At 68.8% G+C, this 56585-nt stretch carries 52 protein-coding genes and 4 pseudogenes (2 of these 56 cut by a window edge); 22 read left to right on the top strand and 34 right to left on the bottom strand.

Annotation, left to right across the window (positions count from 1 at the left end; genetic code table 11):
- The 3 genes and pseudogenes from M2271_RS42520 to M2271_RS18810 form a co-directional block, all read left to right on the top strand.
- Positions 1-51, top strand: the 3' portion of a protein-coding gene (locus tag M2271_RS42520; protein ID WP_348539174.1) for an ISAs1 family transposase. It extends 537 nt beyond the left edge of the window; the window shows 51 of its 588 coding nt (coding positions 538-588); the start codon falls outside the window, past its left edge; its stop codon occupies positions 49-51.
- Between the two features lie 28 nt (positions 52-79).
- Positions 80-842: pseudogene (locus M2271_RS18815) on the top strand (oxidoreductase).
- A gap of 32 nt (positions 843-874) precedes the next feature.
- Positions 875-1237 (top strand): annotated as a pseudogene (locus M2271_RS18810) (VOC family protein); the annotation flags it as partial.
- A gap of 197 nt (positions 1238-1434) precedes the next feature.
- Here M2271_RS18810 and M2271_RS18805 read toward each other — a convergent pair.
- From M2271_RS18805 to M2271_RS18765, 9 genes are all read right to left on the bottom strand, one after another.
- A complete protein-coding gene (locus M2271_RS18805) occupies positions 1435-2049 on the bottom strand; it encodes an isochorismatase family cysteine hydrolase (RefSeq protein WP_280888407.1) in 615 nt (204 codons plus the stop codon).
- 190 nt (positions 2050-2239) lie between these two features.
- Entirely contained in the window at positions 2240-2920 is a 681-nt protein-coding gene (locus M2271_RS18800) for a nitroreductase family protein (RefSeq protein ID WP_280888406.1), read from the bottom strand.
- 45 nt (positions 2921-2965) lie between these two features.
- On the bottom strand, positions 2966-3550 hold the full coding sequence (locus M2271_RS18795; protein WP_280888405.1) for a TetR/AcrR family transcriptional regulator: 585 nt from the start codon (positions 3548-3550) through the stop codon (positions 2966-2968).
- A complete protein-coding gene (locus M2271_RS18790; RefSeq protein WP_280888404.1) occupies positions 3540-4790 on the bottom strand; it encodes an MFS transporter in 1251 nt (416 codons plus the stop codon). Before M2271_RS18790 ends, M2271_RS18795 begins: the two co-directional genes overlap by 11 nt.
- 417 nt (positions 4791-5207) lie before the next feature.
- The gene (locus M2271_RS18785; protein WP_280888479.1) at positions 5208-5657 is read right to left on the bottom strand and encodes an SDR family NAD(P)-dependent oxidoreductase; all 450 of its coding nucleotides are present in this window, start codon (positions 5655-5657) and stop codon (positions 5208-5210) included.
- Positions 5658-5686: 29 nt separating this feature from the next.
- Positions 5687-6601 carry an IS3 family transposase gene (locus tag M2271_RS18780; RefSeq protein ID WP_280888403.1) on the bottom strand — a complete coding sequence of 305 codons (915 nt, stop codon included), beginning with the start codon at positions 6599-6601 and terminating at the stop codon, positions 5687-5689.
- Positions 6602-6751: 150 nt separating this feature from the next.
- On the bottom strand, positions 6752-8188 hold the full coding sequence (gene ltrA / locus M2271_RS18775; RefSeq protein WP_280888402.1) for a group II intron reverse transcriptase/maturase: 1437 nt from the start codon (positions 8186-8188) through the stop codon (positions 6752-6754).
- 562 nt (positions 8189-8750) lie between these two features.
- A complete protein-coding gene (locus M2271_RS18770) occupies positions 8751-9122 on the bottom strand; it encodes a transposase (RefSeq protein ID WP_280888401.1) in 372 nt (123 codons plus the stop codon).
- Positions 9123-9155: 33 nt separating this feature from the next.
- On the bottom strand, positions 9156-10142 hold the full coding sequence (locus M2271_RS18765) for an ISAs1 family transposase (RefSeq protein WP_280888400.1): 987 nt from the start codon (positions 10140-10142) through the stop codon (positions 9156-9158).
- Between the two features lie 324 nt (positions 10143-10466).
- On the opposite strand from M2271_RS18765, the gene M2271_RS18760 reads away from it, so the two are divergent.
- The 5 genes from M2271_RS18760 (at position 10467) to M2271_RS18740 (ending at position 16979) form a co-directional block, all read left to right on the top strand.
- Complete coding sequence (locus M2271_RS18760; protein ID WP_280888399.1) at positions 10467-10982, top strand: hypothetical protein; 516 nt, start codon at positions 10467-10469, stop codon at positions 10980-10982.
- 810 nt (positions 10983-11792) lie between these two features.
- Positions 11793-12455 (top strand): 2Fe-2S iron-sulfur cluster-binding protein, encoded by a 663-nt coding sequence (locus M2271_RS18755; protein WP_280888398.1) that lies wholly within the window; start codon positions 11793-11795, stop codon positions 12453-12455.
- Between the two features lie 12 nt (positions 12456-12467).
- Positions 12468-13448: a xanthine dehydrogenase family protein subunit M gene (locus M2271_RS18750; RefSeq protein ID WP_280888397.1), complete on the top strand. Its 981-nt coding sequence runs from the start codon at positions 12468-12470 to the stop codon at positions 13446-13448.
- Entirely contained in the window at positions 13445-15643 is a 2199-nt protein-coding gene (locus M2271_RS18745) for a xanthine dehydrogenase family protein molybdopterin-binding subunit (protein ID WP_280888396.1), read from the top strand. The genes M2271_RS18750 and M2271_RS18745 overlap by 4 nt, the downstream gene beginning before the upstream one ends.
- Positions 15644-15830: 187 nt before the next feature.
- Positions 15831-16979, top strand: coding sequence for an XdhC family protein (locus tag M2271_RS18740; RefSeq protein WP_280888395.1), 1149 nt, complete (start codon positions 15831-15833; stop codon positions 16977-16979).
- Between the two features lie 56 nt (positions 16980-17035).
- Here the strand turns inward: M2271_RS18740 and M2271_RS18735 are convergent, their stop codons facing one another.
- The gene (locus M2271_RS18735; RefSeq protein ID WP_280888394.1) at positions 17036-17902 is read right to left on the bottom strand and encodes a helix-turn-helix transcriptional regulator; all 867 of its coding nucleotides are present in this window, start codon (positions 17900-17902) and stop codon (positions 17036-17038) included.
- A gap of 128 nt (positions 17903-18030) precedes the next feature.
- Positions 18031-18501: pseudogene (locus M2271_RS18730) on the bottom strand (aldo/keto reductase); the annotation flags it as partial.
- Positions 18502-19226: 725 nt separating this feature from the next.
- Here M2271_RS18730 and M2271_RS18725 point away from each other — a divergent pair.
- A complete protein-coding gene (locus M2271_RS18725; RefSeq protein WP_280888393.1) occupies positions 19227-20207 on the top strand; it encodes an aldo/keto reductase in 981 nt (326 codons plus the stop codon).
- Between the two features lie 188 nt (positions 20208-20395).
- Positions 20396-20809: a cupin domain-containing protein gene (locus M2271_RS18720; RefSeq protein ID WP_280888392.1), complete on the top strand. Its 414-nt coding sequence runs from the start codon at positions 20396-20398 to the stop codon at positions 20807-20809.
- Positions 20810-21023: 214 nt separating this feature from the next.
- Here M2271_RS18720 and M2271_RS18715 read toward each other — a convergent pair whose 3' ends face one another.
- Positions 21024-21896, bottom strand: a complete 873-nt coding sequence (locus M2271_RS18715) for a helix-turn-helix transcriptional regulator (RefSeq protein ID WP_280888391.1) — start codon at positions 21894-21896, stop codon at positions 21024-21026.
- Positions 21897-22166: 270 nt separating this feature from the next.
- Here M2271_RS18715 and M2271_RS18710 point away from each other — a divergent pair, with 270 nt between their 5' ends.
- Positions 22167-23012, top strand: a complete 846-nt coding sequence (locus M2271_RS18710; protein ID WP_280888390.1) for an SDR family NAD(P)-dependent oxidoreductase — start codon at positions 22167-22169, stop codon at positions 23010-23012.
- Between the two features lie 74 nt (positions 23013-23086).
- A complete protein-coding gene (locus M2271_RS18705; RefSeq protein ID WP_280888389.1) occupies positions 23087-23533 on the top strand; it encodes a nitroreductase family deazaflavin-dependent oxidoreductase in 447 nt (148 codons plus the stop codon).
- 242 nt (positions 23534-23775) lie between these two features.
- Here M2271_RS18705 and M2271_RS18700 read toward each other — a convergent pair whose 3' ends face one another.
- Entirely contained in the window at positions 23776-24087 is a 312-nt protein-coding gene (locus tag M2271_RS18700; RefSeq protein WP_280888388.1) for a MaoC/PaaZ C-terminal domain-containing protein, read from the bottom strand.
- Between the two features lie 113 nt (positions 24088-24200).
- On the bottom strand, positions 24201-25220 hold the full coding sequence (locus tag M2271_RS18695) for a hydroxymethylglutaryl-CoA lyase (RefSeq protein ID WP_280888478.1): 1020 nt from the start codon (positions 25218-25220) through the stop codon (positions 24201-24203).
- A 274-nt stretch (positions 25221-25494) separates the two neighbouring features.
- On the opposite strand from M2271_RS18695, the gene M2271_RS18690 reads away from it, so the two are divergent.
- Positions 25495-26277, top strand: a complete 783-nt coding sequence (locus M2271_RS18690; protein ID WP_280888387.1) for an enoyl-CoA hydratase family protein — start codon at positions 25495-25497, stop codon at positions 26275-26277.
- A 126-nt stretch (positions 26278-26403) separates the two neighbouring features.
- On the opposite strand, the gene M2271_RS18685 is transcribed toward M2271_RS18690, so the two are convergent.
- The 3 genes and pseudogenes from M2271_RS18685 to M2271_RS18675 form a co-directional block, all read right to left on the bottom strand.
- Positions 26404-27069 (bottom strand): CoA transferase subunit B, encoded by a 666-nt coding sequence (locus tag M2271_RS18685; RefSeq protein ID WP_280888386.1) that lies wholly within the window; start codon positions 27067-27069, stop codon positions 26404-26406.
- Positions 27069-27881 (bottom strand): CoA transferase subunit A, encoded by an 813-nt coding sequence (locus M2271_RS18680; RefSeq protein WP_280888385.1) that lies wholly within the window; start codon positions 27879-27881, stop codon positions 27069-27071. The genes M2271_RS18685 and M2271_RS18680 overlap by 1 nt, the downstream gene beginning before the upstream one ends.
- A pseudogene (locus M2271_RS18675) lies at positions 27881-28054 on the bottom strand (acyl-CoA dehydrogenase family protein); the annotation flags it as partial. The pseudogene M2271_RS18675 and the gene M2271_RS18680, both read right to left, overlap by 1 nt.
- Positions 28055-28511: 457 nt before the next feature.
- Here M2271_RS18675 and M2271_RS18670 point away from each other — a divergent pair.
- From M2271_RS18670 to M2271_RS18655, 4 genes are all read left to right on the top strand, one after another.
- Positions 28512-29648, top strand: a complete 1137-nt coding sequence (locus M2271_RS18670; RefSeq protein WP_280888384.1) for a GAF domain-containing protein — start codon at positions 28512-28514, stop codon at positions 29646-29648.
- A complete protein-coding gene (locus M2271_RS18665; RefSeq protein WP_280888383.1) occupies positions 29645-30277 on the top strand; it encodes a response regulator transcription factor in 633 nt (210 codons plus the stop codon). The genes M2271_RS18670 and M2271_RS18665 overlap by 4 nt, the downstream gene beginning before the upstream one ends.
- Before the next feature lie 150 nt (positions 30278-30427).
- On the top strand, positions 30428-32080 hold the full coding sequence (locus M2271_RS18660) for an AMP-binding protein (RefSeq protein WP_280888382.1): 1653 nt from the start codon (positions 30428-30430) through the stop codon (positions 32078-32080).
- 402 nt (positions 32081-32482) lie between these two features.
- Complete coding sequence (locus tag M2271_RS18655; protein ID WP_280888381.1) at positions 32483-32608, top strand: hypothetical protein; 126 nt, start codon at positions 32483-32485, stop codon at positions 32606-32608.
- A gap of 479 nt (positions 32609-33087) precedes the next feature.
- On the opposite strand, the gene M2271_RS18650 is transcribed toward M2271_RS18655, so the two are convergent.
- Complete coding sequence (locus tag M2271_RS18650; RefSeq protein WP_280888380.1) at positions 33088-33666, bottom strand: TetR/AcrR family transcriptional regulator; 579 nt, start codon at positions 33664-33666, stop codon at positions 33088-33090.
- A gap of 90 nt (positions 33667-33756) precedes the next feature.
- Here M2271_RS18650 and M2271_RS18645 point away from each other — a divergent pair, with 90 nt between their 5' ends.
- The 3 genes from M2271_RS18645 to M2271_RS18635 all read left to right on the top strand — a co-directional run bounded on the left by M2271_RS18645 (position 33757) and on the right by M2271_RS18635 (position 34900).
- Positions 33757-34203, top strand: coding sequence for a DUF1772 domain-containing protein (locus tag M2271_RS18645; RefSeq protein ID WP_280888379.1), 447 nt, complete (start codon positions 33757-33759; stop codon positions 34201-34203).
- 290 nt (positions 34204-34493) lie between these two features.
- The gene (locus tag M2271_RS18640) at positions 34494-34694 is read left to right on the top strand and encodes a hypothetical protein (protein WP_280888378.1); all 201 of its coding nucleotides are present in this window, start codon (positions 34494-34496) and stop codon (positions 34692-34694) included.
- A gap of 29 nt (positions 34695-34723) precedes the next feature.
- A complete protein-coding gene (locus M2271_RS18635) occupies positions 34724-34900 on the top strand; it encodes a hypothetical protein (protein WP_280888377.1) in 177 nt (58 codons plus the stop codon).
- A gap of 251 nt (positions 34901-35151) precedes the next feature.
- Here the strand turns inward: M2271_RS18635 and M2271_RS18630 are convergent, their stop codons facing one another.
- From M2271_RS18630 to M2271_RS18610, 5 genes are all read right to left on the bottom strand, one after another.
- Entirely contained in the window at positions 35152-35694 is a 543-nt protein-coding gene (locus tag M2271_RS18630; RefSeq protein WP_280888376.1) for an NAD(P)H-dependent oxidoreductase, read from the bottom strand.
- 162 nt (positions 35695-35856) lie between these two features.
- Positions 35857-36837, bottom strand: coding sequence for an aldo/keto reductase (locus M2271_RS18625; protein ID WP_280888375.1), 981 nt, complete (start codon positions 36835-36837; stop codon positions 35857-35859).
- A gap of 337 nt (positions 36838-37174) precedes the next feature.
- Positions 37175-38020, bottom strand: a complete 846-nt coding sequence (locus tag M2271_RS18620; RefSeq protein ID WP_280888374.1) for an SDR family NAD(P)-dependent oxidoreductase — start codon at positions 38018-38020, stop codon at positions 37175-37177.
- 111 nt (positions 38021-38131) lie between these two features.
- Positions 38132-38896 carry an SDR family NAD(P)-dependent oxidoreductase gene (locus M2271_RS18615; protein WP_280888373.1) on the bottom strand — a complete coding sequence of 255 codons (765 nt, stop codon included), beginning with the start codon at positions 38894-38896 and terminating at the stop codon, positions 38132-38134.
- A gap of 124 nt (positions 38897-39020) precedes the next feature.
- Positions 39021-39593: an ester cyclase gene (locus M2271_RS18610; RefSeq protein WP_280888372.1), complete on the bottom strand. Its 573-nt coding sequence runs from the start codon at positions 39591-39593 to the stop codon at positions 39021-39023.
- A gap of 212 nt (positions 39594-39805) precedes the next feature.
- On the opposite strand from M2271_RS18610, the gene M2271_RS18605 reads away from it, so the two are divergent.
- A complete protein-coding gene (locus tag M2271_RS18605) occupies positions 39806-40765 on the top strand; it encodes a helix-turn-helix transcriptional regulator (protein ID WP_280888371.1) in 960 nt (319 codons plus the stop codon).
- 355 nt (positions 40766-41120) lie between these two features.
- Here M2271_RS18605 and M2271_RS18600 read toward each other — a convergent pair whose 3' ends face one another.
- Positions 41121-42548 carry a transcription antitermination factor NusB gene (locus M2271_RS18600; protein WP_280888370.1) on the bottom strand — a complete coding sequence of 476 codons (1428 nt, stop codon included), beginning with the start codon at positions 42546-42548 and terminating at the stop codon, positions 41121-41123.
- A gap of 198 nt (positions 42549-42746) precedes the next feature.
- The gene (fmt, locus tag M2271_RS18595) at positions 42747-43679 is read right to left on the bottom strand and encodes a methionyl-tRNA formyltransferase (RefSeq protein WP_280888369.1); all 933 of its coding nucleotides are present in this window, start codon (positions 43677-43679) and stop codon (positions 42747-42749) included.
- A gap of 553 nt (positions 43680-44232) precedes the next feature.
- Between fmt and M2271_RS18590 the strand changes: the two genes are divergently transcribed.
- Positions 44233-44778 carry a hypothetical protein gene (locus M2271_RS18590; RefSeq protein WP_280888368.1) on the top strand — a complete coding sequence of 182 codons (546 nt, stop codon included), beginning with the start codon at positions 44233-44235 and terminating at the stop codon, positions 44776-44778.
- 202 nt (positions 44779-44980) lie between these two features.
- Here the strand turns inward: M2271_RS18590 and M2271_RS18585 are convergent, their stop codons facing one another.
- The 9 genes from M2271_RS18585 to carB form a co-directional block, all read right to left on the bottom strand.
- A complete protein-coding gene (locus M2271_RS18585; protein ID WP_280888367.1) occupies positions 44981-47134 on the bottom strand; it encodes a primosomal protein N' in 2154 nt (717 codons plus the stop codon).
- A gap of 313 nt (positions 47135-47447) precedes the next feature.
- Positions 47448-48656, bottom strand: coding sequence for a methionine adenosyltransferase (gene metK, locus M2271_RS18580; protein WP_280888366.1), 1209 nt, complete (start codon positions 48654-48656; stop codon positions 47448-47450).
- A gap of 239 nt (positions 48657-48895) precedes the next feature.
- Entirely contained in the window at positions 48896-50098 is a 1203-nt protein-coding gene (gene coaBC / locus M2271_RS18575; RefSeq protein WP_280888365.1) for a bifunctional phosphopantothenoylcysteine decarboxylase/phosphopantothenate--cysteine ligase CoaBC, read from the bottom strand.
- 121 nt (positions 50099-50219) lie between these two features.
- Complete coding sequence (gene rpoZ / locus M2271_RS18570; protein WP_003977348.1) at positions 50220-50492, bottom strand: DNA-directed RNA polymerase subunit omega; 273 nt, start codon at positions 50490-50492, stop codon at positions 50220-50222.
- Between the two features lie 53 nt (positions 50493-50545).
- The gene (gene gmk, locus M2271_RS18565) at positions 50546-51103 is read right to left on the bottom strand and encodes a guanylate kinase (protein WP_280888364.1); all 558 of its coding nucleotides are present in this window, start codon (positions 51101-51103) and stop codon (positions 50546-50548) included.
- A 59-nt stretch (positions 51104-51162) separates the two neighbouring features.
- On the bottom strand, positions 51163-51486 hold the full coding sequence (locus tag M2271_RS18560) for an integration host factor (protein ID WP_019059734.1): 324 nt from the start codon (positions 51484-51486) through the stop codon (positions 51163-51165).
- Positions 51487-51764: 278 nt separating this feature from the next.
- Positions 51765-52607, bottom strand: a complete 843-nt coding sequence (gene pyrF, locus M2271_RS18555) for an orotidine-5'-phosphate decarboxylase (RefSeq protein WP_280888363.1) — start codon at positions 52605-52607, stop codon at positions 51765-51767.
- Positions 52604-53710 (bottom strand): quinone-dependent dihydroorotate dehydrogenase, encoded by a 1107-nt coding sequence (locus M2271_RS18550; RefSeq protein ID WP_280888362.1) that lies wholly within the window; start codon positions 53708-53710, stop codon positions 52604-52606. Before M2271_RS18550 ends, pyrF begins: the two co-directional genes overlap by 4 nt.
- Before the next feature lie 81 nt (positions 53711-53791).
- Positions 53792-56585 carry the 3' portion of a carbamoyl-phosphate synthase large subunit gene (gene carB, locus M2271_RS18545; RefSeq protein ID WP_280888361.1) on the bottom strand. It continues 515 nt past the right edge of the window, so only the last 2794 of its 3309 coding nucleotides appear in the window; the start codon falls outside the window, past its right edge; it ends in the stop codon at positions 53792-53794.

Here is a 56585-nt window from a genome sequence, read left to right as displayed (position 1 = left end):
CACCACGCCCGCGACATCGACCGCCCCATCAACCTGTTCCTGGCCGCATGATCAACAACTTTGCCGGGGCCCTGCCCCCATGCCCCTCACCGACAAGAGTCTCGACGGCCTTCGGGTCCTGGTCACCGGTGGCAGCCGGGGCCTGGGTGCGGCGACCGTGCGCCGCTTCGTCGACGCGGGCGCGACCGTGCTGACGGCCTCCCGCAGCCGGCCCGAGGAGGACAGCGGTGCCACCTTTCTCGCGGCTGACCTCTCCATGCAGCAGGGTGTGGCCGAACTCGGCCGCCGAGTCATCGAGCAGGTGGGCGGCGTGGACGTGCTCGTGAACAATGCGGGCGCGGCGAGCGACCCTGAGCCGGTCGGACGAATCCTGGCAGGCGGACCTGGAGATGAACCTCCTCAGCGCCGTGCGCCTGGACCGGGCCCTGGTGCCGGGAATGGTCGAGCGGGGCTCCGGCGTCGTCGTGCACGTCTCCTCGATCGCCAGCCAACTGCCGCAGCGCACCGAGGCGTCCTACGCCGCCGCCAAGGCCGCGCTCAACACCTACAGCCGCGAACTGGCCACCGAGGTCGGCGAGCACGGGGTGCGCGTGGTCTGCGTCCTGCCCGGCTTCGTCGTCACCGACGGCGCCGCTGCCCACCTCAAACACATGGCATAGAAGCAGGGCATCACCACCGAAGAGGTCACGCAGCAGATCATGGACCACCTGAAGGTCCCCATGGGCCGTCCCGGAGATCCCGAGGACGTCGCCGAGATGATCGCCTTCCTCGCCTCCGGCCGCGGGAATTGGCTCACCGGAGCGCAGTTCCGCGTCGACGGCGGCATCCTCCCGACCGTGTGAGCTACCACCGACAGCACCAACAGGACACCCCCTTGCCCATCACCCTGACCTCCGTGATCATCGACGCCGCCGACATCGAGAAGGAGAGCTCCTTCTGGCGCCGGCTGCTCGGCGGCGCCCTCACCCCCACGCCCACCCACCACTTCGTTCAGGCCCCCGGCCTCCCGGTGATCGTCGTCCAGTCGGCCCCCGGACACACCGCCCCGAACTGGCCGGACGGCACCTCCCAGCAGATGCACCTTGACTTCGGCGTCGACGACCTCGCCGCCGCCGACCACACGGCCACCGAAGCCGGCGCCACCCGGCTGCGGCCCACCGACGAGGTCACCCCGGAAACCCGCACCGGTAGCCGCGTCTACGCCAGCCCGGCCGGACACCCCTTCTGCCTACGCTCGACCTGCGCCGGTCGCCGTCCGCCGAGCAGCGCCCGGCCGGCGCCTCCGAGTCCTCCGAGTCTCCCCGGCCCGCCGGGTCCGCGGGGGCCATCCGCACCTGACCGCCCTCGACCACGAGAACGCGGGTGACGGCTTCCGCCACCCGGTCAGGAAGCCCAAGGACGGCCGTTCCCGCGCTGGGCCAGCCGTCCAGTGCCTTACTTCACGTTCTCCAAAGCGCTGACGATCTCGTCAGTGGTCGCGATCTGCTGGGCGTAGCGCGGCCAGTTCAGGTCGATGGTCGCCCGCTGCATGTCCATGGTGCAGGTGGCCACCGCGTCGGAGGCGAAGGTCACGCTGTAGCCCCTTTCGACGGCGTCCCGGCCGGTCGAGTCCACGCAGGTATTGGTGGTGAGGCCGCAGAGGATCAAATGGTCGATGTCGCGCTGGCGAAGCTGCACGTCCATGTCCGTGCCGTGGAACGCGTCAAAGGTCTTGTGTGCGGTGACGACCACTTCGCCGTCGGCGGGCACGAAGTCGGGGTGGAATTCCGCGCCCCGGGTGCCGGCCTGGAACAACTGGGCCTGGAACATGCCGTCGTGGCTCGGCGTGCGGTGCTTCCAGGGCCCGTAGTCCCATGGCTGAGTCTCCATCGGTGCGTGCAGTACCTGGATCCCGGCAGCGCGCGCCGCCTCGAGGACTCGCTTCATGTTCGGCACCGTGCCGACTTCCTCGCAGACCTCACGCAGCCCCGGCCATGCCTTGCCGTCCTCGGCGATGAAGTCGTTCGTGGCGTCGATGACGATGAGGGCGGTTCGCTCCCTCGGGTACATGGTTCTCCTCTTCTGTCCTCTTTCGGGCACAGCGTGGAACCCTGGCCCTCGTTCTGGCGCCCACGACACCGGGTGCCCGCGAGCAGAGCGCCTCACGGCGCTCGCCGTCGTGCCGATCGGTCGGCCGCGGCTCGTTCGGTCACCGCTCGGCCGCCGCATCGCCTGCTCGATCGCCCTACCAGCCGTGCTGCTACCAGCGGTTCCAATGGCTGAAGTTGCTGTCGTCTGCCCGCGGGGCCGGCTTGAAGTCCGTGCCGATCGTGTAAGCGATGGGGGTCAGCGCCACCTGAACGGTCTTCTCGAAGGGGAGGCCGAGCAGGTCGGCCATCTCGCGCTCGTAGTTGAGGTGAGCCGCGGTCCACGCCGTTCCCAGGCCGCGTTCCCGCGCGGCGAGCATGAAGCTCCAGGTCGCGGGAATGACCGAGCCCCAGTTGTGCGCCTGCCCGCGGATCGAGTCGAGTTCCGCCCTGCGCGCGACCCGCACCACCGGGATCATCAGCACCGGCACCTCGTGCAAGTGCTGGACCAGGTGGCCGAGACTGCCCCGGATCCGTCCCCACTCCGCCGAGGCAAAGCTCATCCGGGTCGGAAGCGGCGCGGAGTCGTGCTCGTCCGGCGCGCCGTCCATGAGCCCGGCGCGCCAGATGTCGGCGGCCTTCGCCTTCGTCGCCGGATCGTCGATGAAGACGAAGTCCCACTGCTGCTGGTTGCGGCCGGTCGGCGCCTGGGTGGCGACCTTCACGGCCTCCTGGATCAGCTCGCGCGGAACGGGCCGGGTCAGGTCGAGTCGCCTGCGAACCGCGCGCGTGGTGGTGAGGACCTCGTCGGCAGTGAGTCCGAGGGTCTGATGGGCCGAGCTGCTGCTGTTCATGGTGTTGCTCCTGGTCGGCATCGGTGGACAAGGGCTTCGCGGTGGCTAGGGCGCCTTCCGCGTGACGGGCAGCGCGGCGTCGAGCAGGGCGGCCGCGGCGTCACGCGTGGCCTGCACGACCGCGGGGTTGCGGTCCATCTGGAGCGACTGCGCGGACCCGTCCCACAAGGCGTGCAGTTGTGTCGCCAACGTCTCCGGGTCAACTGCCCCGGCCTCTGCCGCCAGTTCGGCGAAGGTCCGGCGGATCCACTGGCGATAATCCGAGGCGGCACTGTCCACGCCGGCCGCATGCGACTCGGCGGCCGCGCGGGCGAAGGCGCATCCGCGATAGGTGCTGTCGGCGGCGAACTCGGCTTGGACGTCGAACGGAGCGAGTACCCGCGCCCGAGGGGTGCGATGGCGGGCCACGGCCCGTTGGAAATGCTCCCGCATGGCGGCGTGCCGCTCCCGCAGATAGGCGGTGACCAGCTCGTCCTTGGAGCCGAAAGCGTCGTACAGACTGGCCTTCGCCACCCCTGCACGTTCGAGCAGCCGACCGATGCCGACGCTTCGGACGCCTTCCTGGTAGAACAGCTCCGCGGCGGCGGCGAGGAGCCGCTCGCGAGGTGTACCGTCCGATTCAATCCGCATCTGAATCAACCCTTCCTGGGGCACGCACGATCGCCACCAACGCGGCGGCACTGAGAGTTGCCAGAACCATGGCTAAGCCGGCCGCCACCCGCGTGAGCGGTATTCCCTCACTCGTCAACGCGCCCGGCACGATCGCGGCGGCGCCGAGGCCCAGGTAGGCGACGACGAAGACGGCTGCGATCAACGCCGGCCGCTCGCGGTCCGACGCGGTCGCGGTCACCATGCGGAGGGGGCCCTGAAAGCCCGGGCCGTATCCCATGCCCACTATCGCACTGGCCGCCAGATAGAGGCCGACCGAGCCCAGCGCGAGGACCGCGACCGTGACGCCGAGGCCGGCGAGCGTCATGAGCAGGCCGACGATGGTGACCGCTCGACCGCTGACGTGGCGCAACGCCACGGTCGTCACCGTCGCGGTGCCGAGCAACGTGAACAGCGGGAGCGCGCTCTGCCAGCCGGAGGCGCCGGGCGCCAGGGTCCGGAACAACGCCGGACTCAGCGCCGCGTAGAACCCCGACAAGCCCCACACCGCGAAGACCACGGGAGCGCACCCGAGGAAGGCGGCGCGGGCGTGAGCGGGCACGGCCACGCGCGGCTTGAGCGACAGCACCGGGATCGCCGGCCGGCCCGTGTCCGGGAGCAGGCGCCAGACCAGGACCCCTTGGACCAGCAGTACTGAGCCCAGGGTCAGGTAGATCGTGCGCGTGGGGCCGGGAACGAACTGGATGAGAACGCCGCTCAGCAGCGCCCCGATCCCACTGCCGGTGCCCGGCGAGGCGGCGCTCGCGATCGGGCCGCGCTCGCCGTCGGACTCGATCATGAGAGCTGACAGGGTTCCGAACGTGGCGCCCGAGGCCAGACCCTGCACCGCCCTGCCGATGAAGATCGGCACGAACGAGCCGGCGAGAGTGAACATGCCAAGGGCGATGACCTGACCTCCGATGGAGGTGAGCAGTACCGCTCGGCGCCCGAAACGCTCGGGCAGCCTGTCCAGCCACAGCAACCCGCCGATGACTGCCACCGCGTAGGTGGCGAACGCGATCGTCCCGGTCAGCGCGCTGGCGTGCCACGCCGACTCGTACGTCTGGTACAGCGGGCTCGGCGCGTTCGCGCAGGCGAGGAAGAGCACGACGACGGAGCTCGCGAGCACGAGCATGCCGGCGCCACCGGGTACGTCCTGCCCGTCTCGGCGAGCTGCCGGAAATTCGGGCAGCGTGGCCGTGCGGGTGCTGCGGGCTGCCACCAGCGATCCCTCCCAGATAGACCAGTCGGTCTGGACTACGTTAGTAATAGACAGACTGGTCTGTCCAGGCGCGGCATCATGTCCTCCACGAGGAAGGGGGCTGCCGGCGCGACCTGCTCGGCCGGCACCAGGACGTGCTCAGCCACCAGGGCGTGACTGCGGGTGGCGCGCATACCTGCCATCGCTGTGCCAGGCAGAACTCAACAGGCTGCGGGCAGCTGGTGCAGGCGCTCGGCTGGGGCGCTCCGGCCGAGCGCCTGCATGGGCGGCCATCGAGTACCGCGGCTACGGCATCGAGGCGGTCGCGCATGTGGACGGCGGAATGGGTGCCCTTGGGCGTGCTCCTCGGGCCGGCGCTGCAAGGCGCCCGCGGTACCGGCTGCGACGTGGCCAGGATGGTCAGCTCGCTGATGTTGGTCAGGCGGCGGCGTCGCAGGCCGTGGCGGCGGACTTGTCCTGCCAGGCCACGAGGTCGTCCTGGATGCTGCGGATCTTGACCAGCCGGCGTTCGATCGCGTCGCGCCCCAGGGCCAGGTGCCCGGGCAGCTTGTCCTGGCAGGTCACCTCGTAGATGAGGGCGGCACCCTTGACGGGGTCACCGAGCTGGGTGTGATTGGCCGTGGCGGCCCAGTCCAGCGTGGCGTGGGCCGGCGTGCCGTCGTAGGCGGGGATGCGCTCGGCGACGGTTGACAGGGAACTGGCGTCGAGGAAGTCGGTGCGGAAGACCCCGGGCTCCACGACCATGCTCTGGATTCCGAACGGCTCCAATTCGACCGCGAGCGCCTCGCTGATCCCGGCTACCGCGAACTTCGACGCGCAGTACATGCTCACGCCGGGCTCTCCCTCGAAACCGGAGCGGGAGCCGATGTCAAGCCCTGGGTTTCGTGGAGACTGAGTTAGCTGGCTTTCTGGAGTGACGCAGGAGCTTCGGCCGCGAGGTAGTGGGCGGCCTCGTGTTCGGCTGGGGTGATGTGACCGAGTTCGCCGTGGAGGCGGCGCTGGTTGAACCAGTCGATGTACTCGGCGACCGCGACCTCGACGTCGTTGATGCCGGTCCAGGGTCCCCTGTTGCGGATCAGCTCGGCCTTGAACAGGCTGTTGAACGCCTCGGCCAGGGCGTTGTCGTACGAGTCGCCCTTGGAGCCGACCGAGGCCACGGCGGCCTCAACGTCGAGACGTTCGGTGCAGCGAAGAGCTCGGTATTGGACTCCGCGATCCGAGTGGTGCGTGAGGTCGGCGCCGGTGTGCCGGCGGCGCCAGATCGCCATCTCCAGGGCGTCAAGGGCGAGGTCGGTGTAGAGGGAGGTTGCGACCTGCCAGCCGACGACCATGCGGGAGAAGACGTCGATGACGAAAGCGGCGTAGACCCAGCCGGAGAAGGTTCTGATGTAGGTGATGTCCGCGACCCATAGCTGGTTCGGCGCGCTCGCGGTGAACTGCCGCTCGACCAGGTCGGCGGGCCGGTCGGTCTCGGGTGCGGGGCGGGTGGTGCGTGGGCTCCTGGCCCGGATTACCCCGCGCAGACCAGCCGCGCGCATGAGGCGCTCGACCGTGCAGCGGGCCACCTCGCCGCCCTCGCGCCGGAGGGCGGCGTGCACCTTGCGGGCCCCGTAGACGCCGTAGTTGGCCTCGTGAATCCGGCGTATCTCCTTGGTGATCGCCTCGTCTCGCAGGCTGCGGGCCGAGGGCGGGCGGGTGCGGGCGGCGTAGTAGGTGCTCGGCGCGATCGGCGCATCCGTCTCGGCGAGGACGTCGCAGATCGGCTGGACGCCGAACGTCTCCTTGTACTGGTCGATGTAGGCGACCTTCATCGCAGTGGACGGTCCGTGAAAGTCGGCCCGGGGCGCGGTTCCGGCCTTTCGGCCGGCCCGTTTCCCCGGACCGCTTCCCGAACCCGGCGGGCACCTCTCAATGCACCGGGCTCTCCACAAGCCCCGAAATGGGCTGCGTGTTATACATCCTCATCCCGCGATAGGCCAGGGAGCCGGAATAATTGAACCTCGATAACGGTAGCGGGTCGTTCCTACCTTCTCGGGGTCGAACAGCTCCCTGTTCTCGCTGGTGGGCCACCAACCGCCGCCGCAGTAGCGGTGGCGGAGTTCCTTCCACGTGGACCGGCGATGCTTGCGCCGCATCCAACGCCATACCGTCCGCCACGTGTAGTGGCTCAGGTAGGCGAATGTCACGGAAGACACCCCGGGCCGGAAGTAAGCACACCAGCCCCGCAACGCCATATTCAGCCGACGCAGCAGGTCATCCAACGGCTGGTTCACTTCGACCTCTCGACACAACGTCTTGACCTTCCGCTTCACGGCCTGAACAGCCTTCTTCGCGGGGTAGGTATAGACGTAGTGCTGACTGGTCCCTCTCTTGCGGTGGCGCTGGATGTGCCACCCGAGAAAGTCCAGCCCCTCATCGATATGGGTAATCAAGGTCTTCTCCGGTGACAGGCGCAGGCCCATCGTGGACAAGACCTCAGCGATTTCCTCGCGCAGGACCTCAGCATCGGCTTTCGAGCCGAAGACCATCAGGCACCAGTCGTCCGCGTACCTAATAAGGCGATAGTTGGGAAGACCATGGCGGTGCCGTCTGGCACGGTCCACCTTCCCAGCACTCGGACCTCCCGGCGCCTGGGCTATGTACTCGTCCAGGACCGACAGTGCCACGTTGCTGAGCAGAGGCGAGAGAATCGACCCCTGTGGGGTTCCGGCGGTGGTCTCCCTCAGCAGACGGTCCTCACCGAGGATGCCCGACTTGAGGAAAGCCTTCACCAGTCCCAGGACAGGCTTGTCCCCGACTCGATGCCGCACCCGGCCCATTAGCGCCGGATGCGATATTTCGTCGAAGCAGGCCGTGATGTCTCCCTCAACGATCCACTCATAGTTGCGTGGTCTTGAAGCGATATAGCGCACCTCGGCCACCGCGTCATGAGCACGGCGATTCGGGCGGAACCCGTAAGAACACGGGAGGAAGTCCGCCTCGAAAATGGGCTCCAACACCAGTTTCAGGGATGCCTGGACCACCCGGTCGGTGATGGTTGCGATCCCCAGACGGCGGAGCTTCCCGCCGGTTTTGGGGATCATACGCTCCCGCACCGGAAGTGGGCGGAAACTACGGTCCTTCAGCTGCGACCGCAGTCCGTCGAGGAAATCCTCGACGCCCTGCCCGGCCTCGACGGAACGGGCCGTGCGCCCGTCCACTCCAGCCGTGCGGGCACCCCTGTTGCCCCTCACCCGATCCCAGGCCACCAGAAGGAAACCGGGATCGGCAACGAGATTGTAGAGGTCGTCGAACCTGCGATGAGCATCATCACGAGCCCAACGGTGCAGCTTGGTCTGGATATTCAGTACCCGTCGCTCCGCCACATATATGGCGTGCTCCAGTTCGTCGGTATTCACCAGCGAAACCCTCCCGATATTCCAGCAGCCTCGACTGCTGACTTGCTGGCCCCCTTCGCCCTGCGGCCGTCTCTCACGGCCTCCACGACGGGTCGTCACGCCCGCGACTACTACAGAGCCTCCGCCCCATCCCACGGCCCTCAGTCGGCAACGGACTTGCCCGCCCCCGAACTGGCTGTCCGGCAGGAGGGCGACCGCGGATGGTTCCCACGTTCACGATGCGATCGATCGGTCAGGGAGGCGCCCAGCTCTACCCCGGCAGCATCGCCACGTCTACGCCGCAGACCTTCGACGTGGCCTCCCCACCGACAGAGCTAAACGGCTTCGGAATTGCAGACCGGCCCGAGGCCCGGCCCTCACGCGCTGCACACCGGCCCATATCCACCAGATTTGACCCGGCTTCGCTGTTACGGGGCGTCCACCACTGGTTCGCTCTCGCTACACCTTCTGACCTCGCTGAACGGGCCCGCACCCTCTGGTAGTTCCGGTACGTCCCGCCTTCGTCGGGGCCGCTTGCCACCCTCACCGGCGTTCCCCGGATCAGGCTGCCCCCAAGCTTCGATCAGGCCGCTACGACGGCCTGACGGAAGTGGCCTTTCACCACCTCTCGATCAACATCGCGCCTCGTGGCGCACAGCTCCGCGGCGAAGAAAGCCGAGGCGGACTTCAATATCGCGTTCGCCCGCCGAAGTTCCTTCACCTCCCGCTCCAGCTCAGCGATTCGTGCAGCGTCGGTGCTGGTGGCGCCAGGCACGATGCCCTCGTCGGTCTCGGCCCGCTTGACCCAGCCGCGCAGGGCCTCAGGGTGCACGTCGAGCTGGTCAGCGATCCGCTTGATCGCACCGGCCCTGCCGGCGGGGTCCTTGCGGGCCTCGATCGCCAGCCGCGTCGCACGCTCGCGCAGTTCGTCGGGGTACTTACGGGGAGCAGCCATGATCGGCATCCTTCTGGGTCTTCGATGTCTCCATCAAACCCGGGGCGATTCAGAGCGGTCCTCGTCGAAGGTGACGTCGCGGACCCAGTGGAGGCGGTTTTCGATCTCCCAGTGCGACTGCACCCAGGTGGCCAGGACTTCCGGTGGCGCGGTACGGGCGTCCGCGCTGGTGATCAGGTAGACGATCTCGACGGTCCGTCGACCCTTGCGGGTGACGGTGCGCCGCAGTTGTGCGACCTGCGCGGCTCCGCTGAACTCGACCCAGGCCGGTACCTCGACGACCTTGACCGTCCCGGTGGCCCGGCGTCCGTGACCGCGATCTGTCCTGGTGGTGGCGGGTACAGAAACCCAGGGAAGCGCTTTGAGGTGCGCATACAACGACTTCTGATTGGCCTTCACGGTCAGGACGTAGTCACCGCCGGCCCTGGTCACGACAGCCGCGGTGTCGTGCTGGGTGTGCAGCGCGTGCATCGTGACGACCACGCCGTCCAGGTCGAGGTTCTGGAGCAGCTCCCGGGCAGCCGGGATCTCGTTGCTCTTCTCGCTCACGGCGATCTGGCCGAGCACCACCCCTGATCCGTGCGCGAGGGCGGCGACCAGGTGCGGGGCCGAGGAGCCGCCACTGCGTGCACCCCGGACGGTCTTGCCGTCGATGGCGATCACCCGCCGTCCCGCCACCAACGCGGTCCCGGTCGCCGCCCAGGCACCCAGCACCGCATCGAGCAGGTCCGCGTCGAGGCGGGCGAACAGGCGCCGCAACGTCGACTCGTCCACACCGCCGCGTTCAAGTCCCAGCCGGGCAAGCGCACCGCCGCCGGCATCACGGGCCCACTCCCCGATCGCGGTGAACCCCCGCGCTCCGGCCACCACCGCACACACGGCCACCGCGATCAGGGCACCCACCGGATGCCGCACACCGCGCCGTCGGCGCGGATCAGGTATCCGGCCGAGCAGGTGGACGAGGAGTTCGTGATCCAGTACGGGCGTGCGAACAGGCGCGGGGATGAGAGACGATGGCATGGCGCGGGCGTGATCCCCTGGTCGGACGGTACGGCGTAGGAACCTCCATCCAACCGGACCGGAACACGCCCGCGCACCGCTACCCCGCCACAAAACCCCACGCCACAGGGCTACAAGACGACTTTGCCGGGGCCCTGGCAGTGCACTGCCGACCTACTGCAGACCAGCAGGGTGCCGCGATCGCCAAGGTCGAAGGCGAGGGCAGTATCGAGCGGTACCGCAGTTTCTTCCAGCGCTTCGAGATGAGAGTCGCTGATCGTCGCAGACCTGGACGCGGCGCTGGACGGGTTCGACAAACCAGGGGCAAGCGATGAGTGCCGCCCGTTGCGTGACCGGGTCGTCTCCAAAGTCAACGAACTGGTGAAGGACGAGGACGTCCAGGTCTCCGCGAGCACTCTCAAGAGCCTGAGCAAGAGCGGCACCGCACGCGCTCTGTGGGAGTGCGCACAGCTCAAGAGCGAAAAGCATGCCCAAGGCCTGTGCGGGTTCGAGGAAGTAGACGCAGCGGTCAAGGCGTTCTTCGCCCGCTCCACTTCCGGCGCTGCCCGGCGGATCCTCGAAAAGGCCGAGGACCCAGAGCTGGAGGAGATGAAGCTGAAGCTGCTGCAGATGCTTCGCCACGAAGACATCCATGTATGGGAGCGCGGGGCAATCGAGGCCTACTACCCCGAACTCCAGGTCAACGAGTCGAACAACAAGAACGACCGGGCCCACACGTTCTGCGAGGGCTACACGACCGCCGATGCCATCCGTGGGCTGCCGGCATTCAAGGAATCGACTGCGGGTGAGTTCGACACCATCTTCGAGGCCTTCTTCAGAACATCACCACTGCAGGCTTGAGTTTCTGGACGGTGCGGATGATCTCCTGGTCGGGACGGTCTCCTTGACGTTGTATGCCCAGCTTCAGCCACCGGTAGGACAGACGACTCGTTGCCGGTCCTCTTCACCACCATATTGACCTTGCGGGAGAGGAAGGCCGACCTGGGTTCCGGCCTCGATTCCTGCAGGTCGCGCTGAGGGCGCCCGCGGACGTCCAGCAGGTCCAGTGCGGACATGCCAGTCATGTTGCCTTCACTCTCCACTCCCATGGTGACCCCCAGGCTGCAGGGTGTAGCCCGCCTGTTCGGTCATCGGCCCGCTGACGTGCGGACGGCCTATGGAGTCTCGCGGCCCATGGCCCCTCAAATGCGACGGGCTCAAATGCGGTGGGCCGACTTAATAATGACGATCAACGGCGCGCACAGAAAAGCAGAATTGAGCCGACCCACGCGCAGATAATTGAGAAGTCAGCAAACAAACCCGGCCGGTTCGGCGGAGAACGTCCGCCAGCCCGGTCCTACACTGACCTTACTTGCGACATTTTCACCGTCCCGCATGTCCGCAAGGGGTGAAGTTTTCCATCCAGGGCGTCAGACATCCAGACAGAAAACTCTACCCCCCACGAGACTGCCAACTGATGGCAAACTGACGTTCATGACCAGCCACGCTCTGAGTGAGCTGGACGAATTCCCCCCCTGCCCTGCGCCGAGTCCTGCATCGCAACTTACCCACACGGCCGGAGCACACCGGCGATGACGACGACGCGGATTCTGCCTCTGGGCACGCCGACGAACAAGGCCATCGACTTGCCGCCGATCCGAAAGCGTACGCATGTCCACTGAACTCACCGAGTCAGCTGTTTCTCCCCCCACCACCCCCTCTGCCGAGCCCGCCTCCGCGCCCTCCCGGCGCACGTTCATCGCGACGACCACCGCAGCCGGTGGCGCCGTCGTGACCGGCGGCCTGATGACGGGTCCGGCTGCGCTTGCCGCCGAGACGGGGGCCGCCGCCAAGGCACCGCCGAGCAGTCGTGTCTCGCTGACGGTCAACGGGAAGCGTCACACCGTCACGGTCGACAACCGGACCTCGCTACTGGACCTGCTGCGCGAACATTTGGACCTGCCCGGCTCCAAGAAGGGCTGCAACGCCGGCGCCTGCGGAGCCTGCACGGTCCTGGTCGACGGCCGCCGCGTCAACTCTTGCCTGACGCTCGCGGTCCGTCTGGAGGGCGCCGAGATCACCACCATCGAAGGGCTCGCCCCCGGGGGCGAGGACGGTGAACTGCACCCGCTCCAGAAGGCGTTCATCGACGAGGACGCCTTCCAGTGCGGCTACTGCACGCCTGGTCAGATCATGTCCGGCGTCGGCTGCATCCAGGAAGGCCACACCGGTTCGGCGGACGAGATCCGGGAGTGGATGAGCGGCAACATCTGCCGCTGCGGCTGTTACGTGAAGATCGTGCGCGCGGTCGAGCAGACCGCCCACGGGAAATGAGACCCGCCTCCCATGTATCCCTTCACCCTCACCAAAGCCTCCGACACCGCCGAAGCCCTCAACGCCGGGCGACGCGGCGGGCGTTACATCGCCGGCGGCACCACCCTCGTCGACCTCATGCGCGAGACCGTCGAACGCCCTGAGACGCTGGTCGACATCAGTGCGCTGCCGCTGCGCGAGGTCACCGTCACCGAGCGCGGAGGCTTGCGCATCGGAGCGTTGGTGCGGATGGCCGAGGCCGCCGCCCATGCCAAGGTCCGCACCACCTACCCGGTCATCTCCGAGGCGCTGGAGCTGAGCGCTTCGGCCCAGTTGCGGAACATGGCCACCATCGGCGGGAACATCATGCAGCGCACCCGCTGTACCTACTTCCGCGACGTGACCGCCGCCTGCAACAAGCGCGAGCCCGGCTCGGGTTGCGCCGCAAGGGGCGGCTTCAACCGCACCCACGCGATCCTCGGCACCTCCGAGTCCTGCGTGGCCACGCATCCCTCCGACGTGGCCGTGGCCTTCGCCGCGCTGGAGGCAACCGTCCGCCTGCTCGGCCCGGACGGCGCACGCAGCATCCCCTTCGCCGACTTCCTGCTGCGGCCCGGCAGCACTCCGAACCGTGAACAGGCCCTCCGCAAGGGCGAGTTGATCACTGCCGTTGAGATTCCGGCCCTTCCGCGTCCGCTCAAGTCGGGTTACCTGAAGGTGCGTGACCGGCAGTCGTACGAGTTCGCCCTGACCTCGGCGGCCGTCGCGCTGCACGTACACGGCGGGGTGATCCGGGAGGCGAAGGTGGCCGCCGGTGGTGTGGGCACCGTGCCGTGGAAGCTGCCCGCCGTCGAGAACCACCTCATCGGCGAGCGGCCCTCGCGGGCGCTGTGGGCCGAGGCCGCGAAGCATGCGGCGGACGGGGCCCGCCCCCTGGAGCACAACCGTTTCAAGGCCGAGCTCCTCAAACGAACCGTCGAGCGCCAGCTGCGCATCGTAGGAGGTACCAAGTGAGCCCGCAGCCGCAGGCGGCCGTCGGAGCGCCGCTGACCCGCGTGGACGGCCGGCTGAAGGTGACGGGGAAGGCGACGTACGCCGCCGAACACGACATCAAAGGCGTCGTCCACGCCGTCATCGTGGACAGCACCATGGGCCGCGGGCGCATCACCGGCATCGACACCCGTGCGGCCCTCGCCCAGCCCGGCGTCCTCAAGGTCATCAGCCACCTCAACGCGCCCAAGCTGGTTTACCGCGGCAACCCGGAGTCGATTGATCCGCCGGGCAACAAACAACTGCGGATATTCCAGGACGACAAGGTCCTCTTCCACGGTCAGCCGGTCGCCGTCGTGGTGGCCACCGCACTGGAGACGGCGCAGCACGCCGCGAGCCTGGTGAAGGTCCGCTACGACGCCGCGAAGCCGTCGACCGACATGGCCTCCGCGCCGGCCGGTGAACCCGTGCACTATGCGCGGGGCGACGCGGACAAGGCGTTCGCGTCCGCCGCCGTCCGGCTGGACGTCACCTACCAGCTGCCCCGAGCCCATCACAACGCGATGGAACCGCACGCCACCATCGCCCGCTGGGACGGCGACGAACTCATTCTGTGGGACAAGACCCAGTGGCCGATCGGTACGCAGAAGGACCTCGCCGCCGTGTTCGGTATTCCGAAGGACTCGGTGCGCGTCATCTCACCGTTCGTCGGCGGCGGGTTCGGCAACGCCATTCGCGCCTGGCCCCACATCGCCACCGCGGCAATCGCCGCCCGTGAGACCGGCCGCCCGGTCAAGCTCGTGCTGTCCCGCAAGCAGCTGTACTTCGGTACGGGCTTCCGGCCCGCCTACGAGTACCGGGTGCGCCTGGGCAGCGACCGGCGCGGCCGGGTGAGCGCCATGGTGCAGCACCTGAAGGCTGAGACCTCGACGTATGAGAACTTCACCGAGGGTGTCCTGCACGCCGGGCAGATGGTCTACAACGCGCCCCACGTCCGCCAGGAGTACCGGACGGTGCCACTGGACGTGAACACGCCGGTGTGGATGCGCGGTCCCGGTTTCGCCACCGCCGCCATCGCCGTCGAGTCGGCGATGGACGAACTCGCCCACAAGCTGGGCATCGACCCCGTCGAGCTGCGGCTGCGCAACGAACCGGAGGAGGACCCGTCCAACGGGCTGCCGTTCTCCACTCGGCGGCTGCGCGAGTGCCTCGCCACCGGCGCCCGCGAGTTCGGCTGGAGCCGGCGCAACCCCAAGCCGCGCTCCACCCGCGACGGCGACTGGCTGATCGGCACCGGCATGGCCACCGGCATCATGGACGTCCCTCGAGGCTTCACCACCCAGGCCCGGGTCAGGCTGGATGCCGACGGCACCGCCCTGGTCGAGGCCGCGACCAGCGACATGGGCCCGGGCACCTACACCTCTCAGTCCCAGGTCGCCGCGGACGCCCTCGGCCTGACGATGCGTACGGTGACCTTCCGGCTCGGCGACTCCGCCATGCCGCTGACCCCGCCCCACGGCGGCTCGATGACCATGGCCATGGTCGGCTCCGCCGTCCAGGACGGCTGCGACACACTGCGGAAGCAGGCGATCAAGCTCGCCGTCGAGGACGAGCGCTCGCCCCTGTACGGCGTCGACGCCGGCGACGTCGTGGTCCGCGCCGGACGGCTGCACGTGTCGGACAACCCGGCGCGCGGCGAGACCTACGGGCAGCTCCTGACCCGCAACGACCGCACCCACCTGGAAGTTCTCGGGTCCTACACCGCCGGGGAAGCCCGGTCCTCCATGTACAGCTACAGCGTGACGTTCGCCGAGGTCGCCGTCGACGCCCGCCTGGGGCTGGTACGGGTGCGGCGGATGCTCGGCGTCTACGACGCGGGCCGCATCATCAGCCCCAAGCTCGCCGACAGCCAGGCCCTCGGCGGCCAGGTCGGCGGCATCGGCGCGGCGCTGCTGGAGCACACGGTCACCGACCACCGCGACGGCCGGATCGTCAACGCCGATCTCGCCAACTACATGGTCCCGGTCAACGCCGACGTCCCCGACCTGCGGGCGATCTTCCTCGACGGCGGCAACGACATCGAGGCCGCCCCCATCGGCGTCAAGGGCCTTGGGGAAGTCGTCCACATCGGCGTGGCGCCCGCCATCGCGAACGCGGTCTTCCACGCCACCGGTCGCCGCGTCCGCCAACTGCCCATCACCGCGGAAGCCCTGCTCTGAGCCATCCGGGGGCCCGCCCGGTCCGAGCCCTCAGTGTTCGCCCGACCGTCCGGCGGCCGCCCATGCCCCGCCGCCGGACCGACAGGGCCGCCGCCGCGTCCTTCTCCCCCGGACGACACGGCGGCGGCCCGCCTCCCAGGCCGGCACCCCACCGACGTCCCACGTCGTCTCACCCGGAGACCCGCCCATGCTGAACATCGCGGACACGCTGTACGACTGGTGCCGCGAGGCCCGCCCCTTCGCCCTCGCCACCGTCATTCAGGTCAGCGGCAGCGCGCCTCTGCCGCCGGGCACCGCGCTCGCCGTCGACGCCGACGGCACGGCGGTCGGCAGCATCTCCGGCGGCTGCGTGGAAGGAGCCGTCTACGAACTGTGCCAACAGGTACTGGCCGACAGTGGCACCCCCGTCCGGGCCCGGTTCGGCTACTCCGGCGACGACGCCTTCGCCGTCGGCCTGACCTGCGGAGGCGAAATCGACGTCCTCGTACAGCACGTCGACTCCGCCACCCAGCCCCACCTCACCACAGCCCTCGAAGCCGTCACCCAGGGCCGACCGACTGCCGTCGCCCAGATCATCGACGGCCCGGAAGGACTCCTCGGCCGCACCCTCTCCCTCCTCGGCGACGGCAGCGCCTACGACGGAACCCTGGGCAGCACGCGCGAGGACCGCGCGGTGGCCGCCCAGGCCCGCGCGCTGCTACGGGCGGGGCGAACGGCTCGCACCGAGGTGGGCGGCGACGCCGACACCTGCCCCGAGAGACTGTCCGTCCTCGTCCACACCCACGCGCCCCGCCCCCGCATGCTCATCTTCGGCGCGGTCGACTTCGCGGGCGCGCTGAGCGAGGTCGGACGCTTCCTCGGCTACCACGTCACCATCTGCGACGCTCGTCCGGTCTTCGCGACGCCGACCCGTTTCCCGCATGCCGACGAAGTTGTCGTCGACTGGCCGCACCGCTATCTGGAGGGCACGGAGGTGGATTTCCGTACTGCGGTCTGCGTACTCACCCACGACGCCAAATTCGACATCCCCCTGCTCCGTCTCGCCCTCGACCTGCCCGCCGGCTACGTCGGTGCGATGGGTTCACGGCGTACGCACGACCACCGCCTCCAGGCACTGCGCGAAGCAGGCGTACCGGACGACCGACTTGCGCGCCTGCACTCCCCGATCGGGCTCGACCTCGGCGCCCATACTCCCGAGGAGACCGCCGTCTCCATCACCGCCGAGATCATCGCCAACACCCACCACGGCACCGGCCTGCCTCTGACCCTCGGTACCGGACCCCTTCACAAGCCCGCCCCAGACACTCCTTCATCCGTAGCACGAACAGCCGCGTGACGACCGATCTCCCCGCGGCGCGGCGCGGCACAGGGTGCGTACCACACAGAAGAAAATCAGCCGGCGGTGTCGGCTCGCGGATGGTGGTTGGCAGCCCAACAAGCCAGGACCCGCAGCCCCTCGTGGGAGGCAGTGCCGGGCTCTGCGGTCCAGATGACGAGGTGCTGGTCGGGGTCGGTGGGGCAGGCGAGGGTCTCCCAGTCGAGAGTGAGACCGCCGGCCACGGGATGACGGAAGGTCTTCGTCCCCATGGAGTGGTGGGCCACGTGGTGGGCGGCCCACCACTCCCGGAACTGGGGATCCTTTTCGGACAGCTCCTCGACGAGTGCAGCCATTCTGGGATCGTCCGGGTTGTCCGCTGCTTCCATCCTCAGAAATGCCACAACGGTACGCGCGACGGTTTCCCAGTCCGCATACAGTTCCCTCATAGCGGGATCAGTGAAGAGCATTCGCGCAGAATTTCGCTGCCCTTCCGGAACCTGGGAGAAGTCCGTGAGCAAGGCGGCCGCAAGGTTATTCCAGGCGAGAATGTCCATGCAGCGGCCGAGAACGATAGCGGGAGTGTCGGTGAGATTGTCGAGGAGCCGCTGCGTCGACGGCCGGACCTTCTGCACCGAGTTCCGACGTGGCCGCGTTTTCTCCTTCCCGGCCAGTTCGAGCATGTAGTCACGCTGGTCGTCGTCCAGGCGAAACACGCGGGCCAGGGCCGTCAGGACCCGAGCGGAGGCTTCGATGCGGCCCTGCTCCAAGCGGGTGTAGTAAACAGTGCTGATCGCGGCCAACTGCGCCACCTCTTCTCGGCGCAGGCCCGGAACCCGCCGCAAGGCCCCGCTCTCGGGCAGACCCATTGCACGGGGGCTCAGCTCGGCGCGCCGAGCCGTGAGGAATTCACCCAGCTCGCTGAGGTGTGCGTCCCTGCTCATGCCCGCCACGGTACTGCGCAGGCAGCCCCGGGAAAGCTCAGGTTGGGGGGTAGAGATCTGTACCCGGAACGCGCCCTTCCACTGAAGGAGCAGAGGGTCCACAGTGCCTTCACAATTAATGCTCGGATTGGACCGGCCTCGGAGAGCCCGAGGTGGCCGACCTTGCCTTCCTTGACCAACTCGGCCATGGCGCCGACGGTCTCCTCGATGGGCACCTCAGGGTCGACGCGGTGCTGGTAGAGCAGATCGACGTGGTCGGTGCCCAACCGCTTGAGGGATCCCTCCAGGGCCGCCCGGACGTTGGCCGGGCTGCTGTCGAGCATGCCCTCACGTCCCGTGTGCGAGACGAATCCGAACTTCGTCGCGACGACGGCCTGGTCACGACGGCCCTTGAGCGCCCGGCCGACCAGTTCCTCGTTGAGGAAAGGCCCGTACACCTCGGCAGTGTCGATGAAAGTGACACCCAGCTCCAGAGCCCGATGGACGGCGCGTATCGCCTCAGCGTCGCCCGTGTTCTTGCCCGTACAACCATGGGACGCCGTCATGACGCCGAGACCGATGCGGGAGACCTCCAGATCCCCCAGCATGACGTGTTTCATGGTTTCCCATCCGTTCTTCTGAGGTGCATACCTGGCCCTTGGCCGTTTCATTCGCACCTCCCGCGTTCCCGTAGGTAGCGGCAGGCATACGGGGAGAAAATCGTTCCCCTCTGCCTTCGTGCAGATTTCTTTGTAGCCAACTACACTGTGCGCGCTGGACAGCCAATGCGATGAGAGGGCTCTGCCGGACGAGGCCGCGTTCCTTGAGGCCAGACGTCCCTCTTCCAGAAATTCGTGGGGGGTAGAGTTTTATACCCGGAAAAATCTCTCCCCTTGTCGCGTTCGGGAGTCGATGGCACGGTTACATCCGTGCCATCGACGGATCCGGCAGACGGTTGACGAATGAGCATGCTCTATGCGAATGCGTGGGAGCTCTCTGGTCTGCCCTGGCCGACCACGGCGAGTACCCGCGTCCGAGGAGACCGCCACCGCAGCCGCCCGGCAAGAACGAGACGCCGGCGCTGGTTTCCGCCCGGCACACCTCAACTGCCCACGCGGAGGTCCACGCCGCGCGTCGGAGTAGGCCGTGGAGGCGGCGCCCAGCCGTCTGTTCCTACGCCGTACATCAAGAGGAAAGGACTATCTCCTACCGCATCGAAACTGACTGGCACGGTCGCTCTCGTCACCGGTACGAGCAGCGGTATCGGCGAGGCCAGTGAAGCCGTTCACACCGAACTTGGTGAGGTTGCACCAGGCCTGACGGCCGTTACGACAAGGAGTACCTGATGAAGCACGTATCACTGGGCGGGCTCGATGTGTCCCGCATCGGCCTGGGAGCCATGACCATGGCCGGTACCTACACCACGGGCGGGGGACTCGATGACGCCGAGTCGATCCGCACCATCCACCGGGCGCTGGACCTCGGGGTCACCCACATCGACACCGCCGAGATCTACGGCCCCTTCCACAGCGAGGAACTCGTCGGCAAGGCCATCAAGGGCCGACGCGACGACGTCGTCGTGGCCACGAAGTTCGGACTCGTCTCCCACGCCGGCGACGGCCCCGGCGTCATCGACAGCAGCCCCGCCAACGTGAAGACCGCCGTCGAAGGCTCACTCAAGCGGCTCGGCACCGACCACATCGACCTCTACTACCAGCACCGCGTCGACCCCAACACACCCATCGAAGAAACAGTCGGCGCGCTGGCCGAACTGGTCGCCGAAGGCAAAGTCCGCCACATCGGACTCTCCGAGGCCGGCCCCGACACGATCCGCCGGGCCCACGCCGTGCACCCGGTGGCCGCGCTGCAGACCGAATACTCGCTGTGGACCCGAGACGTCGAAGCCGAAATCCTCCCGCTGCTACGCGAGTTGCGCATCGGCTTCGTGCCCTACTCCCCGCTCGGCCACGGCCTGCTCACCGGGCAGATCCGCACCGTCGACGACTTCACCGACGACGACTGGCGCAAGACCAACCCGCGCTTCACCGGCGAGAACTTCCAGCGCAACCTGACCATCGTCGACGAGGTACAGGCCATCGGCGCCGAGATCGGCGCCACCCCCGCCCAGACCGCACTGGCATGGCTGCTCACCCGCGGCAACGACATCGCCCCCATCCCCGGCACCCGCCGCGTCTCACGCGTCGAAGAGAACACCGCTGCCGACGCCGTCGAACTCAGCGCCGCTCAGCTCGACCGCCTCAACAACCTCACCCCCGCCGCCGGCGAACGCCACAACGAGGCCAACATGGCCAGCATCGACCACTGACCCTCACCGGAGCCAGATGCGGGATGGGCCTGGCGACCGCCCGTGCCTTCGCCGAGGGAGGCCGCCGTCGCCCTGACCGACACCAACAAAGCCGCCCTGAACGCGGCCGCGAGGGAACTCACCGAAGCAGGCCACCAACGTCGCCCCGTAGGCAAGACCAACGCACCAAGAAGGTTCGGAGAGACATCATGGAATTCATCAAGCAACATCCCAGCAGCAAGGCCCCGGCCGACTGGTTCACCGGTGACGTGTGGTGGGACGTCATCGTCGCCGGCCGGGAACCATCCCGGATGCGCGCCAACCTGGTCCGCTTCTCCCCAGGCGCCCGCACCAACTGGCACTCCCACGTCCTGGGCCAGACCCTCCACGTGATTTCCGGCATCGCCCTGGTCGGCACCCGGGACGGCACCGTCCTGGAAGCCCACCCCGGCGAAACGGTCAGCTGCCCGCCCAACGAGGAACACTGGCACGGCGCCACCCCCGACCGGTTCATGGAACACCTCGCCATGTGGGAAGGCAGGGGCGACGAGACCACCGAGACCACCTGGGCCGAGCCGGTCACCAACCAGCAGTACAACGGCCCCCGCACCCGCAACCGGTAGCCACGACGCAAGAGCCGCAGCAGGTGATCGTGGTCGACCCCGACGAACCACAGCTGTGCGCGCCGGCAGCCAACGGATTTGCTGACGAGGCAGTTTGGCGGTGCGTTCATGGCGGACGGCGGTGACGTAGCACATGGCGGTCCGCCCGGCGCGATGCCGGCGGCGGGTGCCCCGCATTCCCTCGGCAGTCGCAGGTCGCCGCGCACTGGTGTAGTCAGGTCGCGCTGTCGGGTGCGGGCTGCTGGTGGTTCGTGGCCCAGGAGGCGAGGATGCGCAGCGCGTCGTGGGAAGGGGTGCCGGGTTCGGCGGTCAGTACGACGAGTTGCTGCTCGGCGTCGACGCTTGCGGTGAGGGTGTCCCAGTCAAGGGTGAGCTCGCCGGCCACAGGATGGTGGTAGGTCTTGGTGCCCATCGTGCGGGCGGCGACATGGTGGTCGCCCCACCAACGGCGGAAGTGCGCGTCCCGCACGGACAGCTCTCCGACGAGGGCCGTCAGCCTGGGATCGTCAGGATACTTGGCGGCCTGCATGCGCAACTGCGCAACGGTGGTGCGAGCGACTTCCTCCCAGTCCGCGTACAGCGTCCTCATCGCCGGATCGGTGAAAAGAATCCGGGTATGGTTTCTTTTCTTCTCCGGAATTTCCGCGTAATCGGTCATCAGCGCGGCAGCCAGGGAATTCCAAGCAAGGATGTCGGTACGGCGGCCCAGAACAATGGCCGGCGTGTCGATCAGGTTGTCCAGGAGGCGCTGCAGCGTCGGCTGTATCTTCTGCACGGTACGACGGCGAGGCCGATCCTGGCCCTTGCCGGCGAGTTCGAAGAGGTAGTCCCGTTGGTCGTCGTCCAGACGAAGCACCTGCGCCAGAGCGGACAGCACCGGCCCCGATGCCTGGATGCGGCCCTGTTCAAGGCGGGTGTAGTACTCGGTGCTGATGGCGACGAGCTGAGCGACTTCCTCACGGCGCAGTCCCTTGACCCGTCTCATGCCGCCCGTCTCGGGCAGGCCCACTCCGCGGGGGCTCAGTTCGGCCCGGCGGGTCTTGAGGAACTCGCCCAGCTCGTTGAGATGCGCGTTGCTGCGAGTCATACCAGTCAGTGTGACACCGAATGGACCGACGTTGAGGGGTAGGGATTTATACCTGGAACCTTTCATCCGGGTAAGGAATCCTACTCTGTGTCGATGCCCGTGGTGATGCGAAACTCGATGAAGTGGCCGCGATAAACCCGCCGGGGCACGGCAGCCCCGTGCTACGCAATTGACCGGCCCCGCCGATGCGCCTTGCCTCGCCAGCAACCCACGCATCTCGTCACCGCACCACACGAGTGCCGGATGAACGGCGCCTGGAAGGAACCCCCCATGAGTAAGGTCATCTTCGTCACCGGTGCCGGACGCGGTCTGGGCACGGACATCGCCCGCGAGGCCCTCGCCGCCGGCCACCAGGTCGTCGCCACCGGCCGCCGCCCCGACGAGGTCGAGAAGACCCTCGGCGGGCCGCAGGACAACCTGCTGGTCACCAAGCTCGACGTCACCAGCCTGGACGACGCCGAGGCCGCCGCGCAGGCCGCCGTCGACCGCTTCGGCCGCATCGACGTCCTGATCAACAACGCAGGGAACCTGTTCACCGGCTACTTCGAGGAGATCGCGCCCGCGCAGATGCGCCGGCAGTTCGAAACCAACCTCTTCGGCCCGATGAACGTCACCCGCGCCGTCCTGCCGATCATGCGACGGCAGCGTGCCGGCCACGTCATCACCATCACCTCGACCGCCGGCCTGGTCGGCATGGAGTTCACCTCCGCCTACGCCGCCTCCAAGTTCGCGGAAGAGGGCTGGATGGAGTCCCTGCGCTACGACGTCGAGCCGTACAACATCCACACCACGGTCGTGGAGCCCGGCTATTTCCGCACCGAACTCCTCGTGGACGGCTCCACCATCTGGCCCGAGCTGTCCATCGACGACTACGCCCCGCGCACCGCCCCGCGGATCGAGGGCATGAAGAGCATGAACGGCCGGCAGCCCGGCGACCCCGCCAAGCTCGCCCGCGCCCTGCTCACCATCGCCGGCCAGGACAAGCCCCTGCAGCGCTTCGTCGCCGGCGCCGACGCCATCGAGGCCGCCGAGGCCAAGGCGCAGGAACTCCTCGCCCAGGCCGACGCCTCCCGCGAACTGGGGTCCGCCCTGGCCTACGACGACACCCACGCCTGAGCAGCACATCCCGCGCCCCGACCGGGGCGGAGGACACCGCCGGACGGAATCTTCGACAGCATGGAGACAGAAACATGCCACTCAAAGGCGAGTACGAGCCGAGCGCGGCACAGTTTGTAAGCGACCAGGTGGAGCTGTACGAGTGCTCCGGCGGTACGGAAGGAACGACGCTCCAGGGACTACCTGTTGTCATCCTGACCACGCTGGGCGCGAAGAGCGGCAAGATTCGCAAGACCCCGGTCATGCGGGTGGAACACGACGGCTCCTACGCCGTGGTCGCCTCCATGGCAGGAGCCCCCAAGCACCCGGTCTGGTACCACAACGTGGTCGCCGACCCCCGGGTCGAACTCCAGGACGGTCCCGTGCGCCAGGACATGCTGGCACGCGAGGCGACCGGGGACGAGAAGGCCCTGTGGTGGGCCCGAGCCGTCGAAGCGTATCCGAGCTATGCCGAGTACCAGGAGAACACGGACCGTCAGATCCCGGTCTTCGTTCTGGAGCCGGCGGCCCAGGAGCACTGACGTGGCACAGCCGCCTCCACGAGCGACACGAGCGGACGAACCACACTCATCTCTCCCGCCGCTGACCGGTGTACATGCCCCCGCCCGAATCAACCGAACACGTTCAGTGGGGGCGACTGATCGCCTACGACTATGTTCGCCTCGTGGTCGTGGATGGTGCCTGCAGATCGGTCGGGGCGGGTACCCACGACGGCTTTCGGCGTTCTGCGAGGTGCCAGTGACTGGCATGCCCGTTTGGGGGACTAAAGTAGCGGCGCATCAATGCTCTCCGCGAGCTGTCGGCCTTTCCCGTGCGGCGCGACTGCCCTGTCGTAGAAGCACTGCAGGTAGCTCGGATGGAGTTCCACCAGACCGAGCAGCGTCGACATCATCAGGGCGCCGTGCGCAATTCGCTGACCGAAGCGCGTCCTCGCGGCGTATTCGGGATCCAGATGCAGTGGATGCCGGTCTCCCGTCAAGTCGGCGAAACCACGCACATACTCCTCGGTGACAGTCACGAAACCCGTCTTCGCAATGTCACCGATCCGAATATCTTCATAGCTGGTGGATATCAAGGACGGATCCTTTCCGATTTCACTGAGCCGACCGCTGGGGTGCAGGCAGGCCGCGGTGCCCGCCGGACGGCGAACCATGTCCTCATCGATCTACATGTCGCGGCTGCCGGTCCTCACGTGTCGCTGCCTGACTGAGGGCGCACATCGAGGTCGTGGCGGCTCGCCCGCCTGTCTGCCAGCGCCCGAACTGTGCGGGAGGCGCTGGGACGGCCCAGTTGCGTGGCCATCCAGTTGCTGGTCTCGACGAGCGCCCCGAGGTCGACGCCGGTGTGGATGCCGAGTCCGTTCAGCATCCACACCAGATCCTCGGTGGCGAGGTTTCCGGTGGCGCTCTTGGCGTACGGGCACCCGCCGAGCCCGCCGGCCGAGGCGTCCACCACGGTGACGCCGGCCTGGAGGGCGGCCAAAGTGTTGGACAGCGCCTGCCCGTAGGTGTCGTGGAAGTGCACGGCCAGCCGGTCCGGGCCGACACCGGCGGTACCGAGCGCGGCGGTCAGCTCATGCACCTGGCCCGGGGTGGCCACACCGATGGTGTCCCCCAAGCTCAGCTCGTCGCAGCCCAGTTCAGCCAGCCGACAGGCCACCTCGACCACCTGGCCGACCGGCACCCTCCCCTCCCAGGGGTCGCCGTAACACATGGACAGGTAGCCGCGCACACGCAGGCCATGCTCCGCGGCCCGCCGCACCACGGGAGCGAACATCTCCAGTGACTCGGCGACCGTGCGATTCAGGTTGCGGCGGGCGAACGACTCGGTGGCGCTGGCGAAGACGGCCACATGCCGGACTCCGAGGCCAAGGGCCCGGTCCAGCCCGCGCTCGTTGGGGACGAGCACCGGCAGGTCGAGCGGGTGCAGCGCGGTCTCGGTGGCCAGGGCGGCGACGAGGTCGGCCGCGTCGGCGAGCTGCGGCACCCATGCCGGTGGCACGAAGCTCGTCACCTCGATCGTCGTCAGACCGACGGCGGCCAGGCGCCGGATGAACTCGGCCTTGACTTCGACCGGCACGATCGCGGACTCGTTCTGCAAGCCGTCGCGGGGGCCTACCTCGTGGATGCGGACGAACGAGGGCAGCCCGGGATGCGGGGTCACGCTCGGCAGCAGGTGCGCGGACTCGGCACGTCCGTTTGTTCGCATGGGTGGTGTCATGCCGCAGTCTCCTCCTTCGCAGATGTGTGCACTCCCCCATGCGAAATGCCTCAAGCGCCTCGGCACCGACTCTTGGGCCCGGTGGGCGGCGTGAACCGTAGCCCGACCGCGGGAAGTACCTCACACGTTAGTTAACGTTAACTCACACCAATAGGTTAATGTACGTTAACCGCGACGTCCAGGGACTGCGGGCTCAGCCAGATATCACCGGTTATCACCGGTTCCGTTCGGCGCGCTCAGTCCTCGTCATGAAGGAGCAGCAATGGCAGAGCACACCGACGACGTGGTGAGAGTCCATATCGAAGACGGCATCGTCACCCTCACCCTCGACTCGCCCGGCAATCGCAACGCTCTGTCCGCCGCCTTGGTGGAACAGGTACACGCCGGTCTGGCCCGCGCCGCGGCCGACGAAACCGTTCGCGCGATCGTTCTCACCCACACCGGGCCGACGTTCTGCGCGGGCGCGGACCTCAAGGAAGCGGCACAGGGCGGCATGCGGGAGGGCGCCGAGACGTTGCTGGGGTTGCTGCGGCGGATCGTGGAGACCCCAATCCCCGTCATAGCGCACCTGAAGGGCAATGCCCGGGCCGGTGGACTGGGCATCGTCGCCGCAGCCGACATCGCAGTGGCGCCCGCCGACACGACCTTCTCCTTTTCCGAGGTCCGGCTCGGTCTGGCGCCCGCCATCATCTCCCTCACCGTCCTGCCCCGCATCGACGAACGGGCAGCCGGACGTTACTTCCTGACGGGTGAGACGTTCGACGGCGCCGCGGCGGAGAGCATGGGCCTACTGACCGAGGCTCCGCGTGACGCGGCGGCTGCGGAGAACGGCGTCCGGGAGATCGTCAGCGCTCTGCGGCTGTGTTCCCGACAGGGTCTGGTCGAGTCCAAGAAGCTGACCACGGCGCGGATGCGTGATGTGCTGGGGCAGCAGGGTGACGCCATGGTCAGGCTCTCCGCCGACCTCTTCGCGTCCGAGGAGGCCGCGGAAGGCATGCGCGCCTTCCGTGAACGCCGACCGCCGCGCTGGGCACTGTCTCGCTGACCGCATGTGGCTGTCCCTCGGTGCCCCGCGGGTTGCGGGCCCCGAGGGACAGCCGCGTCACTCACGAACGAGGCTGTCCCGACAACGGAATCGACAACGCCGGCCTGTGCCCGGCAGGCGCCGAGGTCACCCGGCGCTCTCTCCCACGGCGTCGAGCGCCTCGGCCACCGCGAGCTCGGCGCCGGTGCTGCTTCGGATCTCCGTCACCGTGACCCCGGGCGCGGTCTCGGTGAGTACCAGCCCATGCTCGGTGATGTCGATGACGCCCAGGTCGGTGATGATCCGCTGGACGCACCGCTTGCCGGTCAGCGGCAGGGTGCACTCCTCGACGATCTTCGGTGTGCCGTCCTTGGCCACGTGCTCCATGAGCACGACCACTTTCCGTGCGCCGTGGACGAGGTCCATCGCGCCACCCATCCCCTTGATCATCTTTCCGGGGATGGTCCAGTTCGCCAGGTCGCCCACGGCCGAGACCTGCATGGCGCCGAGGATCGCCGCGTCGATGTGCCCGCCGCGGATCATCCCGAAGGACAGGGACGAGTCGAAGAAGGAGGCGCCCGGCAGCACAGCGACCGTCTCCTTGCCGGCGCCGATCAGGTCGGGATCGACCTGATCGGCGGTGGGGTACGGGCCGACGCCAAGGATGCCGTTCTCCGACTGCAGCACCACGTGCACGCCGGGCGGCAAGTGGTTGGGCACCAGCGTCGGCAGCCCGATGCCAAGGTTCACATACGACCCGTCGGTCAGCTCGCGTGCCGCCCGAGCGGCCATCTCGTCCCTGGACCAGGCCATCAGTTCCGCCCTCCTGCCGTCTCGCGCTGCCCCGGAACCGCTTCGGTGCCCGCGGGGACCGGGCGTACGGTCGTCTTCTCGATGCGCTTGTCGGCGGCTTCCTCGGCGCTCAGGGCGAGCACCGACTGCACGAACACGCCGGGCAGATGGATCGCGTCCGGGTCGAGTTCGCCGGGCTCGACCAGTTCCTCGACCTCCGCGATGGTCGCCCGTCCGGCCATCGCCGCGAGCGGGTTGAAGTTCCGGGCGGACTTGTCGAAGACGAGGTTGCCGTGCCGGTCCCCTCGGGCCGCGCGAACCAGGGCGAAGTCGGTGGTGATCGACTCCTCCAGCACGTACTCCGCCCCGCGGTACCGGCGTACCTCCTTCTTCGGCGAGGCGACGGCCACGCCGCCGTGTGCGTCGTAACGCCACGGGAGGCCGCCTTCGGCGATCTGGGTGCCGACGCCCGCGGGGGTGAAGAAGGCCGGTATGCCGCAGCCGCCGGCCCGCAGGCGTTCGGCGAGGGTGCCCTGGGGCACGAGTTCCAACTCGATCTCGCCGGAAAGGTACTGGCGGGCGAACTCCTTGTTCTCCCCGACGTAGGACCCGGTGACACGGGAGATGCGCCGGGTGTCCAGCAACATGCCCAGGCCCCACCCGTCGACACCGCAGTTGTTCGACACGACGCGCAGATCGGTGGTGCCCTGCGCGTGCAGCGCCTGGATCAGCACGGAGGGGATGCCGCAGAGCCCGAAGCCTCCGACGGCCAGTGAGGCCCCGTCGGGTATGACCGCGACCGCTTCCGTGGCCGAGGTGACGACCTTGTCCATCAGCGGGCTCCGTTCAGGTCGGCGAGGCCGAGTTCGCGGGCGATGAGCATGCGCTGGATCTCGCTGGTGCCCTCACCGATCTCGAGGATCTTGGCGTCGCGCCAGAAGCGGGCGACTGCGTACTCGTTCATGAAGCCGTAGCCGCCGTGGATCTGGGTGGCGTCACGGGCGTTGAGCGTCTGCTTCGGTACTCATTGATCACACCTCAGTGGTTGGGAGTATCCCTGATGCAGCCGGCGGATACGGGGAGGGTGGCGAGCCGAAGCCGTGAGTGACTCGTTTCGTGCCGGCGTGAACCAACCCGGCGGGTGGCGTCGGGACGACATGTCCGGCTCCTGGGGCATGCACATGACCGCAATATGTGTGGGAGCGGAACGCTCTGCAGCGTGCTTCGCCTCGGTGGGGGTCCCGGATGACGGTGTTCTTCGTCGCTCCCCCGTCTGATCTGGCGGGTGGCGAGATACTGCGCGTCCCGGCAGCGGCCCGACAGCTCCAGGTGGAGGTATCCGAGCGGAGGTCTCCACTTGGAGATGGCGCGGGAACGGATTTGCAGTGACGATCGGCCGCAGGACCGTATTACGGGCTTGTTAACCCTGGTGGCCCGACGGAAGGCCTCATAGCATGTCTTTTGTGGCACTGAAGCGGCAAAGGCCGCCGCAGGTGAACCTGCTCTCCGAACTCACCGATGGTTACAGCCAGATCCTGGCCCTGTTCGACGGTTCCACCGCAATGCGCCGGATCGTGGACGACGTCCCGGCTTTGAGCGGTGTCGATGTGGCGTGGGTCGGCGAACCGGACGGCGGCGATCAGATCGTGCTGCGACACATGGTGAACACCCGCACACCCGCGATCAACGGACTCACCGTGCCCCGAGGCCGCGGACTCGGCGGGCAGGTGATCGAGCACCGCCGTCTGCTGTCGGTGAACGACTACCAGTGCGCTGAGAACATCACGCACCACTTCAGGTCGCAGGTGGAGAGTGAGGGCCTGCGCGCGGTGATCGCCGTTCCCATGATCTATGAGGACCAACTGCTGGGTGTGCTGTACGGAGCCAACCGGTTCACGTCGTCGTTCGGCGACCGGGCGACACAGGCGCTGGAGCAGGCCGCCGGCCGTGCCGCTGCCGCCGCGGTCGTCGCCGAACGGGCCAAACACGCTGCCGAGGTCGCCGTCCATGAGGATCGGCGCCGCGTCGCCGTGGACCTTCACGACACCGTCGGCGCCATGCTGTTCACCATGGGCGCGGGGATCCGCGCGCTGATCGACGACCTGCCTTCCACGGACGCCCTTCAGGCCCGGCTGGGCGACATCGAGCAGCAGGCTGTGGAAGCGGCGGCCGCCTTGCGTGGGTCACTGCACGCGCTGAGCGCCCCGCCTGAGCAGGTCAGTCTCGGCGTGGCTCTGCGTGGCGACTGCCGCGCCTTCGAGGAGCGCACGGGCACAGTCGCCCGCCTCATCACCGTCACCGAGTTGCCGGCCATGTCCTCGGCATGCGTCGGGGCACTCTCCGGCACGGCCCGGGAAGCGCTGCTGAACGTGGAGAAACACGCCAGGGCCCGCTCCGTCGTGCTCAGCGTGTTCGCCGTCTCAGGCGGAGTAACGGTGAGGATCAGCGATGACGGTGCGGGCCTGCCGACCGCTGGGAGGGGCCCGGAGGGACTCGGTATGTCGACCATGTCCGAACGCCTGGCCCGGGTCGGCGGGCGGCTGGACATCGGTGGCAACGAAGACGGCGGCGTCACCGTCCAAGCGTGGGTGCCCGCATGATCACGACAGAAATCCGGGTGCTGGTCGTGGACGACCACCCCATCGTCCTCGACGGCGTCACCATGGCGCTCAGCAACACTCCGTGGATCACCGTCTCCGGATACGCCCGCTCTGGGCGCGAGGCCATTACGGCCGCCGGACGTCTCCAGCCCGACGTCGTCCTGCTCGACCTGCGGCTGCCTGACATGCTCGGCCCTGAAGTGATCCGGGCACTGCGCGCGCATTCCCCCGGCGTCAAGGTAGTGATCTTCACCGCGTATCCCGAGCACGCGGCTTTGGACGCGGCACTCGACGCCGGAGCGCACGCCGTCGTCGTCAAAGACACCGAGCGTTCCGATCTGGTGGACATCATCCGCCGGGTGAACGCCGGCGAACACGTGGACTCCACCGACCTCGAACCCGACTTCAATGTGCTGCTGGCCAGGAAGCTCAAGGAATGCGGTCTCACCCGCCGCGAGTACGAGATCCTGCGCAGGGTCGCGATGGGCGAGACCAATCCGGAGATCGCCGAGGCTCTCGGCCTTACCCGCAACACCGTCAAGACCTACCTCCAGCGAACCCTGGAGAAGCTGGGCGCCCGCAACCGCGTCGAGGCTCTGGCCCGGGCCAGCGAATACGGAATCCTCTAGCGGCGCTGTGCTCTCACCGTCTCGACGAGGTCGGTAGACGCTCCGTAATCAACCGCCGAGGTGGAGACACGCAACAGCCGAGCCAGCCTCGATCTTCGCCGATCTCCCCGTTCGACACGCCTTCAACTCGACATGGTTCAAGGAGCTTTCATGGTTACGCCTCATCTCAGTCATGCCTCGGGCGTCTCTGAGACGCCGTTGCTGGACGAGACCATCGGCAGTCAATTCGATCGCACCGTGGCTGACTTCGGCGAACGGGACGCACTTGTCGATGTCCCGACGCAGCGGCGATGGACCTACCGAGAGCTTGCCGAGGAGGTGGACGCGGTTGCGCTCGGACTGCTGGAGTCGGGCGTGGCCAAGGGTGATCGGGTGGGCATCTGGTCGCCGAACTGCGCGGAGTGGACCCTCGTTCAGTACGCGACCGCGAAGATCGGCGCCATCCTGGTCAACATCAACCCCAGCTACCGGACTCATGAGCTGGAGTACGTCCTCAACCAGGCGGGCGTCCGCACGGTGGTGGCCATGCCGACCTTCAAGACCTCCGACTACGCCTCGATGCTCGCCCGAGCGCTTCCGAACTGTCCGACGGTGAAGGACGTTCTGCTCATCGGCCAGGATTCGTGGAGCGAGCTCATCGAGACCGGCTTCTCCGGTGACCGGGCGCGGCTTGCCGACATCGGTGCGGGCCTGAGCCCCGACGACCCGATCAACATTCAGTACACGTCGGGGACGACCGGCTTTCCCAAGGGGGCGACTCTGTCGCACCACAACATCCTGAACAACGGGTTCTTCGTCGGCGAGTTGTGTCACTACACCGAGGAGGACCGGGTCTGTATCCCGGTGCCCTTCTACCACTGCTTCGGCATGGTGATGGGCAATCTCGCGTGTACCAGCCACGGCGCGACCATGGTGATCCCCGCGCCTTCGTTCGACCCCAAAGCCACCCTCGAAGCGGTGGCGGCGGAGCGGTGCACCTCGCTGTACGGAGTGCCGACGATGTTCATCGCCGAGCTGGCCGATCCGGACTTCGATTCCTACGACCTGTCCAGTCTGCGAACCGGCATCATGGCGGGGTCGCCCTGCCCGATCAACGTGATGAAGCAGGTCATCGAGCGGATGGGAATGGAGGAGGTCTCCATTTGCTACGGGATGACCGAGACCTCGCCCGTTTCGACCCAGACCAGGGCGGATGACTCACTGGACCGTCGTGTTTCCACGGTGGGCCGGGTGGGGCCGCACCTGGAGGTCACGGTGGTGGACCCGGTGACCGGCCTGACCGTGCCCCGGGGCGAGGCCGGCGAGCTGTGCACCCGCGGGTACTCGGTCATGCTGGGCTACTGGGACCAGCCGGAGAAGACCGCCGAGGCCATCGACGCCGAGCGTTGGATGCACACGGGGGACCTGGCGGTCATGGACGACGAGGGCTATGTCAGCATCACCGGCCGGATCAAGGACATGGTCATCCGTGGCGGCGAGAACATCTACCCCCGCGAGATCGAGGAGTTCCTCTACACCCATCCCGACATCCTCGACGCACAGGTAGTCGGCGTGCCCGACGCGAAGTACGGCGAAGAGCTGGTGGCCTGGCTGCGGATGAAGGAGGGTGCTGAGCCGCTCACCACCGAGGCCGTCCACGAGTTCTGCCGAGGCAAGCTCGCCCACTACAAGATCCCGCGCTACGTACGCACCATCGACGAGTTCCCCATGACCGTCACCGGAAAGATCCGCAAAGTGGAACTGCGCGAGATCGCCGTCCAGCAGTTCGGTCTCGGCGATGCCGCCCCCACTCCCCACGACTGACCTGCTCGCCGGGATCGCGGCCCAGACCTCGGCGCGCCGTGGATGAGGTCCACCGCCCCCGCCCATCCCCTCGGTCGTCCACGGTCCGAAAGACAGCGACCATGGGCAGGCCCGATCTGGGTGCGAGGCGGGGGTTATTCACGGCTCTTTCGTAGTCGTAGGGACGTAACTTCACGATGCACACCTCTCATTGAGCGGTGTGCATCGTGAAGTAGCAGGTCACGGGCCTGGTGTGAATGGCGAGTTGGGTATTCGTGCCGGTCGGCGGACGATGACCATGGGGTAGGTCATCGGGCAGGTCCGGCTCCGGCGGGATGCCAGGTTCGGCTGCGTCCACGACCGGCCCCGCCTACGATCCGTCAGCAGGTCGGCACGCCGTGAGAACGCGGGAGGGCATGGGGGATGGAGGAGCGGCAGTGGATCACCGCCCGCCGGAACGAACTGGACGCCCTCGCCGAGGAGTTGGCCAAGCAACTCCAGGAGGTCCAGGCCGAGCGGGATGAACCGGCGATCGAGAGCGGGTGTTGAACCGCCTGACCGAGCAGGCACGGGCCGACGCCGGACCTGTCGCTCCGGTATCGGCGAAGGTGGCCGGGCGGGCAGTTCTGCTCTTCCCACGCCGCAGCGACGCGGCCGACGACACCGTCCTTGCCCAGCAGGTCGATCTGCCGACACAAGAACTGGCGCGTCCTCGGCAAGGTACGCACCGACCCCGCCTGGGCGGCCGGTCTTCATGTGCGTACAACGGGAAGATCACCCCGTCGAGAAACCTGTTTGACAGGCACGTTCCATGATCGGCTGAGATAGGGCTTCCAACTACACGGCGTTGGGCGCGTATCGGGTCGTGTTCAATGAGCTCGCAGCCTCCGGGGCTGGTGCCCCGTCTGGGGTGCGGGGCCCGGCGATCTGCGGCTGCGCCGTGTGGACGCGAATGACCGGAAGCGTTGCCGCAGGCAGGCAGCGGCGGGGCCCGATGGCCCCGGCTGCGTGCCCGCCGGGGCGGTGTGTCAGACCATGGCGAGCCGGTCCACCAGCAGTTCCACCCTCGGCTCGGCGTCCTCGGGCAGCAGACGGCCCGCGCGGGTCAGGGTCGCAAGGCCGTGCAGGGCCGCCCAGAACACCTCGGTGAACAGCCCCGGGTGGACGCCGTCGCCGGCGACCTCGCCGAGAGTCTCCAGCAGGGCGGCGAAGGCATCCTTCAAAGGCTCGGGGGTGTCCTCCTGCGCGTACGCCAGGCCGCCGTCGAGCTGGAACAAGGCGTCGTAGACCGCCGGGTTGCGTGCGGCGAAGTCGAGGTAGGCGCGGGCCAGGGCGACGGCCCGGGCGCGGGGGCGGTCCGCGGCGGAGGTCGCGGCCCGCACCGCCGTGGCCAGTTCGGCGGCCCCCTGAAGGGCGACGGCGCCGATGATCTCGCGCTTGCCTCGGAAGTGGCTGTAGAGGACGGGCTGACTGTATTCGATGCGCTCGGCGAGCCGGCGGGTGGTGACTGCGTCCCAGCCCTGCTGCTCGGCGAGTTCGCGGGCTGTCGCCACGATGAGGCACTCGCGCTCCGCCCGTTCGCGCTGCTTGCGTTCCTGTACCGACATGAAGCGATCCTAGCATCGCTAGACAATCGAGCGGTGGCAGTACTAGCGTTGCCTCATCATCTAGCAATGCTAGTTCGCGGAGGGATCGTCATGCTCAACGCACTCGAGGTCGTCACCACCGTCGTCGTCGGCCTGATGGTGGGGGTGGAGTTCTCGGTCGCCTTCATCATGAACCGGATCCTGGACGCCCTTCCCGAGGACAGCGGCCAGCTCGGCCACGCCCACGGCGGCCGGATGCTCGGCGCCCTGATGCCGTTCTGGTACATCGGCTCGCTCGTCCTCAGTGCGATCTGGGCCGTCGCCGGATGGCACCACCACGGCGCCGGACTGGTCGCCACCGCCGCCGGACTGCTGATCGTCAGCGTGGTCATGTCGATGCTGCTGCTCGTCCCGATCAACAACCGAAACAAGACCTGGACCCCCGAGAACCGGCCCGCCGACTGGAAGGAGCAGCTGCACCGCTGGGACCGCTACCACTACGTCCGCGTCGCCATCATCATCACCGCCTTCGCCCTGCTCACCTCCGCCCTCGTCTGAAACCACCGCTGCCCCGACATGCGCTGGTTCGTCCCTGTATATCGACGGCTTTTGCCCCGTCGGGGTGAGCCAGAGAGGGCTTCGGATTTCTGACCCCGCGGGCCGACGCCGCGCCGGTGGCGCACAATCCCTACTCCTCAGGGGCGGCTGACCACCGAATGCGCGAGACCCGCAAGGTCGCGGCCGCTCCGGTAACACCCGCCCCGCAGCGCGCATAAGGCGCGGATCGGGTCGTGATCAATCCGTGGGTCTCGCCCCGTTCCAGGCCCTGGCCCGGTAGACCGTCGTGCGTGACGCGTGCGCAACTGACGGACGAAGAGTGGGAGTTCATCGAGCCGCACCTGCCGATCGGCGAGTACGGCATCGTCATGAGCTCCGCCCTCCACGGCATGGCCGCCTTCATCGCCAGCTGCATGCTGCCCCCGGAGGGGGCCCTGGCAGGCGTGGACACCCTGGTCCACCACCTGCTCCACGGCATGAAGCCCCGCTGACGCTTTTTCGCGAGGGGGCAGTACCGATCATGACGGACACCGGGAATCCGGTCCCCGAGGTTGCGGAGGACCTGGGGATCAACGAGACGACCCGGGCGAGCTGGGTCTCGCGGGCGACGCGGGCCAAGAGGACCGCGCCGAAGGACCGGGACGTGTTGATCGCCCCGCTGACGACGGAGAACGCGCGAGCAAGATCACCCCGGTGAGAAACCTGTTCGACCCGCACGTTCCATGATCGGTTGAGATGCGGCTTCTTACCGGGACGTGGCCTGGTCCGAGTGTGTATCAGCCGAGTACTCAGCTGTCCTCCGGCCAGGCTGGTGCGCTGGTCGCACACGACCTTCAGAGCCGCCTCGGCAAGCCGCTCGGCGTTGCGAACCTCGCGGTTGAGCGGCCATGTCTGCCTCATCACCACCGCGTCACCTTGAGGGCAAGCGACCGCGGTGGTGAGAGCGCGTCAGGCGGCGTAGGAGGCGAGCAGTTCGTTGTACTGCTTGGCGGAGGTGGCCAGGTCTTCGTCGGAGAGGCCGAAGGCGGTGCCGTACACCTTGACCATCGGCTGCTGGATGTCGAACTGGCACAGCCGCAGGGTCGCGTGCCAGTTGCTGAGGAGGGTCTCGATGGTGGCCTTGTTCGCGCCTTCGGGGGTGTAGTGGTCGGCGGGGACGCCGGTGGTGACGGCGACGACGGCCTTCTTGCCGGCCAGCTGCGAGGCGGAGCCGTCTATGGTGAAGGCCCAGCCAAAGGTGAAGACCTTGTCCTGCCACTGCTTGAACAGCGGGGTGGTGTTGTACCAGAACACGGGGTGCTGGAAGACGATCACGTCGTGCTCGGCGAGCAGCGCCTGCTCTGCGGCGACGTCGATCTGGAAGTCGGGGTAGGTGGCATAGAGGTCGTGCACGGTGACATGGGGGAGATCGCGGACGGCGTCGACGAGCGCCGCGTTGGCCTTCGACTGGGACAGGTCGGGGTGGCCTACGACAAGGAGAACCTTGGACATGAAGAGAAACCTTTTCAGAGATCAGTGGTAATGGGTGAACGGACGCAGATTGGTCGGGTGTGACGGGTGTGACGGGTGTGCCGGATCAGGAACGTCACCGGGGCGTCAGTCCGTCGCGAAGTCCGGGAGCGTGGGCTGACCCGGGCGCAGCGGCGTCGGTGGTCAGTGGTCGATGCTGGCCATGTTGGCCTCGTTGTGGCGTTCGCCGGCGGCGGGGGTGAGGTTGTTGAGGCGGTCGAGCTGAGCGGCGCTGAGTTCGACGGCGTCGGCAGCGGTGTTCTCTTCGACGCGTGAGACGCGGCGGGTGCCGGGGATGGGGGCGATGTCGTCGCCGCGGGTGAGCAGCCATGCCAGTGCGGTCTGCGCCGGAGTGGCGCCGATCTCGGCGCCGATGGCCTGTACCTCGTCGACGATGGTCAGGTTGCGCTGGAAGTTCTCGCCGGTGAAGCGCGGGTTGGTCTTGCGCCAGTCGTCGTCGGTGAAGTCGTCGACGGTGCGGATCTGCCCGGTGAGCAGGCCGTGGCCGAGCGGGGAGTAGGGAACGAATCCGATGCGCAACTCGCGTAGCAGCGGGAGGATTTCGGCTTCGACGTCGCGGGTCCACAGCGAGTATTCGGTCTGCAGCGCGGCCACCGGGTGCACGGCGTGGGCCCGGCGGATCGTGTCGGGGCCGGCCTCGGAGAGTCCGATGTGGCGGACTTTGCCTTCGGTGACCAGTTCGGCCAGCGCGCCGACTGTTTCTTCGATGGGTGTGTTGGGGTCGACGCGGTGCTGGTAGTAGAGGTCGATGTGGTCGGTGCCGAGCCGCTTGAGTGAGCCTTCGACGGCGGTCTTCACGTTGGCGGGGCTGCTGTCGATGACGCCGGGGCCGTCGCCGGCGTGGGAGACGAGTCCGAACTTCGTGGCCACGACGACGTCGTCGCGTCGGCCCTTGATGGCCTTGCCGACGAGTTCCTCGCTGTGGAAGGGGCCGTAGATCTCGGCGGTGTCGATGTGGGTGACCCCGAGGTCCAGCGCCCGGTGGATGGTGCGGATCGACTCGGCGTCATCGAGTCCCCCGCCCGTGGTGTAGGTGCCGGCCATGGTCATGGCTCCCAGGCCGATGCGGGACACATCGAGCCCGCCCAGTGATACGTGCTTCATCAGGTACTCCTTTTCGTCGTGGCGTCGTGGCGTCGTGGCGTCGTGGCGTCGTGGCGTCGTGGCGTCGTGGCGTCGTGGCGTCGTGGCGTCGTGGCGTCGTGGCGTCGTGGCGTCGTGGCCGGCATGGCGTCGTGGCCGGCATGGCCGGCATGGCCAGTGGGTGGTCTTTGCCTGTGAGCGCCATGACCGGTGCGGTGGGCCGCCAGTCGGCGGACCACGTTTCGGGGCTTGCGGTGCCGGCGCAGGCGCCGTCCCTCACGTAGCGGGTCGGCTGCTGTCTGTAGGCGTATCCGCCCGGCGGTGTCCTCCGCCTCGGCCGGGTGCGGGGGTGTGTCGCTCAGGCGTGGGTGTCGTCGTAGGCCAGGGCGCCGCCCAGTTCGCGGGAGGCGTCGGCCTGGGCGAGGAGTTCCTGCGCCTTGGCCTCGGCGGCCTCGATGGCGTCGGCGCCGGCGACGAAGCGCTGCAGGGGCTTGTCCTGGCCGGCGATGGTGAGCAGGGCGCGGGCGAGCTTGGCGGGGTCGCCGGGCTGCCGGCCGTTCATGCTCTTCATGCCCTCGATCCGCGGGGCGGTGCGCGGGGCGTAGTCGTCGATGGACAGCTCGGGCCAGATGGTGGAGCCGTCCACGAGGAGTTCGGTGCGGAAATAGCCGGGCTCCACGACCGTGGTGTGGATGTCGTATGGCTCGACGTCGTAGCGCAGGGACTCCATCCAGCCCTCTTCCGCGAACTTGGAGGCGGCGTAGGCGGAGGTGAACTCCATGCCGACCAGGCCGGCGGTCGAGGTGATGGTGATGACGTGGCCGGCACGCTGCCGTCGCATGATCGGCAGGACGGCGCGGGTGACGTTCATCGGGCCGAAGAGGTTGGTTTCGAACTGCCGGCGCATCTGCGCGGGCGCGATCTCCTCGAAGTAGCCGGTGAACAGGTTCCCTGCGTTGTTGATCAGGACGTCGATGCGGCCGAAGCGGTCGACGGCGGCCTGCGCGGCGGCCTCGGCGTCGTCCAGGCTGGTGACGTCGAGCTTGGTGACCAGCAGGTTGTCCTGCGGCCCGCCGAGGGTCTTCTCGACCTCCTCGGGGCGGCGGCCGGTGGCGACGACCTGGTGGCCGGCGGCGAGGGCCTCGCGGGCGATGTCCGTGCCCAGACCGCGTCCGGCACCGGTGACGAGAATGACCTTACTCATGGGTTTCCTTTCAGGCGCCGTTCATCCGGCATCTGGTGTGTGCGGTGGTGATGCGTCGTACCCGTCCCAGCGGCCGACCGGGCGAGGAAGGGCCGGGCGGGCCAGGCGGCGTCAGCCTTGGTCGGTGGGCATGATCCACAGCTCGCCGATGGAGGCGTGGCGGGGCCGGGTGACCATGTAGGCGACGCCGTCGGCGATGTCCTCGGGGGCGAGAAACTCGACCACCCCGAGGAGCGGGGTGATCATCGCTTCCTGGATCTCGGGCTTGTTGTGCGAGGCAAGCTCGGTGTACACGCCACCCGGCTCCAGGACACCGACGCGGACGTGCCGCTGGGTGACTTCCTGGCGCAGGGACTCGGTGAAGCCGTTCACACCGAACTTGGTGAGGTTGTACACGCCGAGGCCGTTCATGGCGACGCGGCCCGCGACGGAGCTGATGTTGACGATGTCGGCGACCCGGCGCGTACCGTCCTCGGCGGCCTTGAGCAGATGCGGCAGGGCCGCGCGGGTGGTGTAGAGCAGACCCTTCACGTTGACGGCGATCATGCGCTCCCATTCCTCGGCGTCCGCATCGACGACGGGGCCCAGCAGCATCAGACCGGCGTTGTTGACCAGGGTGTCCAGCCCACCGAAGTGCTCGACGGTCTGCTGTACGGCGGCCTCGGCCTGGGCGCGGTCAGTGATGTCGGCCTCCACCACCAGCGCGGTGCCACCGGCCTTCTCGATCTCGGCGGCGAGTGCGTCCAGACGGTCCTTGCGGCGAGCCACCAGGGCCACGGACGCGCCGAGCTCGGCGAGTTGGCGGGCCGTGGCCTCGCCGATCCCGCTGCTTGCGCCGGTGACGAGAGCGACAGTGCCAGTCAGTTTCGATGCCATGGGGGTGTCCTGTTTCCTTGGTTCTCTGCATGTGCGTGCCGAGGGGCACGGCGAGCGCCGGTCATTACGTCGGCGTGGTGGGGGGGGGAGGGAGGCGATGCGAGTGAAGTACCGCGCTCCGCTGCTATGCGACGGGGATGGCGCCCATCTGCCGGAGGATGCCGAGCATGTCGAGCTGGGCGCGCTCCTCGACGATCTTGCCGTGAGACAGGCGGTAGAACGCCATGCTCTCCGAGCGGATCGCCTTGCCCGTCGCCTCGACCCCGGCGAAGGGGCCTTCGTGGGTTCCCGTCATGGAGTAGCGGATGGCCACGGTGTCCCCGTCGGCCCGCATGTCCTCCACCGTCCACTTGAGGTCGGGGAAGGCCTTCAGGTTCGCCGCGACGATGCCGAGATAGGTGTCCCGGCCCTGCCACGTCTGGCCGTCGGAGTGCACGACGATGTCCGGGCTGACGAACTTGCTCGCCGGCGCGGGATCGCGACCGGGCAGGTACTCACTCGTGTAGCGCTCCATGATGCGCTTGTTCACCTGAGCGGTCCCGTGGTTCCAGGAGACGGATTCCGCCGTGACGCGAGACGGCGACCCGGAACCAGTGGTGCGGTCGGCCGTGTCGGCCGCGGCTCCCGATCCGAAGGCCACGAGGCTGAGCGCTCCCAGCGCCGTGACTACGGCCGCCGGCTTGGCGTATCGACGCATGATCGTCCTTCTGGCGCTGGTGATCACAGCGCCGACGGCGCCGCGAAAGGGCTGGTGACCGGCGGCACAAGCAGCGCCGGCCGGGCCATTCACACCGCCGTGGGCGGTGCACCACCAACAAAACCGGTTTTCACGGGGGCGTGGGAGTCCCTGATGAGGGGGTCACTGACAGGGACCCCCAACCCGGCGGAAGCGCTCGTAGAGTGAAACGCATGGCAGGCAGAAACGACCCACATGGCACCAACCGCGACATCCGTGAGGACGTCCGCGCCCAGATCCGTGAGTTCCTGGGCACGCGACGGTCCAAGGTCACCCCCGAGCAGGCCGGACTGCCCGTGTACGGCGGAGAGCGCCGACGGGTCACCGGGCTGCGCCGCGAGGAGGTCGCCCTTCTCGCGGGCATCTCCAGCGAGTACTACACCCGGCTGGAGCGCGGCAACGCCACCGGGGTCTCCGAGGGCATCATCGAGGGCATCGCGCAAGCGCTGCAGCTCGACGAGGCCGAACGCATCCACCTGAACGACCTCCTGCGCGGCGCCGGCACCACGCGCCCACCACGCCGTCGGCCGGCCCAGCAGCGCGTGCGGCCCGCCGTGCAGCGCGTCCTCGACTCCATGAGCGGCACACCCGCGTTCGTCCTCAGCGGGCGGGGGGACATCCTGGCCACCAACGACCTCGGGCGCGCCCTGTACTCCCCGGTCTACGCCGACCCTGTGCGCCCGCCCAACAACGCCAGGTTCGTCTTCCTCGACCCGCAAGCAACCGAATTCTTCCGCGACTGGGACCAGGTCGCAGGCGACTGTGTCGCCATGCTGCGCGCCGAGGCCGGCCGCGATCTCTACGACCGGCGGCTGACGGACCTGATCGGGGAACTGTCCACTCGTAGCGAGGAGTTCCGGCACCGCTGGGCCGCCCACAACGTACGGATACACACCACCGGCGTGAAGCTTCTGCACCACCCGGTCGTCGGCGACCTCGACCTACCGTTCGAAAGCTTCCCGGTGGGCGGCGACCTCAGCCAGGTCCTCCTCACCTACACCGCCGAGCCCGCCTCCCCCTCCCAGGACGCCCTGAACCTGCTGGCCAGCTGGTCCGCGGCCAACGACGACATCGAGCGGTCCGCACCGGCCGACGACTCCGAGCCGGCCGACTCGTCCGAGACACCCAGCTGATCGACCTATGAGGCCCCTCCCTGACAAGAACCTGGGCCTCGCCGTCGGACCGGCTGACTGCCCGCTGACGTTGACCGCCCTTCGGTAGCAGTTTCCAGCACAGATCTCCCGAGTCACGGCAACCAGCTGTACATCGCCAACGCCGGATTCAACGCACCCCACGACGCGAAACTGCAGCGCGGAACCATTAACTTCGACGCCCTCACCGCGCACCCCCGGCACCACTGAGCCGCCCCGCGAGCCCCACCATCCGCCAAGCGGGCTGAAGTCGGCGCGGAGACGGTGACGTCCCGTTTGTTCGGGGGCGGTGTCACCGCCCCCCCCCCGAAATTGAGGGCCTACAAGGCACGGAGCGTCAGCCAGTCCTCCGAATGAGCGCCAGGTACATGGCGTCGGTCCCGTGCCGATGCGGCCACAGCTGTACGTCGGGACCGTCGCCGAGATCCGGCACACCCGGCAACAGCGGGCGGGCGTCGATGAGTTCGGCCTCGGGCCGCTGCTTGAGCACGTCGTCGACGACGGCCCGGGTCTCGGCCAGGTGGGGGGAGCAGGTGGCGTAGCCGACGATCCCGCCGACCCGTACGGAGTCGAGGGCCGTGCGCAGCAACCCGCGCTGCAGCGGGGCGAAGGCGTCCAGGTCCTCGGGCCGCCTGCGCCACCGTGCCTCGGGCCGTCGGCGCAGGGCGCCGAGTCCGGTGCAGGGCACGTCCATCAGCACCCGGTCGAAAGAACCGGCCCGCCACGGCGGCCGGGTCCCGTCGGCGGCGATGACCTGGTACGGCCCCGGGTTCCCGTCCAGGGCCCTGGCGACCAGCCCGGCCCGGTGCGGCAGCTTCTCGGAGGCGAGCAGGAAGGCTCCGCGCTCAGCGGCGAGGGCGGCCAGCAGCGCGGCCTTGCCCCCCGGCCCGGCACACCCGTCGAGCCACTTCTCGTCCCGCCCCTCCAGCGGCGCGTTGGCCAGCGCCAGGGCCACGAGCTGGCTGCCCTCGTCCTGCACCCCGGCCCGGCCCTCGCGGACGGCCTCGACGGCACCGGGCTCGCCGCCCTCGCTCAGCCGCACGGCATACGGCGACCAGCGCCCCGGTACGGCGGCCTCCTCCCGGAGCAGTTCCTCCGTGGTGGCCCGCCCCGGCCGGGCGACCAGGGTCACCGCGGGCCGCTCGTTGTCGGCCTCCAGCAGTTCCTCGATGCCGGCCCGCCCGCCGCCGAGGGCGTCCCACAGCGCGGAGACGACCCAGCGGGGGTGCGAGTGCACCACGGCGAGGTGGTCCTCGGGATCGTCGTCGTAGGGCGGGGCGACCTTCTCGATCCACCCGTCGAGATCGTTCTGCGCGACCTTCCGCAGCACGGCGTTGACGAACTTGGCCCGCCCGTCGCCGAGCACGACCCGGGCCAGCTCCACGGAGGCGGAGACGGCGGCATGCGTGGGGATACGCGTCCCGAGCAGCTGGTGCACACCGAGGCTCAGCACGTCGAGCACCGGGGGGTCGACCTCACGCAGCGGCCGGTCCACACAGGCCGCGATGACCGCGTCGTACGTCCCCTGGCGCCTCAGCGTCCCGTACACCAGCTCGGTCGCCAGGGCCGCGTCCCGTGCGTCGAACGTGTCGGGCCCCTCCTTTTCCCGTGCCTTTCGCAGCAGGGGCGGCAGGACGAGGTTGGCGTATGCGTCCCGCTCGTCCACGGCCCGCAGCGCCTCGAAGGCGAGCATGCGGACGGGGTCCTTCTGGGGCCGTCGGTAGGGCTTGGCCGGCTTGCGGGGCCGACGGGGCTGGTCGCTCACGAAAAGGTGCTCCGGATTCAGGGAGGGGTACGCACCCAGCGTAAGTCCGCCGCCTGCCGAGCAACGCGCCGAGGGTCTCCTCGACCCGTCCCTCAGCTGCCGCGGGTCTCCTGTCCCTCAGCGGCCGGGGGTCTCCTGTCCCTCAGCGGCCGGGGGTCTCCTGTCCGTCAGCGGCCGGGGGTCTCCTCGTCCCGTTCCTCACCTGCCGAGGATCTCGCCCTCGCCGATGCGCACGCCCCGCGCCCAGTCGGCGGCCTTCATCGGCTTCTTGCCCTGGGCCTGCACCCACAGCAGCTCGACGGCGTGCGACCCCGTGCCCACGTGCACGTCGTTCTTGCCGACGGCCGGCACGCCGGGGGCGAGGTCGGACCGCTCGGGGACAGGCCGGACCTGGATGAGCTTGAGCCGCTCGCCGCGGAAGGTGGTCCAGGCGCCGGGCGCCGGGGTGCATCCGCGCACGACCCGGTCCACCCGCAGCGCGGGCGTGCCCCAGTCCACCCGGGCGTCCTCGACGGTGATCTTCGGGGCGACGGTGATGCCCTCGGTCGGCTGCGGTACGGCCTTCAGGGAACCGTCCTCGATCCCGTCCATGGTCGCGACCAGCAGCCCGGCGCCGGCGAAGGCGAGCCGGGTCAGCAGGTCGCCGCTGGTGTCAATGGGCCGGATGGTCTCGGTCAGCGTTCCGTAGACGGGCCCGGAGTCGAGTCCCTCTTCGATGAGGAAGGTGGAGGCTCCCGTGATCTCGTCCCCCGCCACGACGGCGTGCTGCACGGGGGCGGCTCCGCGCCAGGCGGGCAGCAGCGAGAAGTGCAGGTTGACCCAGCCGTGGGCCGGGATGTCGAGGGCGACCCTGGGCAGGAGAGCGCCGTACGCCACGACGGGACAGCAGTCCGGGGCGATCTCACGGAGCCGCTCGAGGAACTCCGGGTCCCGAGGCTTCGCGGGCTTCAGCACCTCGATCCCGGCCTCCTCGGCCCGCTCGGCGACGGGAGAGGCGACCAGCCTCCGCCCACGCCCGGCCGGCGCGTCGGGCCGCGTGACGACAGCGGCCACCTCATGCCGCCCGGCGGCAAGCAGAGCGTCCAGAGCGGGAACGGCGACCTCGGGGGTACCGGCGAAGACGAGCTTCATGGGTGGGTGCGGACCTCTCGGACGGGGTGCGGGGCGGGCGACTCACAAGTCTATGACTTCGGGGGCCGGGGCCATGGACGACGGGGGCCGGGCCCAGTGGGCAAGGGGGCCGGGGCCACGGGCAAGGGAGCCGGGGCCACGGGGACCGGGCCCACGGACGACGGGGACCGGGCCCTCGGACGGGGACCGGGCCCACGGACGGGGAGCGGGACCGGGCCATGGACCGGGCTCATAGACGCGGACCGGGGCCATGGACAGGAACCAGGCCACCCACGACACGGACCGGGCCCAGGGCGGGAAAGCTCCCGATGGCGAGCGCCCCCACGGGAGAGGCCCCACTTCTTGCCCGACTGGAAACAGAGTGGTGTGCGGGTGGGAGAACACCAGACCGAACGGCGAGGCGCAAAACCCCCACCAGGGGCGTACACATATGCCCACACGCCCCCGATGCGTGACCCGCGGAGCGAATCCGCGTTGGTCAAGAAAGAGTTGACCACAAAGGGCCGCCTTCAGGCGGTTCATCCTTTTCAACGCCGGTTCGAGAGGCTTGTTCATGGCCGACCACGCAACCCACGACGCCCAGGCTCGGGCCAGCCTGCACTTGCTGGTGCGGGACATCGAGCGGGTCCGCCGGCAGGTGGACGCACTGCGTACCCTCACCGCCCAGTTGGGCAACGTCTACCGCCCGCGCCGCTCCGGCCCCTCCACGGGCTTCGTCGTCTACGGACGCGCCCCCGCCCCGACGGTCCGTCTCGCCCAGGAACTGCGGGACAGTGTCGAGACCCTCGTGACGGCCGCCGTGGACTTCGACCGTTCACTCGGCTTCTCGTGGGACGCGGTGGGGTCCGCCCTCGGGGTCACCAAACAGGCGGTGCACCGCCGTTACGGTGCCCGACGCGCCGCGGCCCAGGCGGCCGCCGAGACCGAGCGGGCCACGGAGCCCGCAGCTTCCCGCACAGTCACCATGGGCACCGGCATCCCCGCGGTACCGACCGTCCCCGCCGCCCGCTCCATGCCGACCCAGCCGACAGCAGGAAGTCCGTCCCTCCTTGAAGAGGCCAGGCCCACGACCCCCTTCCCGGCCCCCCGCAACGGCTGACGGCTGTCCCCACGCTCCCGCTGCCCTCCCTGCGTACCCCGGGAGGGCAGCCGCATATGGGCACCCGATCCACAGCCACCGCGTCGCCCCGCCACCCCCACCGACGTCCGACGCCACCCACCCACCGCCTCACGTCGCCCCGGCACCCTGGCACCCCGCCAACCGCTTGGCGCTTGCCGCCTGCCGCTTGCCGCCTGCCGCCTCAGCCGATGTCCGGCGGATCGATCCGCACCCGAACCGCCGCCTCCGTACTCCCGCGCGCCATCCGCGCCGCCTGCGCCGCCTTGAGCGCGGCCGCCAACACCGCCCCGCTTCCCGGCGGCACCCGGATCAACGCCCGCTCCCAGTACTCCCCGGGAGGCGGCGCCCCCGTCCGCCGCGGACGGCCCGCAGTGGTGACGGGCACCGGTACGGGGCCCAACAGCTGGGCGTCCGAGGGCAGTTCCACCGCTCGCAGAAATTCCGCGACCGCCTCCGCGGCACCCGACACGGCCGCCATCCGCGACACCGGCGGAAAACCCAGTTCGGCCCGCTCGGCGAGCTCCCGCACCGCATGGCCCACCGGGTCCCATCGCACCAGCGCCTGCACGGGCCGCAGCGTGGGCTCGGCGACGACCACGACGGTGCCTCCCCCGCCCTGGGGCCGTACCAGCGCTGCGGCCCCGATCCACCGCCGCAGCGCGTCCTCACCGGCGCGCAGGTCAGGTCGTCCGAGCATGGCCCAGCCGTCCAGCAGCAGGGCGGCCGCGTACCCGCCCTCGGCCACGGGTTCGGCCCCCGGCGTACTCACCACCAGCGCGGGCGCCGCCGGCACGGTGTCCAGCACGTGCTCGCGCCCCGAGGTCCGTACCGGTACCGCCGGAAAAGCCCGACCCAGTTCCTCGGCGGTCCGCCGCGCCCCCACGATCTGCGCCCGCAGCCGGAACCCCCCGCACTCCGGACAGTGCCACGCGCCGTCCGCCCGCCCGCACCACCCACAGTGCACTTCGGCCCCCGAATCCTGTGCCTCCAACGGCCCGGAACAATGCCGGCACCGCGCGGGCACCCGGCAGTGGGCGCACGCCAGCCTCGGCACATACCCCCGCCGGGGCACCTGCACGAGCACCGGCCCGTGCCGCAGCCCCTCTCTGACGGCCTGCCAGGCGAGGGTCGGCAGGCGGGCGGCCCGTGCCGCCTCGTCCCGTGCGAGATCCCCGTCGCCCACGGTCCTGACCAGCGGCGCGGCGGCCCGTACCTGCTCCCGGCCGGCGACGAGGGGCCGGGCCCACCCGCTCCCCACGAGCTGCGCGGCCTCCACGGTGCAGCTCCAACTCCCCAGCAGAAAGGCGCACTTGTCCTGTGCGGCCCGCAGCAACAACACCTCTCGCGCATGCGGCTGGGGCGCGTGCTGCTCGCTGTGGCTGTCGTCCCCGTCCTCCCAGATCGCGACGAGCCCGAGATTCTGCACCGGCGCGAACATGGCGGCCCGCGTCCCCACGACGGCCCGTACGCTTCCCCGCCGCACGGCCAGCCACTCCCGATACCGCTTCTCGGGCCCGGCGTCGGCCGTGAGCACCGCATGCCGTCCCTCCCCCAGCAGCGCGGTCAGCGCGGCATCGACCCGGGCGACCGACCGCCCGTCCGGCAACACGACCAGCGCACCGCGTCCGGAGGCCAGCGTGGCCACGACGGCCCGCGCCAGCTCGTCGCTCCACTCGGCCCCGGGCAACGCGTTCCACACCGCGCGCGGGGCACCCCCGGCGGCCAGCGTCTCCACAAACGCGGCGCCGTGCTCGTACCGCCCCCAGGACCCCACGTCGGGTGCGCCGGGCGACGGCAGCGGAGCGGGTGAGGGTCGCTGCTCGGCCCGTGCGTTGCGCGGCGGCACGGCAAGCTGGAGCACATCGGCAAGGCTCCCGGCGTACCGATCGGCGACCGCCCGGGCCAGCCCCAGCAGTTCCTCGCCGAGTACGGGCTCGGGCGACACGACCTGCGCCAGCGCGGCCAGCGGCCCGGAGTAGTCGGATTCGGCGAGCCGCTCCACGAGGAACCCGTCGATCAGACCCCCGCCTTCACGCCGTCCGCCCCGCACCCGATGCCGACCGGCCCCGAACCGCACCCGCACCCGCACCCCGGGCTGTGCGTCGGCGTCCAGCTCGGCGGGCACCGCGTAGTCGAAGTAGCGGTCGAGATGCAGCACACCCTTGTCGACCAGCACCCGCGCGACCGGCAACTCCTCCGCGAGCGCGGCCCCACGCCACGTCCGCGGCTTCGCGCGCGGCACCTGAGCCTTCCGCACACTCTCCCGAATGAGCGCAAGCTGCTCGGGCGGCGCCCCCTCGGCCCCGCCGCCCGTCGACCCGTTCTCGCTGCTCACGCTTGCATTCTTACCAAACCCCGCTGACAACCGACGACGCCCGAGTTCTCCACCGGCGACGGCACACACTCTGCCGTGGGCCACTCGGCAGAGGACCAATCGGCCGTGGACCACTCAGCAACGCCGCCCGGACCCACCGTGCCGACGGCCGGCAACAGGGAACCCACGGGGAAATCCCCGAGCCCCGAGGATTCCGCCCCTTTGTACACCGGACGTCGGCGCAGAGCCCCCCGACGCCGAAGCGGACCGGCCGGGGACATGCCGAGGCCCGGCTCCCGCGGAGGGAACCGGGCCTCGCACCAAGCCGTGGGTCCTACAGCCCCGCCGCCTTCTGCAGCGCCTCCACTCGGTCCGTCTTCTCCCAGGTGAAGTCGGGGATCTCGCGGCCGAAGTGGCCGTACGCCGCGGTCTGGGCGTAGATCGGGCGGAGCAGGTCGAGGTCGCGGATGATGGCGGCCGGGCGGAGGTCGAAGACCTCGTCGATCGCCTTCTCGATCCGGTCCGTGTCGATCTTGGCGGTGCCGAAGGTCTCCACGAAGAGGCCGACCGGCTCGGCCTTGCCGATGGCGTAGGCCACCTGGACCTCGCAGCGCGAGGCGAGGCCCGCGGCGACGACGTTCTTGGCGACCCAGCGCATCGCGTACGCGGCACTGCGGTCCACCTTGGACGGGTCCTTGCCGGAGAAGGCGCCGCCGCCGTGGCGGGCCATGCCGCCGTAAGTGTCAATGATGATCTTGCGGCCGGTCAGGCCGGCGTCACCCATCGGGCCGCCGATCTCGAAGCGGCCGGTCGGGTTGACCAGCAGACGGTAGTTCTCGGTCTCCAGCTTGATGCCCTCGTCGAGCAGCGCCTTCAGCTCCGGCTCCACCACGAACTCGCGAATGTCGGGGGCGAGCAACGACTCCAGGTCGATGTCCGACGCGTGCTGCGAGGAGACGACGACCGTGTCCAGGCGGACCGCCTTGTCGCCGTCGTACTCGATGGTGACCTGCGTCTTGCCGTCCGGCCGCAGGTAGGGGATGGTGCCGTTCTTGCGGACCTCGGACAGGCGGTTCGCCAGGCGGTGCGCGAGGAAGATCGGCAGCGGCATCAGGGTGGGGGTCTCGTCGCACGCGTAACCGAACATCAGGCCCTGGTCGCCCGCACCCTGGCGGTCCAGCTCGTCCTCGTCGCCCTCGACCCGGTTCTCGTAGGCGGTGTCGACGCCCTGCGCGATGTCCGGGGACTGCGCGCCGATGGACACCGACACGCCACAGGAGGCGCCGTCGAAGCCCTTCTTCGAGGAGTCGTAGCCGATCTCCAGGATCTTGTCGCGCACGAGCTGCGCGATGGGTGCGTAGGTCTTGGTGGTGACCTCACCGGCCACATGCACCAGGCCGGTGGTGATCAGCGTCTCGACGGCGACCCGGGAGGTCGGGTCCTCCTTGAGAAGCGCGTCGAGGATGGTGTCGCTGATCTGGTCAGCGATCTTGTCGGGGTGACCCTCGGTCACAGACTCCGAGGTGAACAGACGACGGGACACAACGCTCCCTGGGGTTGCAGCGGCTGCTGGCTGATCATTGGCGGACGGGACGGGGGCTGCGCCCGGCGTCGTCCGAGAACAGTTTATCGGTCGCACTCCGCCGCCGGCCCTCCTGTCTCGCCTCTCGGGAGTGCTGTGACCTGCGGCACGGGCATTGTGCCCAATGCGACGGGGCCTTGGCCAGGGTCGCCACGCCTCAATCTGCGAGCTGTGGGCGAACTTTGGGCAGCTGGAAACGTTCAGCTCAGACGATCGACCACCAGGTCCCACACGGTTTCGGCCAGGGCTTCCTTGGGCCCGTGCGGGACCGGGGTCTCGCTGCCGTCGGCGGCCAGCACCAAGGCCTCGTTCTCCTCGGAGCCGAACGTCTTGCGCTCCCCCACCTCGTTCACCACGAGCAGGTCGCAGCCCTTGCGCCGGAGCTTCGCACGGCCATTGGCCAGCACGTCGTCCGTCTCGGCGGCGAAACCGACGACCACCTGGCCGGGTCTGGCGCGGTCGGCGGAGATCTCCGCGAGAATGTCTGGATTCCGTACGAGCACGATGGGGTCCGGGTCCTTGTCGTCCTTCTTCTTGATCTTCCCGGCCGCGTAGGTCTCCGGGCGGAAGTCGGCGACAGCCGCCGCCATCACCACCGCGTCGGCGTCGGCGGCCGCCTTGATGACCGCCTCCCGCAGCTGCACCGCCGTCCCGACCGGGACCACGTCCACACCGGCGGGGTCCGGCAGGCCGGTGTTCGCGGCGACCAGGGTGACCCGGGCGCCCCGGGCGGCGGCTGTGCGGGCGAGGGCGTAACCCTGCTTGCCGGAGGAGCGGTTGCCGAGGAAGCGGACGGGGTCGAGGGGCTCGCGGGTGCCGCCGGCGCTCACGACGACATGTCGGCCGGCCAGGTCCGGCTCCCGCACTCCTCTGGCGAGCACCCGGCGACAGACCTCGAAGATCTCGGCGGGGTCGGGCAGCCGGCCCTTGCCCGTGTCGACGCCGGTGAGGCGGCCGACGGCCGGTTCGATGACGACGGCGCCCCGGCGGCGCAGGGTCGCCACGTTCTCCCGGGTGGCCGGGTGCTCCCACATCTCCGTGTGCATGGCGGGGGCGAGGACGACCGGGCAGCGTGCGGTGAGCAGGGTGTTGGTGAGGAGGTCGTCGGCGAGGCCGTGGGCGGCCTTGGCGAGCATGTCCGCGGTGGCCGGGGCGACGACGACCAGGTCGGCGTGCTGGCCGATGCGGACGTGCGGGACCTCGTGGACGTCGTCCCACACCTCGGTCGAGACCGGGTTGCCGGAGAGTGCGGACCACGTGGCGGCACCGACGAAGTGCAGCGCGGAGGCGGTGGGGACGACGCGCACGTCATGCCCCGACTCGGTCAGTCTGCGCAGCAGCTCACAGGCCTTGTAGGCGGCGATGCCACCGCTGACGCCCAGAACGACCTTCGGCTTGTCCACCGTTTCTCCCCGCACCTCGGAAACGTACGCCGCGGCTCCCGACGTACGACTCCATCACACACCACAGGCCCGGCAGTCGCGCTGCCGGGCCTGTGGATAAGTCAACCGTGAACCGAAAATACTACTGCGCCGGGCCTTCGATGGCCTCGGACGTCAGCAGACCGGCGTTGATCTCGCGAAGAGCGATCGAGAGCGGCTTCTCGTGGACGTGAGTGTCGACGAGCGGACCGACGTACTCGAGAAGTCCCTCGCCGAGCTGCGAATAGTACGCATTGATCTGGCGGGCCCGCTTGGCCGCGTAGATCACGAGGCTGTACTTCGAGTCCGTGGCCTCGAGGAGCTCGTCGATCGGCGGGTTGATGATGCCCTCGGGCGCGGAGATGGAAGAGGACACGCTCTACCTTCCGATGGATGGGAAAAGATCGGTCGTGACCACATCACACGTGATCACACAACATCCACCAAGGTTAGCAGCTCGCGCGCCACATCCTCGACGGAGGTGTTGACCAGGGTCACATCGAACTCCGGCTCGGCCGCCAGTTCGACCTTCGCCGCGCCCAGGCGGCGCTCGATCACCTCGGGCGGCTCGGTGCCCCGGCCGGTGAGTCTGCGCACGAGCTCCTCCCAGGAGGGAGGAGCCAGGAACACCAGCTGGGCGTCCGCCATGGACTCACGGACCTGACGGGCACCCTGGAGGTCGATCTCCAGGAGGACGGGCTCCCCCGCCTCCAGGCGCTCCAGCACGGCAGCACGTGGCGTGCCGTACCGGTTGCCGGCGAATTCGGCCCACTCAAGCAGCTCACCGTTGGCGATCAGCTTGTCCATCTCCTCGTCGGTGACGAAGAAGTAGTGGACTCCGTGCTTCTCACCGGGGCGTGGCCTGCGGGTCGTCGCCGACACCGAGAGCCAGACCTCGGGGTGTTCCTTGCGCATATGGGCGACGACCGTGCTCTTGCCGACCCCGGAGGGGCCGGAGAGCACGGTCAGCCGCGGACGTTCGTTCATGCAGCGATTATTCCAGTTGTCCCGGGGTGCCCGGGACTCCCTGTCCGGAGTGCCCGGGTTCAGGAACCGGTGCTGCCGAACTCACGCTCGAGAGAGGCGATCTGGTTGGACCCGAGACCGCGCACCCGGCGGCTCTCGGAGATGCCGAGTCGCTCCATGATCTGCTTGGCGCGGACCTTGCCCACGCCCGGCAGGGACTCAAGCAGCGCGGAGACCTTCATCTTGCCGATGACGTCGTTCTCCTGGCCCTGCTTGATGACGTCATGCAGGGAGGCGCCGGAGTGCTTGAGTCGATTTTTGACCTCGGCCCGCTCCCGGCGAGCCGCGGCGGCCTTTTCGAGCGCGGCTGCGCGCTGTTCAGGGGTAAGGGGCGGAAGAGCCACGCCTACGTCACCTCGGATGTCGAAACTGTCGGATACGGACCGGTGAGGAACCTAGTAGCCCCACACCTGGGGAGTCACGAGCAACACGCTTGCCCGTTGACTCTCGTCGGAGACTAGCGGCCAAGGGCGCCAGAGTCAGCGAGAACAGCGGAAAAGTCCTGGTCAGCCTTTGCAAGGTCGGACATTTCGCACATATTGCCCCGGATTTGAGGATGAATTCAGAATCCCGTCGGCTTCGAACCACTCATCGGAGGACTCGGCCGACGGGCCCGAAGGGCTCAGGAGGACTCCACAGCGGCCCGGACCTCGTCCGCGAACCGATCGGCGGCCGCCCGCAGCGCGCCGACATCGGGACCATGACGCAGAACACCCCGGCTGACGTTCGGGACGACATTGCGCACCGCCGAGCCGAAGACCGCGGGCAGATCCGCCGGGGTGGCCCCCTGCGCGCCGATACCGGGCGCCAGGAGGGGACCGTTGATGTCCAGGTCGTACGACGACAGGTCGCCGAGCGTGGCACCGACCACCGCCCCGAAGGACCCCAGCGGCGTCTCCCCCTCGTTCTCGGCCGCGAGGTGCGCCAGCATCGTCGCTCCGACGTCCCGGCCGTCGGCGCGGACCGCGTGCTGGACCTCGCCGCCCTCCGGGTTGGAGGTCAGCGCCAGCACGAACAGGCCGGCGCCGCTCTCCCGCGCCAGCACGACGGCCGGCGAGAGCGACCCGTAGCCGAGGTACGGCGAGACGGTCAGGGCGTCCGAGAACAGCGGGGCGTCCTTGTGGAGGAAGGACTCGGCGTACGCGGCCATGGTCGAGCCGATGTCGCCGCGCTTGGCGTCCATCACGACCAGCGCGCCGGCCGCCCGAGCCTCGGCGACCGACTTCTCCAGGACGGCGACTCCGCGCGAGCCGAAGCGCTCGAAGAACGCGCTCTGTGGCTTGAGCACGGCGACCCGGTCGGCCATCGCCTCCACGGCCGTACGGCTGAAGCGCTCCAGGCCGGCCACATCGTCGCCCAGGCCCCACTCGGCCAGCAGGGAGGCATGCGGGTCGATACCGACACACAGCGGGCCGCGCTCGTCCATCGCCCGGCGAAGACGCGCGCCGAAGGACTCCACAGTCATGACCTCTTCCTCACATCGGCGCCGACCGCGTCGGCGAGGGTGGCGTACGGGCCGGCCCGCAGGCGGGCGGCGAGCCCCTTGTGGACGGCGCGGGCCCAGAAGGGCCCCTCGTAGACGAACGCGCTGTAGCCCTGGACCAGCGTGGCGCCGGCCAGGATGCGCTGCCAGGCGTCCTCGGCGTCCTCGACGCCCCCGACACCGACGAGGGTGATCCGGTCGCCCACGCGCGCGTACAGACGCCTCAGCACCTCCAGGGAGCGTGCTTTCAGGGGGGCTCCGGAGAGACCGCCGGTCTCCTTCACCAGCGAGGGGTCGGATGTCAGGCCGAGCTCCTCGCGCGCGACGGTGGTGTTGGTGGCGATGATCCCGTCCAGACCGAGCTCGACGGCCAGGTCGGCGACCGCGTCGACGTCCTCGTCGGCGAGGTCGGGCGCGATCTTCACCAGCAGCGGGACGCGGCGCGAGGTCACCCTGCGGTCGGCGGCCTCGCGGACGGCGCTCAGCAGGGGGCGCAGCGCCTCGGTGGCCTGCAGGTTGCGCAGCCCGGGTGTGTTCGGGGACGACACGTTCACGACCAGGTAGTCGGCGTACGGCGCCAGCCGCTCGGCCGACTTCACATAGTCTCCGATCGCCTCCTCCTCGGGTACGACCTTGGTCTTGCCGATGTTCACGCCCACCACGGTCCTGAAGACGGGCGTACGGGAGGCCAGACGCGCGGCGACCGCCAGCGAACCCTCGTTGTTGAAGCCCATGCGGTTGATCAGCGCACGGTCCTTGACGAGCCGGAACAGCCGTTTCTTGGGGTTGCCGGGCTGCGCCTGGCCCGTGACCGTGCCGATCTCGACATGGTCGAAGCCGAGCATCGACATGCCGTCGACGGCGATCGCGTTCTTGTCGAAGCCGGCGGCGAGTCCGAAGGGGCCGTGCATCCGCAGCCCGAAGGCCTCGGTGCGCAGCTCCTTGTAGCGGGGTGCGAGCGCGGCGGCGACGAAGGTGCGCAGCACGGGGGTCCTGACGGCGAGCCGGATCCAGCGGAAGGCCAGGTAATGGGCCTTCTCGGGGTCCATCCGCCGGAAAACCAGATGGAAGAACAGCTTGTACATCGCGAGAGTCCTCTGGGGTCCTCATGAAGATCTGGGTCCTCATGAAGAGGGGGACACCTTCCGGTGTCCCCCTCGGGGCTGCTAGTCGCGGGCCGCGGTCAGGTGTTCCGCGTGTTCCTGGAGCGATCGGACGCCCACGTCACCGTGGTGGAGGGCGTCGATGCCCTGGACGGCCGCGGCGAGCGCCTGGACCGTCGTCAGGCACGGCACGGACCGCGCCACGGCCGCCGTACGGATGTCGTAGCCGTCGAGGCGGCCGCCGGTGCCGTACGGGGTGTTGACGATGAGATCGACCTCGCCGTCGTGGATGAGCTGGACGATGGTCTTCTCGCCGTTCGGGCCGACGCCCTCGGACTGCTTGCGCACGACCTTGGCGTTGATGCCGTTGCGCTTGAGGACCTCGGCCGTGCCGGAGGTGGCCAGCAGCTCGAAGCCGAGGGCGACCAGCTCGCGGGCCGGGAAGATCATGGAGCGCTTGTCGCGGTTGGCGACCGAGATGAACGCCCGGCCCTTCGTCGGAAGCGGGCCGTAGGCGCCCGCCTGGGACTTGGCGTACGCCGTGCCGAAGGCGGAGTCGATGCCCATGACCTCGCCGGTGGAGCGCATCTCCGGGCCGAGGACCGTGTCCACGCCCCTCCCGTGGACGTCACGGAAGCGCGACCACGGCATGACGGCCTCCTTGACGGAGATCGGCGCGTCCAGCGGGAGCTCGCCGCCGTCGCCGGTTTTCGGAAGCAGCCCCTCGGCACGCAGCTCGGCGACGGTCGCGCCGAGGGAGATCCGGGCGGCGGCCTTCGCCAGCGGCACGGCGGTGGCCTTCGAGGTGAAGGGAACCGTACGGGACGCGCGCGGGTTGGCCTCGAGGACGTACAGGATGTCGCCGGCCATCGCGAACTGGATGTTGATCAGACCGCGCACTCCGACGCCCTTGGCGATGGCCTCCGTCGAGGCCCGCAGGCGCTTGATGTCGAAGCCGCCGAGGGTGATCGGCGGGAGCGCGCACGCGGAGTCGCCGGAGTGGATGCCGGCCTCCTCGATGTGCTCCATGACGCCGCCGAGGTAGAGCTCCTCGCCGTCGTACAGGGCGTCTACGTCGATCTCGATGGCGTCGTCGAGGAAGCGGTCGACCAGGACCGGCCGCGAGGGGCTGATCTCGGTGGACTCGGCGATGTACGACTCCAGGCGGGTCTCGTCGTACACGATCTCCATGCCGCGTCCGCCGAGGACGTACGACGGCCGGACGAGGACGGGGTAGCCGATCTCGTCGGCGATGGCCTTGGCCCCGGCGAAGGTGGTCGCGGTGCCGTGCTTCGGGGCCGGCAGCCCCGCCTCGGCGAGGACGCGGCCGAAGGCTCCACGGTCCTCGGCCGCGTGGATCGCCTCGGGGGGCGTGCCGACCACCGGTACGCCGTTGTCCTTCAGCGCCTGCGCCAGGCCCAGCGGGGTCTGGCCGCCCAGCTGCACGATCACACCCGCGATCGGCCCGGCCAGCGACTCCGCGTGGACGATCTCCAGCACGTCCTCCAGCGTCAACGGCTCGAAGTACAGCCGGTCGGAGGTGTCGTAGTCCGTGGAGACGGTCTCCGGGTTGCAGTTGACCATCACGGTCTCGTACCCGGCGTCGGACAGCGCGAAGGAGGCGTGGACGCAGGAGTAGTCGAACTCGATGCCCTGGCCGATGCGGTTGGGGCCGGAGCCCAGGATGATGACCGCCGGCTTCTCCCGGGGCGCGACCTCGCTCTCCTCGTCGTACGAGGAGTAGAAGTACGGCGTCTTCGCCGCGAACTCGGCGGCGCAGGTGTCGACCGTCTTGTACACCGGGCGCACGCCCAGGGCGTGCCGCACCTCGCGCACCACGTCTTCGCGCAGGCCCCGGATCTCGCCGATCTGCTGGTCGGAGAAGCCGTGCCGCTTGGCCTCGGAGAGCAGGTCGGCGTCGAGGCGGTCGGCGGCGGCCAGCTCGTCCGCGATCTCCTTGATGAGGAAGAGCTGGTCGACGAACCACGGGTCGATCTTCGTGTACGCGAAGATCTCCTCCGGTGTGGCACCGGCGCGGATCGCCTCCATGACGGTGTTGATCCGGCCGTCGGTCGGACGGACCGAGGCCTCCAGGAGCTCCTTCCGGTCGCCCGTCTCGCCGACGAAGGTGAACTGGGAGCCCTTCTTCTCCAGCGAGCGCAGCGCCTTCTGGAAGGCCTCGGTGAAGTTGCGGCCGATCGCCATGGCCTCGCCGACCGACTTCATGGTCGTGGTCAGCGTGGAGTCGGCGGACGGGAACTTCTCGAAGGCGAACCGCGGGGCCTTGACGACCACGTAGTCGAGGGTCGGCTCGAAGGAGGCCGGGGTCTTCTCGGTGATGTCGTTCGGGATCTCGTCGAGGGTGTACCCGACGGCCAGCTTGGCGGCGATCTTCGCGATCGGGAAGCCGGTGGCCTTGGAGGCGAGGGCCGAGGAACGCGAGACGCGCGGGTTCATCTCGATGACGATGATGCGGCCGTCCTCGGGATCGACCGCGAACTGGATGTTGCAGCCGCCGGTGTCGACGCCGACCTCACGGATGATCGCGATGCCGATGTCACGCAGGCGCTGGTACTCGCGGTCGGTCAGCGTCATCGCGGGCGCGACGGTGATCGAGTCGCCGGTGTGCACGCCCATCGGGTCGAAGTTCTCGATGGAGCAGACGACCACGACGTTGTCGTTCTTGTCGCGCATCAGCTCCAGCTCGTACTCCTTCCAGCCGAGAATGGACTCCTCCAGGAGCACCTCGGTGGTCGGCGAGAGGGTCAGGCCCTGGCCGGCGATGCGGCGCAGCTCCTCCTCGTTGTGCGCGAAGCCGGAGCCGGCGCCGCCCATGGTGAAGGAGGGCCGGACGACG

It is taken from the genome of Streptomyces sp. LBL (genome assembly GCF_029893585.1).
GTDB lineage: Bacteria > Actinomycetota > Actinomycetes > Streptomycetales > Streptomycetaceae > Streptomyces.
Note: the sequence above shows the minus strand (reverse complement) of the source record. Positions and strands in the feature narration are given on the sequence as shown.

What these genes read in the sequence shown, in the direction of transcription:
- M2271_RS18645 (WP_280888379.1), top strand. Translation starts at nt 33,757, where the DNA reads ATGCTCAACGCACTCGAGGTCGTCACCACCGTCGTCGTCGGCCTGATG.
- M2271_RS18630 (WP_280888376.1), bottom strand. Translation starts at nt 35,694, where the DNA reads ATGTCCAAGGTTCTCCTTGTCGTAGGCCACCCCGACCTGTCCCAGTCG.
- M2271_RS18605 (WP_280888371.1), top strand. Translation starts at nt 39,806, where the DNA reads ATGGCAGGCAGAAACGACCCACATGGCACCAACCGCGACATCCGTGAG.
- M2271_RS18735 (WP_280888394.1), bottom strand. Translation starts at nt 17,902, where the DNA reads ATGAGCAGGGACGCACACCTCAGCGAGCTGGGTGAATTCCTCACGGCT.
- M2271_RS18755 (WP_280888398.1), top strand. Translation starts at nt 11,793, where the DNA reads ATGTCCACTGAACTCACCGAGTCAGCTGTTTCTCCCCCCACCACCCCC.
- M2271_RS18550 (WP_280888362.1), bottom strand. Translation starts at nt 53,710, where the DNA reads ATGTACAAGCTGTTCTTCCATCTGGTTTTCCGGCGGATGGACCCCGAG.
- M2271_RS18710 (WP_280888390.1), top strand. Translation starts at nt 22,167, where the DNA reads ATGAGTAAGGTCATCTTCGTCACCGGTGCCGGACGCGGTCTGGGCACG.
- M2271_RS18660 (WP_280888382.1), top strand. Translation starts at nt 30,428, where the DNA reads ATGGTTACGCCTCATCTCAGTCATGCCTCGGGCGTCTCTGAGACGCCG.
- M2271_RS18620 (WP_280888374.1), bottom strand. Translation starts at nt 38,020, where the DNA reads ATGAGTAAGGTCATTCTCGTCACCGGTGCCGGACGCGGTCTGGGCACG.
- M2271_RS18635 (WP_280888377.1), top strand. Translation starts at nt 34,724, where the DNA reads ATGACGGACACCGGGAATCCGGTCCCCGAGGTTGCGGAGGACCTGGGG.
- pyrF (WP_280888363.1), bottom strand. Translation starts at nt 52,607, where the DNA reads ATGACTGTGGAGTCCTTCGGCGCGCGTCTTCGCCGGGCGATGGACGAG.
- M2271_RS18715 (WP_280888391.1), bottom strand. Translation starts at nt 21,896, where the DNA reads ATGACTCGCAGCAACGCGCATCTCAACGAGCTGGGCGAGTTCCTCAAG.
- M2271_RS18665 (WP_280888383.1), top strand. Translation starts at nt 29,645, where the DNA reads ATGATCACGACAGAAATCCGGGTGCTGGTCGTGGACGACCACCCCATC.
- M2271_RS18695 (WP_280888478.1), bottom strand. Translation starts at nt 25,220, where the DNA reads ATGCGAACAAACGGACGTGCCGAGTCCGCGCACCTGCTGCCGAGCGTG.
- M2271_RS18610 (WP_280888372.1), bottom strand. Translation starts at nt 39,593, where the DNA reads ATGCGTCGATACGCCAAGCCGGCGGCCGTAGTCACGGCGCTGGGAGCG.
- M2271_RS18705 (WP_280888389.1), top strand. Translation starts at nt 23,087, where the DNA reads ATGCCACTCAAAGGCGAGTACGAGCCGAGCGCGGCACAGTTTGTAAGC.
- M2271_RS18615 (WP_280888373.1), bottom strand. Translation starts at nt 38,896, where the DNA reads ATGGCATCGAAACTGACTGGCACTGTCGCTCTCGTCACCGGCGCAAGC.
- M2271_RS18795 (WP_280888405.1), bottom strand. Translation starts at nt 3,550, where the DNA reads ATGCGGATTGAATCGGACGGTACACCTCGCGAGCGGCTCCTCGCCGCC.
- M2271_RS18690 (WP_280888387.1), top strand. Translation starts at nt 25,495, where the DNA reads ATGGCAGAGCACACCGACGACGTGGTGAGAGTCCATATCGAAGACGGC.
- M2271_RS18740 (WP_280888395.1), top strand. Translation starts at nt 15,831, where the DNA reads ATGCTGAACATCGCGGACACGCTGTACGACTGGTGCCGCGAGGCCCGC.
- M2271_RS18725 (WP_280888393.1), top strand. Translation starts at nt 19,227, where the DNA reads ATGAAGCACGTATCACTGGGCGGGCTCGATGTGTCCCGCATCGGCCTG.
- fmt (WP_280888369.1), bottom strand. Translation starts at nt 43,679, where the DNA reads ATGAAGCTCGTCTTCGCCGGTACCCCCGAGGTCGCCGTTCCCGCTCTG.
- M2271_RS18680 (WP_280888385.1), bottom strand. Translation starts at nt 27,881, where the DNA reads ATGGACAAGGTCGTCACCTCGGCCACGGAAGCGGTCGCGGTCATACCC.
- M2271_RS18720 (WP_280888392.1), top strand. Translation starts at nt 20,396, where the DNA reads ATGGAATTCATCAAGCAACATCCCAGCAGCAAGGCCCCGGCCGACTGG.
- gmk (WP_280888364.1), bottom strand. Translation starts at nt 51,103, where the DNA reads ATGAACGAACGTCCGCGGCTGACCGTGCTCTCCGGCCCCTCCGGGGTC.
- M2271_RS18655 (WP_280888381.1), top strand. Translation starts at nt 32,483, where the DNA reads ATGGAGGAGCGGCAGTGGATCACCGCCCGCCGGAACGAACTGGACGCC.
- M2271_RS18685 (WP_280888386.1), bottom strand. Translation starts at nt 27,069, where the DNA reads ATGGCCTGGTCCAGGGACGAGATGGCCGCTCGGGCGGCACGCGAGCTG.
- M2271_RS18805 (WP_280888407.1), bottom strand. Translation starts at nt 2,049, where the DNA reads ATGTACCCGAGGGAGCGAACCGCCCTCATCGTCATCGACGCCACGAAC.
- M2271_RS18750 (WP_280888397.1), top strand. Translation starts at nt 12,468, where the DNA reads ATGTATCCCTTCACCCTCACCAAAGCCTCCGACACCGCCGAAGCCCTC.
- M2271_RS18625 (WP_280888375.1), bottom strand. Translation starts at nt 36,837, where the DNA reads ATGAAGCACGTATCACTGGGCGGGCTCGATGTGTCCCGCATCGGCCTG.
- M2271_RS18590 (WP_280888368.1), top strand. Translation starts at nt 44,233, where the DNA reads ATGGCCGACCACGCAACCCACGACGCCCAGGCTCGGGCCAGCCTGCAC.
- M2271_RS18800 (WP_280888406.1), bottom strand. Translation starts at nt 2,920, where the DNA reads ATGAACAGCAGCAGCTCGGCCCATCAGACCCTCGGACTCACTGCCGAC.
- M2271_RS18770 (WP_280888401.1), bottom strand. Translation starts at nt 9,122, where the DNA reads ATGGCTGCTCCCCGTAAGTACCCCGACGAACTGCGCGAGCGTGCGACG.
- M2271_RS18650 (WP_280888380.1), bottom strand. Translation starts at nt 33,666, where the DNA reads ATGTCGGTACAGGAACGCAAGCAGCGCGAACGGGCGGAGCGCGAGTGC.
- M2271_RS18765 (WP_280888400.1), bottom strand. Translation starts at nt 10,142, where the DNA reads ATGCCATCGTCTCTCATCCCCGCGCCTGTTCGCACGCCCGTACTGGAT.
- M2271_RS18780 (WP_280888403.1), bottom strand. Translation starts at nt 6,601, where the DNA reads ATGAAGGTCGCCTACATCGACCAGTACAAGGAGACGTTCGGCGTCCAG.